General features: G+C 67.1%; 58 protein-coding genes, 1 tRNA gene and 1 other RNA gene (2 of these 60 running past the window's edge). 21 read left to right on the top strand and 39 right to left on the bottom strand.

Annotation, left to right across the window (positions count from 1 at the left end):
* Positions 1–506, bottom strand: the 5' portion of a protein-coding gene (locus ACIPV5_RS09835) for a CoA transferase subunit A (RefSeq protein WP_056279039.1). The gene continues 268 nt to the left of window position 1, outside the view; only the first 506 of its 774 coding nucleotides appear in the window; its start codon is at positions 504–506; the stop codon falls past the left edge of the window.
* A gap of 106 nt (positions 507–612) precedes the next feature.
* Between ACIPV5_RS09835 and ACIPV5_RS09830 the strand changes: the two genes are divergently transcribed.
* The 3 genes from ACIPV5_RS09830 to ACIPV5_RS09820 are packed head-to-tail and all read left to right on the top strand — an operon-like array spanning position 613 to position 3,098.
* The gene (locus ACIPV5_RS09830) at positions 613–1,398 is read left to right on the top strand and encodes an IclR family transcriptional regulator (protein WP_053095854.1); all 786 of its coding nucleotides are present in this window, start codon (positions 613–615) and stop codon (positions 1,396–1,398) included.
* Positions 1,399–1,437: 39 nt separating this feature from the next.
* Entirely contained in the window at positions 1,438–1,875 is a 438-nt protein-coding gene (locus tag ACIPV5_RS09825; RefSeq protein WP_056278629.1) for a MarR family winged helix-turn-helix transcriptional regulator, read from the top strand.
* Positions 1,872–3,098, top strand: a complete 1,227-nt coding sequence (locus ACIPV5_RS09820; protein WP_400340931.1) for an MFS transporter — start codon at positions 1,872–1,874, stop codon at positions 3,096–3,098. Before ACIPV5_RS09825 ends, ACIPV5_RS09820 begins: the two co-directional genes overlap by 4 nt.
* A gap of 99 nt (positions 3,099–3,197) precedes the next feature.
* On the opposite strand, the gene ACIPV5_RS09815 is transcribed toward ACIPV5_RS09820, so the two are convergent.
* Both ACIPV5_RS09815 and ACIPV5_RS09810 read right to left on the bottom strand, forming a co-directional pair.
* Positions 3,198–3,608 (bottom strand): protease inhibitor I42 family protein, encoded by a 411-nt coding sequence (locus tag ACIPV5_RS09815; RefSeq protein WP_400340930.1) that lies wholly within the window; start codon positions 3,606–3,608, stop codon positions 3,198–3,200.
* 110 nt (positions 3,609–3,718) lie between these two features.
* A tRNA-Lys gene (locus tag ACIPV5_RS09810) sits at positions 3,719–3,791 on the bottom strand.
* A gap of 145 nt (positions 3,792–3,936) precedes the next feature.
* Between ACIPV5_RS09810 and hisN the strand changes: the two genes are divergently transcribed.
* Both hisN and ACIPV5_RS09800 read left to right on the top strand, forming a co-directional pair.
* Entirely contained in the window at positions 3,937–4,734 is a 798-nt protein-coding gene (gene hisN, locus ACIPV5_RS09805; RefSeq protein WP_053095850.1) for a histidinol-phosphatase, read from the top strand.
* 21 nt (positions 4,735–4,755) lie between these two features.
* Positions 4,756–5,319, top strand: coding sequence for a hypothetical protein (locus tag ACIPV5_RS09800; RefSeq protein WP_056279038.1), 564 nt, complete (start codon positions 4,756–4,758; stop codon positions 5,317–5,319).
* 3 nt (positions 5,320–5,322) lie between these two features.
* Here the strand turns inward: ACIPV5_RS09800 and ACIPV5_RS09795 are convergent, their stop codons facing one another.
* Positions 5,323–5,637: a hypothetical protein gene (locus ACIPV5_RS09795; protein WP_285362958.1), complete on the bottom strand. Its 315-nt coding sequence runs from the start codon at positions 5,635–5,637 to the stop codon at positions 5,323–5,325.
* An 88-nt stretch (positions 5,638–5,725) separates the two neighbouring features.
* Here ACIPV5_RS09795 and ACIPV5_RS09790 point away from each other — a divergent pair, with 88 nt between their 5' ends.
* Both ACIPV5_RS09790 and ACIPV5_RS09785 read left to right on the top strand, forming a co-directional pair.
* The gene (locus tag ACIPV5_RS09790) at positions 5,726–6,580 is read left to right on the top strand and encodes a transposase (protein WP_400340929.1); all 855 of its coding nucleotides are present in this window, start codon (positions 5,726–5,728) and stop codon (positions 6,578–6,580) included.
* Positions 6,581–6,705: 125 nt separating this feature from the next.
* Positions 6,706–8,070, top strand: a complete 1,365-nt coding sequence (locus ACIPV5_RS09785) for an excalibur calcium-binding domain-containing protein (RefSeq protein WP_400340928.1) — start codon at positions 6,706–6,708, stop codon at positions 8,068–8,070.
* 103 nt (positions 8,071–8,173) lie between these two features.
* On the opposite strand, the gene ssrA is transcribed toward ACIPV5_RS09785, so the two are convergent.
* Positions 8,174–8,543: a transfer-messenger RNA gene (gene ssrA / locus ACIPV5_RS09780) on the bottom strand.
* A gap of 131 nt (positions 8,544–8,674) precedes the next feature.
* Here ssrA and ACIPV5_RS09775 point away from each other — a divergent pair.
* Positions 8,675–9,346, top strand: coding sequence for an SIMPL domain-containing protein (locus tag ACIPV5_RS09775; protein WP_320488077.1), 672 nt, complete (start codon positions 8,675–8,677; stop codon positions 9,344–9,346).
* A gap of 24 nt (positions 9,347–9,370) precedes the next feature.
* Here ACIPV5_RS09775 and hflX read toward each other — a convergent pair whose 3' ends face one another.
* Positions 9,371–10,705: a GTPase HflX gene (gene hflX, locus ACIPV5_RS09770; protein WP_372983662.1), complete on the bottom strand. Its 1,335-nt coding sequence runs from the start codon at positions 10,703–10,705 to the stop codon at positions 9,371–9,373.
* Between the two features lie 245 nt (positions 10,706–10,950).
* On the opposite strand from hflX, the gene ACIPV5_RS09765 reads away from it, so the two are divergent.
* Positions 10,951–11,592 carry a class I SAM-dependent methyltransferase gene (locus ACIPV5_RS09765; RefSeq protein WP_053095844.1) on the top strand — a complete coding sequence of 214 codons (642 nt, stop codon included), beginning with the start codon at positions 10,951–10,953 and terminating at the stop codon, positions 11,590–11,592.
* An 18-nt stretch (positions 11,593–11,610) separates the two neighbouring features.
* On the opposite strand, the gene ACIPV5_RS09760 is transcribed toward ACIPV5_RS09765, so the two are convergent.
* The 16 genes from ACIPV5_RS09760 to dapA form a co-directional block, all read right to left on the bottom strand.
* Complete coding sequence (locus ACIPV5_RS09760) at positions 11,611–12,261, bottom strand: HAD family phosphatase (protein WP_072591157.1); 651 nt, start codon at positions 12,259–12,261, stop codon at positions 11,611–11,613.
* Complete coding sequence (dapF, locus tag ACIPV5_RS09755) at positions 12,261–13,133, bottom strand: diaminopimelate epimerase (protein WP_053095842.1); 873 nt, start codon at positions 13,131–13,133, stop codon at positions 12,261–12,263. Before dapF ends, ACIPV5_RS09760 begins: the two co-directional genes overlap by 1 nt.
* 22 nt (positions 13,134–13,155) lie before the next feature.
* A complete protein-coding gene (locus ACIPV5_RS09750) occupies positions 13,156–13,632 on the bottom strand; it encodes a GNAT family acetyltransferase (protein WP_400340927.1) in 477 nt (158 codons plus the stop codon).
* Positions 13,625–14,152 (bottom strand): dihydrofolate reductase family protein, encoded by a 528-nt coding sequence (locus ACIPV5_RS09745; protein ID WP_400340926.1) that lies wholly within the window; start codon positions 14,150–14,152, stop codon positions 13,625–13,627. The genes ACIPV5_RS09750 and ACIPV5_RS09745 overlap by 8 nt, the downstream gene beginning before the upstream one ends.
* A 58-nt stretch (positions 14,153–14,210) precedes the next feature.
* A complete protein-coding gene (miaA, locus tag ACIPV5_RS09740; protein ID WP_400340925.1) occupies positions 14,211–15,149 on the bottom strand; it encodes a tRNA (adenosine(37)-N6)-dimethylallyltransferase MiaA in 939 nt (312 codons plus the stop codon).
* A 32-nt stretch (positions 15,150–15,181) separates the two neighbouring features.
* The gene (gene miaB / locus ACIPV5_RS09735; protein WP_400340924.1) at positions 15,182–16,729 is read right to left on the bottom strand and encodes a tRNA (N6-isopentenyl adenosine(37)-C2)-methylthiotransferase MiaB; all 1,548 of its coding nucleotides are present in this window, start codon (positions 16,727–16,729) and stop codon (positions 15,182–15,184) included.
* 81 nt (positions 16,730–16,810) lie between these two features.
* Positions 16,811–17,386, bottom strand: a complete 576-nt coding sequence (locus ACIPV5_RS09730; RefSeq protein ID WP_285362965.1) for a regulatory protein RecX — start codon at positions 17,384–17,386, stop codon at positions 16,811–16,813.
* 306 nt (positions 17,387–17,692) lie between these two features.
* The gene (gene recA, locus ACIPV5_RS09725; protein ID WP_053095836.1) at positions 17,693–18,736 is read right to left on the bottom strand and encodes a recombinase RecA; all 1,044 of its coding nucleotides are present in this window, start codon (positions 18,734–18,736) and stop codon (positions 17,693–17,695) included.
* Between the two features lie 285 nt (positions 18,737–19,021).
* A complete protein-coding gene (locus ACIPV5_RS09720) occupies positions 19,022–19,246 on the bottom strand; it encodes a DUF3046 domain-containing protein (protein WP_053095835.1) in 225 nt (74 codons plus the stop codon).
* Positions 19,247–19,269: 23 nt separating this feature from the next.
* On the bottom strand, positions 19,270–19,578 hold the full coding sequence (locus ACIPV5_RS09715; RefSeq protein WP_042541772.1) for a helix-turn-helix domain-containing protein: 309 nt from the start codon (positions 19,576–19,578) through the stop codon (positions 19,270–19,272).
* A gap of 141 nt (positions 19,579–19,719) precedes the next feature.
* A complete protein-coding gene (locus tag ACIPV5_RS09710) occupies positions 19,720–20,202 on the bottom strand; it encodes a CinA family protein (protein WP_400340923.1) in 483 nt (160 codons plus the stop codon).
* A complete protein-coding gene (pgsA, locus tag ACIPV5_RS09705; protein ID WP_053095833.1) occupies positions 20,199–20,774 on the bottom strand; it encodes a CDP-diacylglycerol--glycerol-3-phosphate 3-phosphatidyltransferase in 576 nt (191 codons plus the stop codon). The genes ACIPV5_RS09710 and pgsA overlap by 4 nt, the downstream gene beginning before the upstream one ends.
* On the bottom strand, positions 20,774–23,512 hold the full coding sequence (locus ACIPV5_RS09700; RefSeq protein WP_056278509.1) for a DNA translocase FtsK: 2,739 nt from the start codon (positions 23,510–23,512) through the stop codon (positions 20,774–20,776). The genes pgsA and ACIPV5_RS09700 overlap by 1 nt, the downstream gene beginning before the upstream one ends.
* Before the next feature lie 81 nt (positions 23,513–23,593).
* On the bottom strand, positions 23,594–24,088 hold the full coding sequence (locus ACIPV5_RS09695; RefSeq protein ID WP_056278507.1) for a GNAT family N-acetyltransferase: 495 nt from the start codon (positions 24,086–24,088) through the stop codon (positions 23,594–23,596).
* A 73-nt stretch (positions 24,089–24,161) separates the two neighbouring features.
* Positions 24,162–25,838, bottom strand: coding sequence for a ribonuclease J (locus ACIPV5_RS09690; RefSeq protein WP_400340922.1), 1,677 nt, complete (start codon positions 25,836–25,838; stop codon positions 24,162–24,164).
* Positions 25,839–25,906: 68 nt separating this feature from the next.
* Positions 25,907–26,884, bottom strand: coding sequence for a 4-hydroxy-tetrahydrodipicolinate synthase (gene dapA / locus ACIPV5_RS09685; protein WP_053095829.1), 978 nt, complete (start codon positions 26,882–26,884; stop codon positions 25,907–25,909).
* 112 nt (positions 26,885–26,996) lie between these two features.
* On the opposite strand from dapA, the gene ACIPV5_RS09680 reads away from it, so the two are divergent.
* Positions 26,997–27,536 carry an NUDIX hydrolase gene (locus ACIPV5_RS09680; RefSeq protein WP_072591150.1) on the top strand — a complete coding sequence of 180 codons (540 nt, stop codon included), beginning with the start codon at positions 26,997–26,999 and terminating at the stop codon, positions 27,534–27,536.
* A gap of 60 nt (positions 27,537–27,596) precedes the next feature.
* Here ACIPV5_RS09680 and ACIPV5_RS09675 read toward each other — a convergent pair whose 3' ends face one another.
* Genes ACIPV5_RS09675 through ACIPV5_RS09665 form a run of 3 tightly spaced genes read right to left on the bottom strand, consistent with a single transcriptional unit; the run spans position 27,597 to position 29,640 of the window.
* Complete coding sequence (locus tag ACIPV5_RS09675; protein ID WP_400340921.1) at positions 27,597–28,358, bottom strand: SDR family NAD(P)-dependent oxidoreductase; 762 nt, start codon at positions 28,356–28,358, stop codon at positions 27,597–27,599.
* The gene (locus ACIPV5_RS09670; protein ID WP_400340919.1) at positions 28,358–28,834 is read right to left on the bottom strand and encodes a dihydrofolate reductase; all 477 of its coding nucleotides are present in this window, start codon (positions 28,832–28,834) and stop codon (positions 28,358–28,360) included. The genes ACIPV5_RS09675 and ACIPV5_RS09670 overlap by 1 nt, the downstream gene beginning before the upstream one ends.
* Complete coding sequence (locus ACIPV5_RS09665; RefSeq protein WP_320488063.1) at positions 28,831–29,640, bottom strand: thymidylate synthase; 810 nt, start codon at positions 29,638–29,640, stop codon at positions 28,831–28,833. The genes ACIPV5_RS09670 and ACIPV5_RS09665 overlap by 4 nt, the downstream gene beginning before the upstream one ends.
* A gap of 96 nt (positions 29,641–29,736) precedes the next feature.
* Between ACIPV5_RS09665 and ACIPV5_RS09660 the strand changes: the two genes are divergently transcribed.
* The 3 genes from ACIPV5_RS09660 (at position 29,737) to ACIPV5_RS09650 (ending at position 31,244) form a co-directional block, all read left to right on the top strand.
* The gene (locus ACIPV5_RS09660; RefSeq protein ID WP_400340917.1) at positions 29,737–30,150 is read left to right on the top strand and encodes a thioredoxin family protein; all 414 of its coding nucleotides are present in this window, start codon (positions 29,737–29,739) and stop codon (positions 30,148–30,150) included.
* Between the two features lie 16 nt (positions 30,151–30,166).
* The gene (locus ACIPV5_RS09655; RefSeq protein WP_320488062.1) at positions 30,167–30,733 is read left to right on the top strand and encodes a DUF4395 domain-containing protein; all 567 of its coding nucleotides are present in this window, start codon (positions 30,167–30,169) and stop codon (positions 30,731–30,733) included.
* An 85-nt stretch (positions 30,734–30,818) separates the two neighbouring features.
* Positions 30,819–31,244, top strand: a complete 426-nt coding sequence (locus ACIPV5_RS09650) for an OsmC family peroxiredoxin (RefSeq protein WP_056278497.1) — start codon at positions 30,819–30,821, stop codon at positions 31,242–31,244.
* A 6-nt stretch (positions 31,245–31,250) separates the two neighbouring features.
* Here ACIPV5_RS09650 and ACIPV5_RS09645 read toward each other — a convergent pair whose 3' ends face one another.
* The 6 genes from ACIPV5_RS09645 to ACIPV5_RS09620 all read right to left on the bottom strand — a co-directional run bounded on the left by ACIPV5_RS09645 (position 31,251) and on the right by ACIPV5_RS09620 (position 38,918).
* Positions 31,251–31,685: a hypothetical protein gene (locus tag ACIPV5_RS09645; RefSeq protein WP_083569321.1), complete on the bottom strand. Its 435-nt coding sequence runs from the start codon at positions 31,683–31,685 to the stop codon at positions 31,251–31,253.
* Complete coding sequence (gene dapB, locus ACIPV5_RS09640; RefSeq protein ID WP_320488061.1) at positions 31,685–32,425, bottom strand: 4-hydroxy-tetrahydrodipicolinate reductase; 741 nt, start codon at positions 32,423–32,425, stop codon at positions 31,685–31,687. Before dapB ends, ACIPV5_RS09645 begins: the two co-directional genes overlap by 1 nt.
* A gap of 70 nt (positions 32,426–32,495) precedes the next feature.
* Entirely contained in the window at positions 32,496–33,098 is a 603-nt protein-coding gene (locus ACIPV5_RS09635; protein WP_400340914.1) for a histidine phosphatase family protein, read from the bottom strand.
* Between the two features lie 80 nt (positions 33,099–33,178).
* Positions 33,179–34,207 carry an aldo/keto reductase gene (locus tag ACIPV5_RS09630; RefSeq protein ID WP_053095818.1) on the bottom strand — a complete coding sequence of 343 codons (1,029 nt, stop codon included), beginning with the start codon at positions 34,205–34,207 and terminating at the stop codon, positions 33,179–33,181.
* A gap of 216 nt (positions 34,208–34,423) precedes the next feature.
* Positions 34,424–36,700, bottom strand: coding sequence for a polyribonucleotide nucleotidyltransferase (locus ACIPV5_RS09625; RefSeq protein WP_053095817.1), 2,277 nt, complete (start codon positions 36,698–36,700; stop codon positions 34,424–34,426).
* Positions 36,701–36,992: 292 nt separating this feature from the next.
* A complete protein-coding gene (locus tag ACIPV5_RS09620; protein WP_400340912.1) occupies positions 36,993–38,918 on the bottom strand; it encodes a GDSL-type esterase/lipase family protein in 1,926 nt (641 codons plus the stop codon).
* Between the two features lie 154 nt (positions 38,919–39,072).
* Between ACIPV5_RS09620 and ACIPV5_RS09615 the strand changes: the two genes are divergently transcribed.
* Both ACIPV5_RS09615 and ACIPV5_RS09610 read left to right on the top strand, forming a co-directional pair.
* The gene (locus tag ACIPV5_RS09615) at positions 39,073–39,645 is read left to right on the top strand and encodes a DedA family protein (RefSeq protein WP_400340910.1); all 573 of its coding nucleotides are present in this window, start codon (positions 39,073–39,075) and stop codon (positions 39,643–39,645) included.
* Positions 39,646–39,684: 39 nt separating this feature from the next.
* Positions 39,685–39,861, top strand: a complete 177-nt coding sequence (locus ACIPV5_RS09610) for a DUF5302 domain-containing protein (RefSeq protein WP_091232420.1) — start codon at positions 39,685–39,687, stop codon at positions 39,859–39,861.
* Between the two features lie 60 nt (positions 39,862–39,921).
* Here ACIPV5_RS09610 and ACIPV5_RS09605 read toward each other — a convergent pair whose 3' ends face one another.
* Positions 39,922–41,361: a cation:dicarboxylate symporter family transporter gene (locus tag ACIPV5_RS09605; protein ID WP_053099083.1), complete on the bottom strand. Its 1,440-nt coding sequence runs from the start codon at positions 41,359–41,361 to the stop codon at positions 39,922–39,924.
* Between the two features lie 161 nt (positions 41,362–41,522).
* Here ACIPV5_RS09605 and ACIPV5_RS09600 point away from each other — a divergent pair, with 161 nt between their 5' ends.
* Complete coding sequence (locus ACIPV5_RS09600) at positions 41,523–42,794, top strand: ATP-binding protein (RefSeq protein WP_400340907.1); 1,272 nt, start codon at positions 41,523–41,525, stop codon at positions 42,792–42,794.
* Positions 42,791–43,489 carry a response regulator gene (locus ACIPV5_RS09595; RefSeq protein ID WP_187249520.1) on the top strand — a complete coding sequence of 233 codons (699 nt, stop codon included), beginning with the start codon at positions 42,791–42,793 and terminating at the stop codon, positions 43,487–43,489. The genes ACIPV5_RS09600 and ACIPV5_RS09595 overlap by 4 nt, the downstream gene beginning before the upstream one ends.
* 83 nt (positions 43,490–43,572) lie before the next feature.
* Here ACIPV5_RS09595 and ACIPV5_RS09590 read toward each other — a convergent pair whose 3' ends face one another.
* From ACIPV5_RS09590 to ACIPV5_RS09580, 3 genes are all read right to left on the bottom strand, one after another.
* Complete coding sequence (locus ACIPV5_RS09590; protein ID WP_400340905.1) at positions 43,573–44,925, bottom strand: FAD-binding oxidoreductase; 1,353 nt, start codon at positions 44,923–44,925, stop codon at positions 43,573–43,575.
* 80 nt (positions 44,926–45,005) lie between these two features.
* On the bottom strand, positions 45,006–45,650 hold the full coding sequence (locus tag ACIPV5_RS09585; RefSeq protein ID WP_053095813.1) for an FMN reductase: 645 nt from the start codon (positions 45,648–45,650) through the stop codon (positions 45,006–45,008).
* A 1-nt stretch (position 45,651) separates the two neighbouring features.
* Complete coding sequence (locus tag ACIPV5_RS09580; RefSeq protein ID WP_056279032.1) at positions 45,652–46,875, bottom strand: LLM class flavin-dependent oxidoreductase; 1,224 nt, start codon at positions 46,873–46,875, stop codon at positions 45,652–45,654.
* A gap of 109 nt (positions 46,876–46,984) precedes the next feature.
* Here ACIPV5_RS09580 and ACIPV5_RS09575 point away from each other — a divergent pair, with 109 nt between their 5' ends.
* Positions 46,985–48,142, top strand: coding sequence for an acyltransferase family protein (locus ACIPV5_RS09575; RefSeq protein ID WP_072591142.1), 1,158 nt, complete (start codon positions 46,985–46,987; stop codon positions 48,140–48,142).
* Positions 48,139–49,002, top strand: a complete 864-nt coding sequence (locus ACIPV5_RS09570; protein WP_400340903.1) for a serine hydrolase domain-containing protein — start codon at positions 48,139–48,141, stop codon at positions 49,000–49,002. The genes ACIPV5_RS09575 and ACIPV5_RS09570 overlap by 4 nt, the downstream gene beginning before the upstream one ends.
* 13 nt (positions 49,003–49,015) lie before the next feature.
* Here ACIPV5_RS09570 and efeB read toward each other — a convergent pair whose 3' ends face one another.
* The 3 genes from efeB to efeU are packed head-to-tail and all read right to left on the bottom strand — an operon-like array spanning position 49,016 to position 52,531.
* Positions 49,016–50,329 (bottom strand): iron uptake transporter deferrochelatase/peroxidase subunit, encoded by a 1,314-nt coding sequence (efeB, locus tag ACIPV5_RS09565; RefSeq protein ID WP_400340901.1) that lies wholly within the window; start codon positions 50,327–50,329, stop codon positions 49,016–49,018.
* A gap of 22 nt (positions 50,330–50,351) precedes the next feature.
* Positions 50,352–51,584: an iron uptake system protein EfeO gene (gene efeO, locus ACIPV5_RS09560; RefSeq protein WP_056278482.1), complete on the bottom strand. Its 1,233-nt coding sequence runs from the start codon at positions 51,582–51,584 to the stop codon at positions 50,352–50,354.
* Positions 51,581–52,531 carry an iron uptake transporter permease EfeU gene (efeU, locus tag ACIPV5_RS09555; protein ID WP_082586570.1) on the bottom strand — a complete coding sequence of 317 codons (951 nt, stop codon included), beginning with the start codon at positions 52,529–52,531 and terminating at the stop codon, positions 51,581–51,583. The genes efeO and efeU overlap by 4 nt, the downstream gene beginning before the upstream one ends.
* Before the next feature lie 155 nt (positions 52,532–52,686).
* Between efeU and ACIPV5_RS09550 the strand changes: the two genes are divergently transcribed.
* Positions 52,687–53,691 (top strand): isopenicillin N synthase family dioxygenase, encoded by a 1,005-nt coding sequence (locus ACIPV5_RS09550; protein ID WP_400340900.1) that lies wholly within the window; start codon positions 52,687–52,689, stop codon positions 53,689–53,691.
* 110 nt (positions 53,692–53,801) lie between these two features.
* Here the strand turns inward: ACIPV5_RS09550 and rpsO are convergent, their stop codons facing one another.
* Positions 53,802–54,071 carry a 30S ribosomal protein S15 gene (gene rpsO, locus ACIPV5_RS09545; protein WP_017203073.1) on the bottom strand — a complete coding sequence of 90 codons (270 nt, stop codon included), beginning with the start codon at positions 54,069–54,071 and terminating at the stop codon, positions 53,802–53,804.
* 185 nt (positions 54,072–54,256) lie between these two features.
* Between rpsO and ACIPV5_RS09540 the strand changes: the two genes are divergently transcribed.
* Positions 54,257–54,742, top strand: partial view of an MFS transporter gene (locus tag ACIPV5_RS09540; RefSeq protein WP_400340898.1) — the start only. It continues 807 nt past the right edge of the window; the window shows 486 of its 1,293 coding nt (coding positions 1–486); its start codon is at positions 54,257–54,259; its stop codon lies beyond the right edge, outside the window.

The raw sequence follows: 54,742 nt of genomic DNA, 5'->3' as shown, positions 1-54,742 counted from the left end.
GCCTCTTCGAGCACATACTCACGCGGCCCTGCCGCGGTGTCGAAGGTACGAACATCCTTCGCCGGAGACGCCACCGCGATGCTGCCGTCGGGGTTGTAGCGTCGCGGGAGCCCACCCTCGGCGACCTGCGTGCCGACGCCGGTCTGGGTGAAGAATGCGGCAATCCCAGACCCTCCCGCCCTGAGCTTCTCGGCGAGGGTTCCCTGCGGTGTCAGCTCGAGCTCGAGTTCGCCGGAGAGGAACTGCCGTTCGAACTCCTTGTTCTCCCCGACGTAGGACGAGGTCATCTTGCGGATCCGGCGAGCGGCGAGCAGGATGCCGAGCCCCCAGTCGTCCACTCCGCAGTTATTGCTGACGATGCTGAGCCCGCTCGTGCCCCGGGCGAGCAGTGCGTCGATGAGCGCAGTCGGATTCCCGGAGAGCCCGAATCCTCCGACGGCGAGAGACGCACCGTCCTCGATGTCTGCGACCGCTTCTTCGGCGCTCGCCCACTGTTTGTCGATCACGCATGCTCCTTCGAATGACGCTCGTTCCTTCAGCATCCGCTCTCCGGCATCCTCGAGGGAAGAACACTCTTGCGATGTGGACACATCAACGAATAGCGTCCACATTATGGAACCCTCCGCCTCGATTCCCGGAACGCAGGCGATCGCGCGCGCCGCGAAGCTCTTGAGGCTCGTGACCTCCAGCGGCCACGACGGTGCGTCGCTCCAGGAGTTGTCCGCGTCCGCCGGGTTGTCCCGCTCGACCGCGCATCGCCTGCTCTCCGCACTTCGCGCCGAGGGTCTGGTCGACCGCGACGAGTCCTCCACTCGCTGGATGCCCGGGCCGGAGCTCTATCTCATGGGATCCGTCGCCGCAGCCCGTTACGACGTGACTGCCCTGGGGCGTGATATCGTCCGCTCGCTCGCGGTCAAGACCGAGGAGAGCGCCTTCCTCTCGGTGCGCCGTGCCGATGAGACGGTGTGCCTCGTCCGCGAGGAGGGCTCCTTCCCGATCCGGTCATTCGTGCTGAGCGAGGGCGTGCGGTTTCCGCTCGGCGTAGCAAGCGCCGGGCTCGCCATCCTGGCATTCCTCCCTGACCACGATGTGGACGCCTATCTGGAACGTCATCCGGAGCTCGAGGCCAACTGGGGCAGATCTCACGGCGCCGCACCTCTGCGAACACGGCTGGCCGAGACGAAGGAGAGAGGCTATGCGGTGAATCCGGGGCTGATCGTGGAGGGCAGCTGGGGTCTCGGCGCGGCGGTCTTCGATCGCTCGGGTCGACCGGAATGGGCCTTGAGCCTGACCGGCGTGGGATTCCGCTTCGGCCCTGATCGGATCGGCGAGCTGGGCAGGACGCTCCTCGCCCATGCGCACCAGCTCTCGGCTCGGATCGCGGGGGCTCGGCGCTGACCCGGACTTATACATACCAGTGGGTATATACTTTCTGGTATGAATCGTCAGGATGTCATCCCCTCGCTCGTGCTCTCCGGGTATGCGCTCGGCCGGATCGCCGCACAGGACGCCGGCAATGATGCGCCTGCCGCGCAGTGGCGGGTGCTGAGTCTGCTCGAGCAGTCCGGGCCCAAGCGGGTCGGAGAGCTCGCGGCAGCCGCACGCACGACCCAGCCCGGGATGACCCGGCTCATCGGGAATCTCGAGCGCGAGGGATTGGTCCTTCGCTCCCCCGTCGCCGAGGACTCTCGCGCGACAGCCGTCGCCATAACCGCGGCCGGGTCCCACGCGCTGCAGTCATGGCGCGAAGAGTTCCGTGACACGCTCGCCCCTCGCTTCGCCGACCTCGACGGCGACGAATGGAGCATCCTGACGCGCGCCGCCGAGATCCTCGCGGCGCACACCACCACCGACTCGACAGGAGCAGCAGCGTGAACACCCCCGCCACCTCAGTGTGGAAGCAACCAGCCCAGGTCTGGGCCGTCGCCTTCGCGTGCGTCGTCGCATTCATGGGCATCGGACTCGTGGATCCCATCCTCCCCGCGATCGCGGAATCCCTGCAGGCGACCCCGTTCGAGACGGAGCTCCTGTTCACGAGCTATCTCGCGGTCACCGGTCTCGCGATGCTCGTGACCAGCTGGATCTCGAGCCGCATCGGCGCCAAGAAGACGCTTCTGATCGGGCTGGCGCTCATCGTGGTGTTCGCCCTGCTCTGCGCGCTCAGCGGCAGCGTCGACGCGGTCATCGGCTTCCGCGCAGGATGGGGTCTGGGCAACGCGCTGTTCATCTCCACCGCTCTCGCGACGATCGTGGGCGCGGCATCGGGGGGCAGCTCAGCTGCGATCATCCTCTACGAGGCAGCCCTCGGGCTCGGTATCGCCATCGGCCCGCTTCTGGGCGGCCTGCTGGGTGAGCAGAGCTGGCGTGCACCGTTCTTCGGAGTGGTGGTGCTCATGGCGATCGCCTTCCTCGCCGTGCTCGTGCTTCTGCGCGGCCCCGAGGACAAGCGCGCGCCCATCCCGTTCTCGGCACCCTTCAGGGCCCTGGGTCGTCCTGCGCTCGCGATTCTCGCGATCGCGGCCTTCTTCTACAACATCGGCTTCTTCATCCTGCTCGCGTTCTCGCCGTTCCCTCTGGGCTTCGGGGCCATGGGGATCGGCTTCACGTTCTTCGGCTGGGGCCTCGCCCTCGCCATCACGAGCGTCTGGGTGGCTCCCCTGCTCATGCGCCGGATGTCCCGCACGAGCGTGATCCTCACCGTCCTGCCGCTTCTCGCCGTGGATCTGATCATCGCCGGCCTGCTGGTCGAATCCGCCACTGCGCTGGTCGTGTGCATCGTCATCGGCGGACTGCTGCTGGGTGTGATGAACACCGTGCTCACCGAAGCGGTGATGGAGGCGACGGACCTGCCCCGCTCGGTCGCATCGTCGGCGTACTCGTCGGTGAGATTCCTCGGCGGAGCCATCGCGCCGCCCCTCGCAGCGGCTCTCTGGCACGCGTTCAACGCGACGATCCCGTATCTGGTCGCCGCTCTCGCCGTGCTCATCGCAGCGGCGACGGTCTTCTGCGGCAGGAAGATCCTCGCGCACATCGACGACGAGCCCGACGACGCCGCGATCGAGGACGCGCAGGCCATCCTGCTCGGCGACGCCGGGTGACACGCCAGCCTGCTGCGTTCGATGCCGTGGGGCGATGAGCGAGCTCTCAGAGCGCAGCAGGCCCACCGGCGGCGCTGTCATCGCAGTCGCCTGATCGACCTACTTGACGGTGACCGTGATCTCCGCGGTCTTCTGGTCGTCGAGGTCCTCGGGAACGGCGCCGCGGAATCGGTACTCGAACTGGATCACGGTGGTTCCCTCACCCACGGGCGCGAAGCGGTAGGTGAGCGCGCTCGGCGCTCCGGTCTCACCCTCCTCGCCCAGGTACCGCGACCGCTCGTCGCCCGGTCCCAGAACCGCCGGATCGGGCTCCCGCGTCAGCACCCACTCCTCACCGACGGTGGGATTGATGTCACCGAAGTCGACCACGAGCGCCTCGTCGGGGGCCAGCGTCACCGAGGAGGCCGTATAGGCGATGCTCGTCTCGAGCCCAGCCGAGCATGCGGTGAGCGGAAGACTGCAGACGGCCACGATCGCACCGACTGCGAGTCTCTTCACCCGTGCGCGCATCGCCACCCCTTAGCGTTTGCATCAAACTAGCGCACGGAATGCGATGTCGGCGGCATCACCGCGACGCAGAAAAGCCCCGATGACTGGCGAGAGTCATCGAGGCTGATCCGTGCACCCCCTCGGACTTGAACCGAGAACCCACTGATTAAGAGTCAGTTGCTCTGCCGATTGAGCTAGAGGTGCGTGGCGCGGTATTCCCCGGCCGAGGAATTACATTACCAGCCGATCGCCGCGGTGCGAAATCGAGTCGGGTCCCACGTGTTCGCCGCGCGTGTCGCCCCGTGTCACGAGCCCTCGGGTCCCCGGGCGGGGCGGTTATCCTGGAGATGTGACCGCCTCCCCCCGCGTCGACGACTTCTCTCGCGACCTCGCACTCGCCCTTCGACTCGCCGACGCCGCAGATGCGCAGTCGCTCCCCCGGTTCGACAGCTCCGACCTGGAGATCTCGACCAAAGCGGACAATTCGCATGTCACCGATGCGGACCTCGCCACCGAACGGGCGATCCGCGCCATCCTGTCGATCGAACGGCCCGACGACGGCATCTTCGGCGAGGAGTTCGGCGCTGAGGGCAGCACCCATCGGCAGTGGATCATCGATCCCATCGACGGCACCGCGAACTTCCTCCGCGGAGTGCCGCTGTGGGGCACGATGATCGCCCTCGCGGTCGACGGCGTACCGCAGGTCGGAGTGGTCAGCATGCCCGCGATCGGACGCCGCTGGTGGGCGGCGTCAGGGTCAGGGGCATGGACGGCGACGGATGCCGAACCGCGCCGCGTCTCGGCATCCTCCGTGTCGTCTCTCGATGACGCGAGCGTGAGCTTCCAGAGCATCACCCAATGGGCTGAGTCCGGTCACCTCGACCAACTGCTGAAGCTGGCCGACCGGGTATGGCGCGACCGCGCCTACGGAGACATCTACGCCTACATGCTCCTGGCCGAGGGGCGGATCGACATGGTCGCGGAATTCGGCGTCAAGGAGTACGACGTCGCGGCCGCAGTCCCGATCGTGCGCGAGGCGGGCGGTCGGATGACCGGTTTCGACGGCGCAGAGACGATCTCCGACCTTTCGGCGCTGGCCACCAACGGCATCCTCCACGACGCGTTCCTCGCACTTCTGCACGACTGACCCCTGATGAAGGCACGCGCGATGAACCGCTTCACCTCCGCCGCACTCGGTGCGCTCCTGCTCACCGTCGCGCTCGTCTCCTGCGCAGCGACGCCCGAGGGAGCGCCGTCGCCCACTCCCGACTCGCCGAAGCCCTCCCCCACGGCGACTGCGGAGCCGGCAGCCACTCCCACACCCTCCGCGGCGGTGGAGCCAGCCTGCGACACGATCGTCTCGGCCGGAACCGTGCAGGCACTCACCGATCAGGGCTGGACCTTCGAGGAGAAGGAGTTCGTGGTGGGTGGCGTGACGCTCGCCGACGGGCTCCTCTGCTTCTGGGCCGACTACAGCGTCGCCTCAGATCACGGTCAGCTCTACGGGTGGTCGACGATCAGCGCTGAAGACGCCACTGCCGCACAGACCTCCCTCCTCGGAGAGGGCTGGACCCGCGAGGACGGCCCCGACGGCATCTACATCACCGAGAACCCGCAGTTCGCGATGGGCACCGACGAAGACGGCTACGGCATGACGTATCTGTTCGGCGACGGCTGGGTGAAGTTCGCGGACACGCGCCAGGGCCTCATCCTGATCGAGTGGGCCGGCTGACGCTCACTCGACCGGAGAATCGATCACCTCGTCGACGAGGAGGATGCCGCCTGTCGAGTTCACCGACTGCATCAGATCGTCGATCCACCGCGGGTTCAGCTGAGGCTGCTCCGGCTCGTCGAAGGTGAAGCGCAGCGGGATGGACGGATGGATCCAGATGGTGGATCGCCCGCCGGGCTCTCCCTCGGGATGACGCCATGACAGGGTGAAGCTCTCCTGACGGCGGAGCTTGGTCGCGATGACGATCTTCAGATGCGCGAGTGCTCGATCCTCGATGTGGATCGGAACGTCCGACGCGCCATAGAACAGCGTTGCCATGCGAACCAGAATACTGGCACAGGTGGCTCGGAACGCGCATCTGACGTGGCAGGGAGGAGCTCATCCTGCGCGGTGTATCGTCGCACGCATGGACTCCCCGCTCGCTGACATCGCAGTGGAGCTGTACACGGGGTCACCTGCAGAGTTCGTGAGCGCACGCAACGCGCGCGCCGCCGAGGCCGACGACGCGGGCCTCGCCGCGCAGATTCGCGATCTGAAGAAGCCGTCGGTCGCCGCCTGGGTGGTCAACGTCTTCGCACACGAGCGCGCCGCGCAACTCGGAGAAGCGCTTCAACTCGCCGAAGAGCTCCGCGAAGCTCAGGCGGACCTGGATGCTCGCGCGCTCGCGCAGCTCGGTCGCGACCGCCGCGCCCTCACGAGCCGACTCGCGGCAGATGCCGCCGCGCTCGCTGAAGCGCGCGGACAGCGCGTCACGGCTTCGACGAGAGAGGCGGTTCAGCAGACCATTAGCGCGGCCTTCTTCGATCCGACTGCGGCCGCCGCCGTCGCCTCGGCGAGGCTCGTGCGCGAGCTGGAACCGGCCGGCACGTTCGCCGACATCGCCGACACCCTCGTGGGTGGAGGCGCACCCGCACCACCCGCGATCTCGCCCACACCCGTCGACGAGGTGCGGTCACGCAGAGAGCGACGGGACGCGGAACGGGCCGTCAGAGAAGCCCAGAAGGCTCACGACACGGCGGCACGCGAAGCGGCGACGGCCGACCGAGCACTCCGCGATGCCGCGGTGAGGATCGAAGCCCTCGCACGCCGTGAGCGTGAACTCGAAGCTGACCTGGCGAAGGTCCGACATGAAGCGAAGCGCGCGCGAGAAGACGCCGAGGAGGCGGAGGCCGAACAGGAATCGCTCGCGCAGCGAGTGCGGGAGTCGGCAGAGCATCTCCGCACCGCAGAGGACGCTCTCGACCGGCTCACCACCGGCTGACCACCGACGCGGGAGGACGTGTCAGCGGACGCACGCGCCGTCGAACGACCTCGACAGCGTACCGGTATTCTGTGTGTATCCTGAGCGCGAGGCTCCACGGCGGAGCCGATTTCACAGGGAGTGGCATGCGCAATCGGTTCCTGGGTGCCATCCTCGTCGCGACCGCGGTCGTCGCAGGCTCGCTCACTCCGTCAGCGGCGGTGGCAGCGCCTCCGCCATCGACGGAAAGGGTACCCGTCGGCACGCTCCTCGATCAGCTGCGTGTCGAGGCTCCGTCCACCGTGAAGTACAACCGCGACCTCTTCTTCGAAGGCGCGGATCTCGACGGGGACGGATGCCGCACCCGTCCGGAGGTGCTGCTCGAGGAGTCCGACATTCCGACGACCGTCACCGGCGCGTGCACCGTCACTGGAGGTCAGTGGTTCTCCTACTACGACAACGTCACGCACATCGACCCCGCCGCGATCGAGATGGATCACCTTGTCGCGCTCAAGGAAGCGTGGGCGTCCGGCGCGTGGGCCTGGACCGACGCGCAACGACAGAGCTACTCCAACGACCTCGACGACCAGCGCACCCTGACCATGGTCACCGCCGCCGTGAATACCGCGAAGGCCGACAAGGATCCTGCATCCTGGTTGCCTCCATACCGGCCGATGCGGTGCAACTATGTGTCCGAGTGGGTCGCGGTGAAGTGGCGGTGGAACCTGTCCGTCGACCCCGTCGAGAAGAGCGCCATCCAGACGCTCCTCCGAGAATGCGGCCCCCAGTGGGACGCCTGGATGCCGGCGACGCCCGCCGTCGGACGGCCCTCCGCGCCGCCGATGCCAGACCCCGTCGGCGTATACCGGTTCTGGAGCCCCGTCTACCAGGGGCACTTCTTCACCACTGACCCGACGGAGCGCGATCAGATCATCGCCCGTTGGCCGAACGTCTGGACCTACGAGGGGCAGCGGTACACCGCGTTCACGACTCAGGTCGCCGGAACCATCCCGCTCTACAGGTTCTGGAGCAGCACGTACTCGGGGCATTTCTACACCGCAGACCCCACCGAGCGCGCGGCTGTCATCGCCAAGTGGCCGAACATCTGGAAAGACGAAGGGATCGCGTACTACGTCTACCCGGCCGACTCCACGCAGGCCGGCACCGTTCCCGTCGCGCGGTTCTGGTCGAACTCCGCGGCTCATCACTTCTACACCGCGGACGCGGCCGAACGAGATGCAGTCCTCGCCAAGTGGTGGCGGGTGTGGATCTACGAAGGCGACAACTTCCGAGTACCGTCCTCAGGCATCCCCGTCCCTCAGCCGCCTCAGCAACCTCAACCGCCTCAGCAACCGGGGAACCCCGGGGACACGCGGAATTGCACGGACTTCGCGAACTACGCTGCAGCGAAGGAATGGTTCGACCGGTTCTACCCCTACTACGGCGACGTCGCAAAGCTCGACTTCGACAACGACGGCATCCCCTGCGAGACCCTGCCTGGCGCGCCGTAGGCCGAGTCTGAGCCGCGTCGATTCCCGATCACGCACACAAAAGACCCGCCTCCCTTCGTGATTTTCACCAGGGAGGCGGGCCTTCTTGCTTGTGACAGCGACGTGGTGGAGCTGGGGGGAATCGAACCCCCGTCCAACGCTGAGTCTCCACGCCTTCTCCGGGCGCAGTCTGTGAAGACGTTCTGCTCGGCTCCGACCTTTGTCACAGACACCTAAGTCGACGAGCCCAGCCTGGGAAGAGTCCCACGTGACGTCCAGACGCCATCACGCAGCAAGATTCCTAAATGACGCCAGGATCCGTATCGGAATCGCATACGGCCTGACGGACTATCGGGCTCGCTTATGCAGCGAGGGCGAAGTCGTTGCGCTTGGTTTCGGCAACTATTTTTTTGCAGAGAGCGTTTACGAGATAACTCTGCATCCTCGGCCCGCTTCTCGTGGATTCACAGGCGCTGTCGAAACCGATCAGCCCCGTGGTCCTTCTCTCGAAGGAGCCGCTGTCACTCTGTGTACTTATCATCCCGGGAACCGGAGTCCCCGAGCCTCACAGACTACAACGTTCGCGAGGCCTTCGCCATTCCATGCCCTGGCGTAGAGTCACGACATGAGCGAAGTCACCGTCACCGTCCGCGGCGATCACGAGGCGCGAGTTGCGCCCGAGCGCGCCACCATCCACGTCAGTGTCCGCGCAGACGGCGCCGACCGCGCAGGAGTGGTCGATAGCGTGATGCATCTCACCGAGCCGGTGCGCGAGAGCATCACCGCGCGGCTGGACACGGGCATCGTCGTCGACTGGTCCAGCAAGCGGTTGTCCGTGCGCGCCGAGCGCCCGTGGAACTCGGAGGGCACGCAGCTCGCGCCCGTTCACTACGCCGGCGTGGATCTGACTGCGACGTTCGCCGAAGCCTCGGCGCTCTCGCTCTGGGTGTCCGAGGTCTCGGCATGGGACGGTGTCGAGGTCGGCTGGGTCGACTGGCACCTCACCGCCGAGACGAGGTCCCGGGTCGAACGGGAGGTCGCGGCGCAGGCCGTCGGAGCGGCCGTGACGCGCGCGCAGGCATACGCCACAGCGCTCGGACTCGGTTCTGTCGTTCCCGTCGAGATCGCCGATGTCGGGCTGATCGCCCCCGCACCCGTTCAGCCGCTCGCGGGCATGCCCAAGATGCGCGGGGCGATGATGCAGGAGTCCCAGGACGTGGGCGGGCCGTCAATGGACTACGAACCCGACGAGATCGTCATCTCCGCAACGGTCGAGGCGCGATTCGTCGCGCGCTGAACCGCGCCCCGCACCGCAAAGCGGTCAGGCGTCGATCGCGAACGGCGCCAGATCGGCGGCGAGTCGCTCCGATACACGCGCGTGCACGACTGTGCCCTGCTCGCTGTGGTCCACCGCCAGCAGCATCCCGGTCTCGTGGATCGCCGCGACCAGATCACCCCTGTCATAGGGAACGACCGCGTGCACCTCCACGGCCGGCTTCGGAAGCGCCTCTTCGATCGCCGCTCGAAGCTCTTCGATGCCCTCGCCCGACCGGGATGAGACGAAATGCGCCGTGGGCTCGAGGCCTCGCAGCACGAGACGCTCGTCGTCGTCGATCAGATCGGCCTTGTTGAACACCACGAGCTCGGGCATATCACGCACACCGACGTCGCCCATGACGTCCCGCACGGTCTGCAGTTGACCGGCGGGGTCGGGGTGAGATCCGTCAACGACGTGCAGCACGACGTCGGCGTCGCCGACCTCTTCCAACGTGGATCGGAAAGCCTCGACGAGCTGGTGCGGAAGGTTGCGGACGAAGCCGACGGTGTCCGTCAGCGTGTACACACGCCCGTCCGACGTCTCCGAGCGGCGGACCGTCGCATCCAGCGTCGCGAACAGTGCGTTCTCCACGAGCACCCCTGCGCTCGTGAGAGCGTTGAGGAGGCTCGACTTGCCGGCGTTGGTGTATCCGGCGATGGCCACGGAAGGAATCGTGTTGCGCTTGCGCTCGGCGCGCTTGGCCTCTCGCGCCGGGCCGAAGTCGCGGATCTGCCGGCGAAGGAGCGCCATCTTGGTGCGGATTCGGCGACGGTCGAGCTCGATCTTCGTCTCACCGGGGCCACGGGAGCCCATTCCGGCACCACCGGCACCGACCTGGCCACCCGCCTGACGGCTCATCGAGTCACCCCAGCCGCGCAGGCGCGGCAGGAGGTACTCGAGCTGCGCGAGTTCGACCTGGGCTTTGCCCTCACGGCTCTTGGCGTGCTGGCTGAAGATGTCGAGGATGACGGTGGTGCGGTCGATGACCTTGACCTTGACCACGTCCTCGAGAGCTCGTCGCTGGCTGGGGGCGAGTTCCGTGTCGGCGATCACGGTGTCCGCGCCCGTGGCCGCCACGATGTCCTTCAGCTCCTGCGCCTTGCCGCGCCCGATGTAGGTCGCGGCGTCCGGGTGCGGTCGCCTCTGCAGAACACCATCGAGGACGACGGCTCCTGCGGTCTCCGCGAGGGCTGCGAGTTCGCGGAGCGAGTTCTCCGCGTCTTCCTGAGCGCCCTGCGGATACACGCCGACCAGCACCACGTTCTCGAGCCGAAGCTGGCGGTACTCGACCTCCGTGACGTCTTCGAGTTCTGTGGAGAGACCGCCGACGCGCCGCAGCGCATGACGATCCTCGAGGTCCCACTGGTCGCCGTCCGAGAACGCGTGTGACGCGGTGGACTGGTCCTGCAGCGCCTGAGCGGCGCCGAAGACTCGTGCCTCCGTCCGCTTCTCCGCATTCGCGAGAACGCGATCGACTGCTTCGTCACCTGTGGAGTGTGTGCTGGTCTCCGTCATCCGTCCCTTATCTCTGGGTTTTGTTGCGAGCCTTAACCTTAGCCCGCGCTGTCCGCTACGCTCACGGTATGGGGTCCGACCATTACTTCACCGCGGCCCCGGCAAGCCCCGAGAACCTGCGATCGATCCGTGTGACGCTCGCAGGCCGAGAGCTGGACGTCACCACTGCTGGCGGCGTCTTCAGCCCGGATCGGCTGGATGCCGGTACTGCCGTCCTTCTCGCAAACACGCCTCCGGTTCCGCCGGGAGGCCATCTTCTCGACCTCGGAAGCGGGTGGGGACCGGTCACGCTGTCGATGGCATTGGCCGCGCCCCATGCGACCGTGTGGGCGGTCGATGTGAACGAGCGGGCTCTGGATCTCGTGCGTCGCAACGCCGCGGCTCATGGTCTCAAGAATGTCAACGCCTCACTGCCCGAGGATGTTCCCGCTGACGTGACTTTCCGCTCGATCCGCTCGAATCCTCCGATCCGCGTCGGCAAGAACGAGCTTCACGGCCTGCTCGAGAAGTGGATCCCCCGCCTCGACGAGCGCAGCGACGCGTGGCTCGTCGTGCAGCGCAACCTCGGCGCGGATTCGCTGCAACGGTGGATCGGCTCGACGTTCCATCCTGGTTTCAGCGTGCACCGCACCGCGACCTCCAAGGGCTATCGCATCCTCAAGGTACGCAAGCACGGCACTCCGCCCACCGAGCCGATCGCTCTCGTCTGACCTCTCGCCGCAGCGACATCAGCGACCGAGAAGGTCGGGAAGGTCGCGCATGTCGGCGAACACGACGGCTCCTTCCTGTTCGAGCCACTCGGCTGGGGTGAGCCCGCCGGCGTAGCCGTATACCCGCATCCCGGCGGCTCGAGCGGCGCGGACGCCGAACCGGCTGTCCTCGACCACCGCGCAGTGTTCGGGGTGCACCCCGAGCCGATCTGCGGCGTGCAGAAAGAGATCCGGGGCGGGCTTACCGACGACCACGTCATCCACGCTGAAGATCCTTCCCTCGAATCGCGGAAGGAGACCGGTCATCCCGAGCGTTCTCCGGATCTTCGCATGGGTACCGCTCGAAGCCACGCACGTGGCCGTCACGATCTCGTCGAGTGCGCGCTCGACGCCGTCCACCGCGATCAGCTCAGCGAAGGCAGCGACGTACCACGGCTGATAGGTCGCCTCCCAGTCATCGCGAAGCGGGCTCCCGAGGAACGACTCGATCTCCGAGCGGAAGTAGGCGGCAGAACGTCCGACGAACCGGTGCACGATCTCATCCGAGGACAGTTCCCACCCGAGATCGGCGAGTACCCGCCGGTCCACCTCGATCGAGAGCCGCTCGCTGTCGACGAGGACTCCGTCGCAGTCGAAGATGACCAGATCGATCGGACCGGTCGCGCCCATCAGATCAGGTCGACCTCGCCGCTGAACACGAGCTGCGCGGGGCCGGACAGCGCGACGTGCTCGCCGTCCTCCGCGGGGAACATGCGCACGCCGAGCGTGCCACCCGGCACCTCGACCCGCCAGTTGTCGGGCGCCTTCGCACCTGCCCAGTAGCGCACCGCCAGAGCTGTGGCCGCCACACCCGTGCCACAGCTGAGGGTCTCCCCCACACCGCGCTCGGAGACGCGCATCGAGACGTGCCCGATCCCGTCCCGCACAAGCGGCTCACCCGGGACGACGAACTCGACGTTCGCACCCGCGGGCGGGGTGGGTTCGAGCACCGGAGCACGGTGGAGTTCGAGTGAGGCGAGTTCCGCCTCGGATGCGAGGGCGACCACCACATGAGGATTCCCGACGTCGATGCCCAGCCCCGGGCGCGTGACGGGGAGCCCGTCCGCCGTGACAAGAGGGTCGTCGCCGGAGAGCTTCCACAGGCCGAGATCCACCTGATATCCCGTCTCACTGCGGGTCACGTCGCGCACGCCCGCTCGGGTTCCGATCGGGAGCGTCGAGCCGGGCTGGATCGTGGCGAGCCCGGAGCGCACGAGATAGTGCGCGAAGACGCGGATGCCGTTGCCGCACATCTCGGCGATCGATCCGTCGGCGTTGCGGTAGTCCATGAACCATTCAGCTGCCGGCTCCTCAGCGAGTGACGCCCGCCCGTCCACGATCGCTGCAGAGCGCACGACACGAAGGATGCCGTCGGCTCCGATGCCGCGGTGCCGGTCACAGAGCACTGCGACCTGTTCCGAGCTGAGTTCCAGTGAGCCGTCGGGGTCGGCGATGATCACGAAATCGTTGCCCGTACCGTGCCCTTTGGTGAATGCGACCATTCGTCCAGTCTAGAGATCTCGGCTAGGCGTCGACGATCAGGCGTCTGCCCGTGTTCGACACGGAGAATCGTTCGTAGCCCAGGTCGTCGTAGAAACCGAGGACGCCTTCGTTCCCCTCCCTGACCATGAGCTGCACCTTCGGGCAGCCCATGGCGACGAGAAGCCGTTCGGCCTCGCGCACGAGTGCTCTCGCGATCCCTCGTTGGCGGTGCGACTTGGCGGTCGCCAGGTAGTAGAGCCAGCCGCGGTGTCCGTCGTAGCCGGCCATGACCGTCCCGAGGATCGGTGCCGAGCTCGATTCGGGCTCGGTGCTCTCGACGACCAGAAACAGCTCCGGCTGCACCGTGAGCTTGCGCTCGATGTCGAGCCGCGGATCGTTCCACGGGCGCGTGAGCCCGACCTCGTCCCAGAGCGCGACAACCGCCTCGGTGTCCGCCCGATCGAACGCCCGGACCGGCCAGCTCTCGACTGCGCGCCGAGGAGCTGACGCCTCAGCCACGGCGCACGCGGTAACGCCCGCACATGAAGTTGCGGTTGCGAGCCACCTCGAGGAGCTCGAGGTCCAGCATCCGCGGCAACAGGGGCGCCCCGGATCCGAGAGTGACCGGCGCGTACTGCACCCACACCTCATCGAGAAGACCCGCATCCGCGAACTGCCCGGCCAGGTCTCCGCCGCCGACGACCCACAGGTCACTGCCGCCGGCGGCAGTGACCATCTCGGAGTGAACGGCGGTCACATCGCCCTGCGCCTTGCGGACGTCGGCGCCGACGGGAATCTCGAGCTCCCTGTGCGTGAACACCCAGGTCGGCTGCTCGTAGCCCCAGCGCCCTTCTTCGTGCTGCATGACCCAGTTGTAGGTCGATGCCCCCATGGCCAGCGCCCCGATCGTCTTCTCGAACGCCCCATAGGACATCGGTCCTTCGGCGTCGATGTCCTGCTTGAGGAGCCAATCGAGGGAGTGCTGGTCAGTCGCGATGAAACCGTCGAGGCTGCTCGCCGTGTAGAAGTGGGTGGCCATGCATCCACCTTCTCATCGGTCACCGACATCGCGCGATGGCGGTGACGGAGATGTCGACTCAGGACTCGACGAGTGCCGTCGCGTCGACCGGGGGTTCGTGCCAGGTGAGACCCGGATACCGCTTGAACCAGGACACCTGACGTCGGGCATACCGACGCGTGAGGGCCTGCGTCTCGGCGATCGCCTCGTCTTGACTGAGCCGCCCGTCGATCTGCCCCAGAGCCTGGGAGTAGCCGATGGCACGCTGCGCAGTGACGCCATCCTCGAGCCCTTGCCGCCGGAGCCCCGCCACCTCGTCGACGAGGCCTGCACGCCACATCTGTTCGACCCGTGCGTCGAGCCGTTCGACGAGGACGCTGCGCTCGACATGGAGACCGATCAGTCGGGTGTCCGCGTGCCAGAGCGACGGCTGTTCCGGCAGAGCGGCACCGTGCGTGGCGCTGCCCTGCTCGAGCACCTCGAGGGCGCGGATCACGCGTCTCCCGTTGTGCGGGTCGACGCGCGCCGCCGTGGCGGGGTCGAGCGCTCTCAGCCGGTCGAGCATCGCCCCCGCACCCTCGTCCTCGAGCTCGCGTTCGAGCCGAGCGCGGATGACCGGATCGCGCGGCGGGAAGGCGAAGTCGAAGACGACGCTGGAGACATAGAGTCCGGAGCCGCCGACGAGGATCGCGTCAGCACCACGGCGCTGGATATCGATGATCACGGAGCGCGCAAGAGGCTGATACCAGGCGACCGCCGCTTCCTCGTCGACCTCGCGCACGTCGAAGAGGTGGTGCGGAATGCCGCGTCGGTCTGCGGCGGCGAGCTTCGCCGTGCCGATGTCCATTCCGCGGTAGAGCTGCATCGCATCGGCGTTCACGATCTCGGCCGCGTTGCCCCGCCGGCGCAGCGCCGCGGCGAGATCGAGCGCGAGATCGCTCTTGCCCGTCCCGGTCGCGCCGACGACCGCCCAGAGCCGCGGCGCATCGTGCGTGCCGCCCGGCTCCGTACCCGTCATTCCTTGGATACCGGCTTCGTCGCGAGCAGCGGTCACCTGCCGACGCGCAGCGTCGGCAGGCCGAGAGACACCGCCCGCGTGCCGTCGGGCGCCGCAGGCGCCGGTACGGCGCACGATTCCGCCTGGGCGCGATCCCAGGCGTCCCCACCGCGCGTGCGACGGATCTTGAGCGGGGAGCCCGTCGGGTCATCGGCGAGCAGGTGGAACGGAGCCGCATGGGTGATGGTCACCGAGACGACGTCACCGGGCCGGGGAACAGCCGACCCCGGGGTCACCTCGAAGTGCACGAGGCGATTGTCTTCCCCCCGGCCGGTCAGCCTATGCGTCTCGGCGTCCTTCTTGCCCTCGCCCGTCGAGACGAGGACCTCGACCTCGCGGCCGATCTGCTTCTGGTTCTCTTCGAGCGAGATGCGCTCCTGCAGCGCGATGAGCCGGTTGTAGCGTTCCTGCACGACGGCCTTCGGAACCTGGTCTTCCATGGTCGCCGCCGGTGTGCCCTCGCGGATCGAGTACTGGAAGGTGAAGGCGCTCGAGAAGCGGGCCTGTTCGACCACCCGCATCGTGTCCTCGAAGTCCGCCTCGGTCTCACCGGGGAACCCGACGATGATGTCGGTGGTGATCGCGGCATGCGGAATGCGATCACGGACGCGGTCGAGGATTCCGAGGAACCCCTCACTGCGATAGGAACGACGCATGGACTTGAGGATGCGATCGCTGCCGGACTGCAGCGGCATGTGAAGCTGCGGCATCACAGTGGGAGTCTCAGCCATCGCGTCGATCACGTCGTCGGTGAACGCAGCCGGGTGAGGACTCGTGAAGCGAATGCGCTCGAGTCCTTCGATCTCGCCCGCCGCGCGCAGGAGCTTGCCGAATGCCTGGCGATCGCCGAACTCCACGCCGTAGGAGTTGACGTTCTGTCCGAGCAGGGTGACCTCGATGGCACCGTCCTCCACGAGGAGGCGGATCTCGTTCAGGATGTCACCCGGACGGCGGTCCTTCTCCTTGCCGCGAAGACTCGGAACGATGCAGAAGGTGCACGTGTTGTTGCATCCGACCGAGATGGACACCCACCCGCTGTGCGCAGAGTCACGCTTGGTCGGGAGCGTCGAGGGAAACACCTCGAGCGACTCGAGGATCTCCAGCTCGGCGTCACCGTTGTGTCGCGCTCTCTCGAGAAGGCCGGGAAGCGACCCCATGTTGTGCGTGCCGAAGACCACGTCGACCCATGGGGCCTTGTCGAGAACGGCTTGCTTGTCCATCTGGGCGAGACAGCCCCCGACGGCGATCTGCATGCCGTCCTTGCGGCGCTTCACCGAAGCGAGCTGACCGAGGGTCCCGTAGAGCTTGCCCGCGGCATTGTCGCGAACTGCGCACGTGTTGATGATCACGACATCGGCCTCGGCGCCGTCCGTGGCTCGGACGTATCCCGCACTTTCGAGCGAGCCCGAGAGACGTTCGGAATCGTGGACGTTCATCTGGCAGCCGAAGGTGCGGACCTCGTACGAACGCTGGCGCCCGTCACGGTCGATTGCGGCTGACGACGACGCGATGATCGTCGGTTCACTGCGCGGGATAGTCATGATCTCCCCATTGTACGAGCGGTTCCCCCTCGCTGCCGCTGACCGGGCCGGCTACCGGGCAGGTGCGCGCCCCCCGCCGCCTCAGTCCGAATCGACGAATCGGACCCGCGACGAGGAAGAGCCGGAAGAACCCTCGGCGAGGGCCGTCTTCGCAGCCGTCATCGCGATGGAACCGTTGTACCCGCGACGTGATAGCTGACCGACGAGGCGTCTCAGAGCAGTATCCGGGTCGAGGCGGGACATCGATCGTGCTTTCGAGCGAGCGTACTCGAGTGCACGCTCCGCGTCGTCGTCGGGAACGTCGCCCAATGCCGCGTCGATCACATCGCGGGGAATCCCCCGCTGCGAGAGCGCTCGCGACAGAGCGACCCGTCCCTGTCCTTTTCGCTCGATTCCCGACATCACGAGCTGATCGGCGAGAACCGCGTCATCGAGGTAGCCGCGGCGACAGAAGTCGTCGATCACGTCGTCGATCGATCCGGAGTCGAGCCGGACGCCGTTCTCTTCGTAGCCCTTGAGCACCATCCGCGCCTCGGACAAAGAGAGCGATCGAGCCCTCAGCTTGCGCACGAGAAGCTCCTCGGCGTCGACACGCAGCTTCGACGGATCGGCTCCGCTCTCATCTGCTGAGTCTTCGTGCGGCTGCAGAGCACGCAATCGGGGAGCAGACCGAGCCGCAGCGCCACGAGCTGGATGCCGTTCGCTGGGCCCACGAGAGTCGACGAGTGGAGCTGGAGCCGAGTCGCCGGTGGATGCGACTCCTGCCGCCGTCGATTCCTCGTGGCCTGCGTCTTCCGCAGCGCGAGGGGTGACTGCATCGGACCCGACAGAGCTTCGATCAACCGGTTTCATCCGCGCGGAATCACGGCCGAACAGAGGGATGATGGGGGCGAGCTCCTGAGGCTCGCCCCCGCCATCACTCATGGTTCGCTCCGGTTGCGCCACAACCGCGAACCATCACGATCATGCCGGGCGGCGCTCGGCGAGCTCGTCAGCAGGTGCCTCGGTGGCTCCTCCGATGCCGAGCTTCTGCTTGATCTGGGTCTCGATCGCCAGCGCGATGTCGGGGTTCTTGAGCAGGAACGTTCGCGCGTTCTCCTTGCCCTGTCCCAGCTGGTCACCGTCATAGGTGTACCAGGACCCGGACTTCTTGACGATGCCGTGCTCCACACCGAAGTCGATCAGGCTGCCCTCACGGGAGATGCCGACGCCGTAGAGGATGTCGAACTCAGCCTGCTTGAACGGCGGAGCCATCTTGTTCTTCACGACCTTGACCCTCGTACGGTTTCCGACTGCGTCGGTGCCGTCCTTCAGCGTCTCGATTCGGCGGATGTCCATTCGGACGGACGCGTAGAACTTCAGCGCCTTTCCACCCGCGGTGGTCTCCGGCGAGCCGAAGAAGACACCGATCTTCTCGCGCAGCTGGTTGATGAAGATCATCGTGGTGTTCGTCTGGTTGAGCCCACCGGTGAGCTTTCGCAGCGCCTGAGACATCAGACGAGCCTGCAGACCCACGTGGGAGTCACCCATCTCGCCCTCGATCTCGGCTCGAGGCACGAGCGCGGCCACGGAGTCGATGACGATCAGGTCGATGGCCCCGGAGCGGACGAGCATGTCCGCGATCTCGAGCGCCTGCTCACCCGTGTCGGGTTGCGAGACGAGAAGGGCGTCGATGTCGACACCGAGCTTCGCGGCGTAGTCAGGGTCGAGCGCGTGCTCGGCGTCGATGAAGGCAGCGATTCCGCCGGCGCGCTGAGCGTTGGCGATCGCGTGGAGGGTGAGCGTCGTCTTACCCGACGACTCAGGACCGTAGATCTCGACGATTCGCCCACGCGGCAGTCCTCCGACGCCGAGGGCGACATCGAGAGCGATGGAACCGGTCGGAATGACGGCGACAGGCGCACGCTCGTCGCTGCCCAGTCTCATGACCGAGCCCTTTCCGAACTGACGATCGATCTGGGCGAGGGCGGTCTCGAGGGACTTCTCGCGGTCAGCGGGTGATGGCATGCCGTGCTCCTTATGCTCGCGTGGTACCGCCTGTAGGCTGTCGCGGTCCTCCCGGCTGGGCGGAACTCTCCGACAAGGCGTATGGCTCTTCGGCTTGTTCTTCACCGTAGGAGGAGCCTCCGACATTGCGTCGTCAGCACCGCGAAACAGGGAGAGAAACGTCTCTGAACCACTTGTGCAGAAGACTACGCCCGTTTCGAACACATATTCGACGACACGCCGTCTCGGCGTGTCGCAAATCGAAACCGCCTCGAACGCGGCCCTCGCCGCGAACGCCTCAGAGGGTCATCGCTTGCGCGGCTCCAGACGACCTGCACCGTGTCGCCGCTCCAGGGGGACATCCGTCTCGGCGCACAGCGCCAGCCAGATCTCGCGCGGTGCGACGCCAGCGTCCAGCGCTTCGTCGGCAGTGCGCCCGGCGAGCTGAGTCAGAACGAGGTCGCTGATCAGAGATGACCCGCGACCGCCGAATTCCGCATCGACTGCGCGGAGGAACTCACTACGTCGCATCAGAGGCTATGAGAGTCCGACGTTCAGTGGAGCGACAGCTCGGGCTCGACAGAAGCCACGAGGTCGTCCGGAACGACATCAGGGAAGACCTGAATGCCTTCGAGGACCGAGATCCGGTCGCCGACCTCTCGCATGATGATCGAGATGGGAACATCCAGAGCGTCAGCCACCGAGGCGAGAATCTCACTCGATGCTTCCTTCTGGCCCCGCTCGACCTCGCTGAGATAGCCCAGCGCCACAGAAGCCTTGCTTGCAACCTGCCGGAGCGTCCGCCCCTTCTGCAGGCGGAAGTCCCTCAGCACATCGCCGATTTCCTGTCGTACAAGAATCATCGGAACCTCCTCCCAGATCGTCTTCTCGAGGTGTCCCTCGAAGAGACCGCCAGTCTAGTCCTACCGACCTTCACAAAATCTACCTTCGCACGCTGTGCTTTCGGTGTGAGCACATAGGACATAACGGAGCGCACCCATCCCCTATTCCCGCAGAACCCGAGCGAGCATATCGATCGCCGCGTCGACCGCCCGCGCCCGCACCTCGGCACGATCACCGGCGAATCGAAACAACTCGGTGACCGAGAAATCCGGCGTCACCACGGCCACATGCACCGTGCCGACCGGCTGACCGTCAGGTGAGTCCGGCCCCGCGATACCCGTGGTCGAGACACCGACGTCGGCAGGGGCCCCGTCGACGTTCAACGCACCGCGCACCCCCGCCGCCATCTGAAGAGCGACGTCGGGGTGCACGGGACCGTGCGCGTCGAGCAGCGCGTCGTCGACGCCCAGCAGCGTGTGCTTCACCGGAGTGGCGTACGCGACGATCGCTCCGCGGAGGGAGGCCGACGCCCCCGGCACGGAGACGAACTCGGCAGCGAGAGCACCGCCCGTCAACGACTCCGCGACACCGAGCGTCCAGCCACGCTCGACCAGCGCGGCGAGCACGGCCGACGCAGATGTCACGAGGGCTGCCGCGCGCCTCGTACCTGCGCGACGATGTAGTCGATTCCGCTCGCCACGGTGAGGATCAGCACGAGCACCATCAGGATCGCGGTCACGAGCAGCCACGGCTCCAGCCCGATCACGACGTGCAACGGAAGCAGCGCCCAGGACAAGGCCACCGCCTGCACGGCCGTCTTGATCTTGCCCATCCAGGCCGCAGCCACGACGTGCTCCTTCGCCACCATGAGACGGTGGATCGTGATGCCCCACTCCCGAATGAGGATGATGATCACCAGCCACCAGTTCAGCTCGCCGAGTATCGCGAGACCGATGAAACCGGCGCCGGTGAGCAGCTTGTCGGCGATCGGGTCCCAGAGCTTTCCGAAGTCGCTGACGATCTCGTAGCGGCGGGCCAGATAGCCATCGACCCAATCGGTTGAGATCGCGACGATGAAGAGAACGGCGGCGATCCAGCGGACAGCGATGTCGTCGAGTCCGAACGTGCCACCGATCAGCAGGAGGACGAAGAAGATCACCGCGAGCGGTATGCGCGCGACCGTGATCGCGTTGGGAAGCTGCCGTGGAATGGCCATCAGTCGCGTCCCGTCAGTCCCCAGGCGTCTTCGTCGCCATCGTCTTCAGCCTCGACCACAGGAAGTCCCTGGAACTGCGCCTCGACCGGGTCGTGCGGCGTCCCGGCAGCAGTCGCGGCCGAGGAGGGGGCAGGCGGCTTCGGCGGAGTGTCGTCGCCTCGCAGCTTCGCCATGACCTGGGGCAGCTGTTCGGCCGTCGCCAGCACATCGCGCGCCTTGGATCCTTCTGACGGGCCGACGATCTCCCGCGACTCGAGGAGGTCCATCAGGCGACCGGCCTTCGCGAATCCGACGCGGAGCTTGCGCTGCAGCATCGACGTGGACCCGAACTGCGACGACACGATGAGTTCGGCAGCGGCGAGAAGAAGCTCGAGATCGTCGCCGATGTCCTCGTCGACCTCCTTCTTCTTCGTGGGCTCCAGCGCTTCCTGGACGTCGGCGCGGTAGTCCGGACGGGCCTGACGCGTCACGTGCTTGACGACAGCGTCGATCTCCTTCTCATCGACCCACGCACCCTGCAGTCGGAACGGCTTGGACGACCCCATGGGCGAGAACAGCGCATCGCCCTGTCCGATCAGCTTGTCGGCGCCGGGGCTGTCGAGGATCACGCGGCTGTCTGTGACGCTCGTGACGGCGAACGCGAGGCGTGAGGGGACATTCGCCTTGATCAGACCGGTCACGACATCGACGCTGGGTCGCTGCGTCGCGAGCACGAGGTGGATACCGGACGCGCGTGCGAGCTGGGTGATGCGGACGATCGAGTCCTCGACGTCGCGCGGGGCGACCATCATCAGGTCCGCCAGCTCGTCGACGACGACGAGGAGGTACGGGTAGGGCTTGAGCACGCGTTCGCTTCCCACAGGAAGCTCCACCTCGCCGGCGCGGACGGCACGGTTGAAGTCGTCGATGTGACGGAACCCGAACGACGCGAGGTCGTCGTACCGCATGTCCATCTCCTTCACGACCCACTGCAGCGCTTCCGCCGCCTTCTTGGGGTTCGTGATGATGGGTGTGATCAGGTGCGGCACCCCGGCGTAGCTCGTCAGCTCCACGCGCTTGGGGTCGATCAGGACCATCCGCACATCCGTGGGTCGGGCGCGCATGAGCAGACTCGTGATCATCGAGTTGACGAAGCTCGACTTTCCGGAGCCGGTGGAACCGGCGACAAGCAGGTGAGGCATCTTCGCGAGGTTGGCGATGACGATGTTCCCACCGACGTCCTTTCCGACGCCGATCGTCATCGGGTGGGTGCTCTTGTGCGCTGCCGGAGACCTGAGCACATCGCCGAGCGCGACCATCTCCTTGTCGGCGTTCGGGATCTCGATTCCGATCGCGCTCTTTCCGGGTATCGGCGACAGGATCCGCACATCGTTCGATGCGACCGCATAGGCGAAGTTGTTGCTCAGCTGGAGGATCTTCTCGACCTTGACGCCGTGCCCCACCTCGACCTCGTACTGGGTGACCGTGGGGCCACGCGAGAAACCAGTGACCTTCGCGTCGACCTTGAACTGTGTCAGCACGCTCGTGATCTGCTCGATCACCTTGTCGGTCGCCTCGGAGCGCGCGACCGGTGGAGGCCCTTCGACCAGAAGACCTGGCGACGGCAGCACGTACGGGGCGACGGGGGCCTGGGGGCCTCGCTCCCCCGGCCCTGCCGTGCCGAAGCCGTCGAGACCCGGAAGCTCCGGCATCTCTCCGGTGTCGGACTCGTCGTCGAGCAATGCGGTGGTCTGCTGCCCTGCCAGGGATTCCGTCACCGACCGCACGTCCGTCAGCACCTCCGTCGCCGCGTCGTACGGATCTTCCACGACGACGGCCTGATCGTAAGCCGGAGTCGGCTCGGAGGTCGTCAGCAGCGCGGTGATGTCGTCGGAGCCCAGGGTCCCCTCGTCGGGGTCTTCCTCACGGCCGGTCTTGTTCCGCCGCCACCAGGGAAGGACGTCGGGGTCGTCGACCTTGTCGGACTCGTCGATCGCCGCGGCTTCCTTCGCAGGCTTCTCGGTGCGCTCAGCGTCGAACATCCACGCGTAGAGGTCGCCCAGGCGCTGCCCGATACGGTTCGGCGGAGTCTTGGTCAGGATCAGGATGCTGAGTCCCGCCAGCAGGGCCAGGACGATATAGGCACCCACCGGAGTGAGATACGAGAGCGGCTCACCGATCATCCAGCCGAAGAGACCGCCCGCTTCGCTGAGCGCAGGCATGCCGTCCCGGGGCTGCGCACGAACGAGCAGTCCGGCGGAGTCGACTCGACCCGCTGCGATGTGGCAGAAGCCTGCCAGGGTGAGCACGAAGAGTCCGAAGCCGATGCCGATGCGCCCGTTGTCGTGGACGGACGAGGGATGGCGGAACAGCCACCCTGCCAGCAGCAGCAGCAGCACGGGCATGACGAAAGCCACGCGCCCGACCAGAAGCCCCACCGAGTAGGCGCTGATGTTCGACGCGACCTCGTTGCCGATGAAGAACCATTCGTTGACCGCTCCGGCGATCGCCAGAAGCACCAGCAGGAAGGGGAATCCGTCGCGCCGGTCATCCTTTTCGAGCGTCTCCGGGCCGAATGCCCGGAACAGGCCACCGACGCCGTGGGCGAGCCCGTTCCACGCTCGTACCGCCACCGGAGGCTTGTCGATCTCGTCGATGTACTTCTTCGGCGCAGCCTGGGCCTTCGGCGCAGCCTGCCGCTTCGGGCGAGGCGTGGCGCTCTCGGACGCGCGCGCGGACTTCGTGGTACTCCTGGCCATGCTCTCACGTTACGGCCAGAGGCCGACATTCACCCGTAATGACGCGGCATTCCGGCCGGTTCCCGGGCCCGCGAAGGGAGATCAGGACGTGCGATGCACCATCGTGTCACGGAGATCCCCCGCGTCGGTGACCACGAAACCCTCCGACCTATACAGGGCGTGCGCGAAGTTGTCCCGTTCGACGCTGAGGCTGATCCGAGGGTGCCCCTGCTCGCGCGCGTGGGTCACGAGGCGTCGAAGCAGGGTCCGTCCGACTCCGTGCGCCCGCCAGATCGGCTGCACTCCGATGATGAGCTCGGGCACCGCGGTTCCGACGAAACCGAAGCCTGCGTCGTCCGGTGCGAGCATCCGATACCACGCCGCACCGATGGGTCGCAGATCGGAGTCGAGCGCGATGAAACCGGCATCCGCCGGCCGCATCCACCCCGCGATGTAGCGCCGGTGCTCGACGGCGCTGAGAATCTCATGCCGAGCGCGTGCCCCGCCCGAGCGCCAGTTCGCCGCCTCGACGACCATGTCGCCGAGGAAGCTCCCGTCCGCCTGGTCGGCGGGTCGAATCGAGAAGACGTCCGGCATGGAGTGAGCCTAGGCCGTTCGCGTTACAGCCGAGTGTCGGTCGACTGGGAACCCGCGAACCACCGGGCTCCGATCACGCTTCGATGACCAGCGGGACGATCATCGGACGACGACGGAGCTTCTGGTTGACCCAGCGCCCGATGGTCCGACGGATGACCTGCGAGAGCGCATGCGTGTCGCGCACGCCGTTGCCGGAGGCCTCCTTGAGGGCGGCGATGATCTTCGGGGTGACGTCATCGAAGACGGAATCGTCTTCGGCGATGCCGCGCGCGTGGATTTCCGGACCGGAGATGATGCGACCGGTGGCGGCATCGACCACGACGATCACGGAGACGAAGCCCTCTTCAGCCAGGATCCGACGATCCTTGAGGTCTGCGTCCGTGATCGCGCCGACGGTCGAGCCGTCGACGTACACGAAACCGAGATCGAGCTGGCCGACCACTCGGGCGTCGCCGCCCTTCAGGTCGATGACCGTGCCGTTCGAGGCGATGATCGTGCGCTCGGCCTCGATGCCCGTGTCCTGCGCCAGCTTGGCGTTGGCGATCAGATGGCGGTACTCGCCGTGCACGGGCAGCACGTTCTTGGGTCGCAGGATGTTGTAGCAGTAGATGAGCTCACCCGCTGCAGCATGGCCCGAGACGTGCACCTTGGCGTTCGCCTTGTGCACCACGTTCGCGCCGAGCTTGGTCAGACCGTCGATCACGCGGTACACGGCATTCTCGTTGCCGGGGATGAGGCTCGAGGCCAGGATGACGGTGTCACCCGGTCCGGGCTCGATCGCGTGGTCGAGGTTGGCCATGCGACTCAGAACGGCCATGGGCTCGCCCTGCGAGCCGGTCGACATGTAGACGATCTTGTCGTCCGGAAGGTCGCGGGCCTTCTTGTAGTCGATGAGAAGACCGCTCGGCACCTTCAGGTATCCGAGGTCCTCGGCGATCGTCATGTTGCGCAGCATGCTGCGTCCGAGCAGCGCGACCCGTCGGCCGTGCGCATGCGCGGCGTCGAGAACCTGCTGCACGCGGTGCACGTGACTCGAGAAGCTCGCGACGATGACCCGGCGAGGCGCCTTGCCGATGACCTGATCGAGCACGGGGCCGATCGAGCGCTCCGTGGGAGTGAACCCGGGCACGTCGGCGTTCGTCGAGTCGACGAGGAACAGGTCGACCCCTTCCTCGCCGAGGCGGGCGAACGCGCGGAGGTCGGTGATGCGTCCGTCGAGCGGAAGCTGGTCCATCTTGAAGTCGCCGGTCGCCAGCACGAGGCCCGCGGGAGTGCGGATCGCCACGGCGAGTGCGTCCGGGATCGAGTGGTTGACCGCGATGAACTCGAGGTCGAACGGTCCGACCTGCTCCCGCTGGCCCTCCTTCACCGTGAGGGTGTAGGCCTTGATGCGGTGCTCCTTGAGCTTCGCCTCGACCAGCGCGAGCGTGAGGCCCGATCCGATCACGGGGATGTCGCTCTTCAGGCGCAGCAGGTAGGGAACGGCACCGATGTGGTCCTCGTGGCCGTGGGTGAGGACGACTCCGACGATGTCGTCGAGGCGGCTCTTGATCGGCTCGAAGTCCGGCAGGATCAGGTCGACTCCGGGCTGGTGCTCCTCCGGGAAGAGCACTCCGCAGTCGACGATCAGGATCTTGCCGTCGAACTCGAAGATGGTCATGTTGCGACCGATCTCACCGAGTCCGCCGAGCGGAGTGACCCGCAGCGTCCCCTCGTCGAGAGCTGCGGGTTCTGCGAGCGGGATGGACATGCTGTCTCCTCAGTCGGACACTCCACGCGTCCGTTCGTTCATGGTGACGCGCCTCGGCGCGTGCGTTCTCAGCGGGTCGTGCCGTGCACCTTCGGCAGGGCGCCGCCCGCGGCCGCGTTGCGGTCGGGGCGGAAGTTGGAGAAGTCTGCTCCCGGAACGTCCCTCACGAGATCGAGCTCGTCCTCGATGAGCGCGGCCTCCCACTCTTCGGGACCCACCAGGGGCAGACGCACGCGGGGGCTGGAGATCCGGCCCAGGCCGTGCAGGATGTACTTCGCGGCGACGGTTCCCGGGACATGCGTCATGACCGCGCGCACGAGCGGCTCGAGCCTCTTGTGCTCTGCCGTGGCCGTCGTCAGATCGCCTCGGTTGACGGCGTCGATGATGGTGCGGTACGGAGCCGCCGCGACGTTGGCGGTCACGCCGATCAGGCCGGTCGCGCCGATGGCGAGATGCGGCAGAACATTCGCGTCGTCTCCCGAGAAGTACATGAGGTCGGTCTGGTTCAGGACGCGGCTCACCTCGGAGAAGTCGCCCTTGGCGTCCTTCACTGCGAGGATGTTCGGGTGCTTGGCGAGGCGCAGGATGGTCTCGTACTTGATCGGCACGCCGGTGCGACCGGGGATGTCGTAGAGGATCACCGGCAGGTCGGTGGCGTCGGCCACCAGGCGGAAATGCGTGAGGATCCCGGCCTGGGTCGGCTTGTTGTAGTACGGCGTGACGATCATGATGGCGTCTGCGCCGGCCTTCTCGCTCGCCTTGTAGAGCTCGATCGCGTGCGCGGTCTCGTTGGATCCACCGCCGGTGATGATCTTGGCGCGTCCGGCCGAGACCGACTTTCCGACCTCGACGAGCTTGAGCTTCTCAGGGTCCGTCAGGGTCGAGGTCTCGCCGGTCGTTCCCGTCACGACGATTCCGTCAGCACCGGCGGTGATGACGTCATCGATGTGCTTCTCGACGGCGGGCCAATCGACTTCGCCGTCGGCCGTCATCGGAGTGACGAGCGCGACGAGAACCTGTCCGAAGGGGTTGCCCGAGTGCGTCATGCCCCCAGCGTATCGGTTCGAATGCCGCTCACCCAGACGAGGGACGGCGGATGACATCTCCCCGGACGATCGCGACCATCATCTTGATTGGGATCCACATAGGCTCGACTCCATGGCATGGGTCACACGCGAATCGTCGACGGTGTACGAGAACCGGTGGATCGAGGTTCGGGAGGACCAGGTCACGGGGCCCGGGGGCGATGGCATCTACGGCGTGGTGACCATGCGGCATCCGGCAGTCTTCGTCGTCGCACTCGATGACGAGGACCGCGTCTGCCTCATCACTCTCGAGCGCTACACGACCGGAGTGTCGATCGAGATTCCTGCCGGAGGAAGCGACGGCGAAGAACCGCTCGCGGCAGCGCAGCGCGAGCTGCTCGAGGAGACGGGCTTCGTCGCCGAGGACTGGACGGAACTCGGAACGATGAACGCCCTGAACGGGATCGCCCACGCCCCCGAGCACGTGTTCCTCGCTCGGGGTCTGACTCCGTCCGACGACTCCACTCGCACGCAGGCGGAGGAGGGCATCGACGCCGTCACCTGGGTACCGTTCTCCGACGTCCTCGGCATGATCTCCGATGGCCGCATCACCGATGGAGAGACCGTGGCGGCGATCGGATACGCCGGTATCCGTCTGGGCAGATTCCGCTGATCTCCTAGCGCCCTCATTCGCGCACGGCGCGCCCGCAGCGGGACGCGGTCGACGTTCAGATCAGACGCGGCCGCGACGTGCGACGCCGGAGGTCAGCGCGCTCGGAAGCAGGGACGCGACAGCGACGATCGCCTTGTAACGCAGCGAGGGGATCGAGACGGCCTTTCCGCGCGCCGCGTCACGGAGCGCCTCGCGGACCACACTCCGCGCGTCGAGCCACATGAAGCCGGGAACGCCCTCGTGCCCCGGTTCGAGTCCCATCCGCTCGTGGAAGGTCGTGTGCGTGAAACCCGGGCAGACGGCGGTGACCGTCACTCCGTCGCGTGCGTACTCGACATTCGCCCAGCGGCTGAATCCGATCAACCAGCTCTTGCACGCGGAATACGTGGAGCGCGAGATGAACCCTGCGACGGACGCGACGTTGATGATCCGGCCCCCGCGGCCGCGCATCGTCTGAAGCGCCGCGTGCATGAGCCGCATCGACGCCTCGACGTGAACGCGCAGATGGCGCACCTCGTCGTCGATGTCGTTGTCGGCGAACTGCAGCGGGAGGCCGAAGCCTGCGTTGTTGATGAGAAGGTCGACCGGATCGGAGGCATCACGGAGACGGTCGGCGACGCGCTCGACATCCTCATCGATCGACAGGTCGGCGGGAAGCACCTCGACCGCGACACCGTGCTCGCTGCGCAACTCGGCCGCCACGACCTCGAGATCGCCGGCGGAACGTGCGACGAGGATCAGATCGGCTCGGCGCCGGGCCAACTGGCGCGCGAACTCTGCGCCGAGGCCGGCGCTCGCTCCGGTGATCAGTGCGGTGGGCATCAGCGCTCGTATCCCAGGAAGCGGAACCGGATGCCGGAGCGCGACGTCTGCCACTCCCCCTCGTTCACGAGCCGCCACCCGGCTTTGGACGGCGCATACGCGTCGCCGGAGACCTCGATGTCGAGCTCGGTGACTTCGAGGCGGTCGGCGTCGGCGATCACCAGGCGGAAGATCTCGGCGCCGCCGATGATCCATACCTTCTCGTGGCCCCGCACCGCGTCCGTGACGGTCGCGGCACGTCGGGCGCCGTCCGCGGACCAGTCCTGCTGGCGGGTGATGACGATGTTCTCTCGCCCTCGAAGCGGGCGGAAGCGCTCAGGGAGCGAGTCCCACGTCTTGCGACCCATGATCACGGGAGCGCCGAGGGTGACTTCCTTGAAGTGAGCGAGATCCTCGGGGACGTTCCAGGGCATGCCGCCCTCTGCTCCGATGACGCCGCCGTGCGCCTCGGCCCAGATCAGCCCGACCCAGGTCATACCGCGACCGCCGCCCTGATCGGAGCGTGGTGCTGGTAATCCTCGACGACGAAGTCCTCGTAGTCGTAGTCGAGGATCGACTCGGGCTTCCGGGCGAACCTCAGCGTCGGGTATGGATACGGTTCGCGCGTGAGCTGTTCATTCACCTGGTCGAGGTGATTGTCGTAGATGTGGCAGTCACCCCCGGTCCAGACGAAGTCGCCCGGCTCGAGTCCCACCTGCTGGGCGACCATCAGCGTCAGCAAGGCGTAGGACGCGATGTTGAACGGGACGCCGAGGAACAGGTCGGCGCTGCGCTGATAGAGCTGGCAGGAGAGCTTGCCGTCCGCCACGTAGAACTGGAACAGGGCGTGACAGGGAGCAAGCGCCATGTCGGGAATGTCCGCCGGGTTCCAGGCAGACACGATGAGTCGCCGGGAGTCGGGCGTCTGCCGGATCTGCTCGATCACCTGAGCGAGCTGATCGATGCTCTCACCCTCCGGCGTCGGCCAGCTGCGCCACTGCACTCCGTAGACCGGACCCAGATCGCCGTCGGCATCCGCCCATTCGTCCCAGATGGTGACACCATGCTCCTGCAGCCACTTCACATTCGAGTCGCCCCTGAGGAACCAGAGGAGCTCATAGGCGATCGACTTGAAGTGCACCCGCTTCGTGGTGATGAGCGGGAAGCCCTCGGAGAGATCGAAGCGGATCTGCCGCCCGAAGACGCTGGTGGTGCCGGTTCCTGTTCGATCGGACTTGTGAGTGCCGGACTCCAGCACGTCTCGGAGAAGGTCTTCGTACGGCGTCGGGACGGCTGCGCTCATGTGTGCCAGACTACCCGCCCTGGGAGCTGTCGAGTCGGATCGTCACGATGCGACATATCGGCCCGGGCGGTGCCGGATCGCCCGTATTCTCGACGCATGTCACCCGCCGTCGCCCTTCTCGTCGCCGCAGCGCTGCTCGTGCTCGCCGGCACGATCGGTGTCGTGCTGAGACTTCTCGACGGACGGCGTCGCGGAGGCGGCCATCTGCGCTTCGATCCGAACGACGCGGGCGTGTCGCGCCTGGGCGCGAGAGCGACAGTCGTGCAGTTCAGCACCGAGATGTGCACCCGCTGCCCCCAGGTACGACGCATGCTCAGCAGCTACGTCGCAGAATCGGAGGGCCTGGACCACGTGGAGGTCGACCTGACGCATCGACCGGATCTGTCGGCTCGATACAAGGTCATGCAGACACCGACGACCTTCATCGTCGACGGATCAGGAGCCGTCCGCGCACGCTTCCATGGCGTGCCCCATCGACACGCGCTGAACGACGCGCTGGCAACCGTATGACGAGGACGGAAAGCACATGACGACACCGGCCGGCATCGATCCCCGCGGCCCGCGATTCGCAGCGACGATCACGACAGTGCTGCTGCTCGTCGCGACATATCTGGCGCTGGTCGGCATCTCGACCGCACGGACCTTCGGCTGGTTCGCCTATCAGCCGCTCGACTCGGCCGACATCGGCTCGGCCACGTGGGCCGTGACGTCGGCGACCCTTGCACAGCGCGCGCTGGACCCGGGGTTCCTCCTCACGATCGTGATCGCCCTGCTGTTCCTGTGGGGCGTCCTGTCACCCGCGACTGCACCATGGGGCGTCGTGTTCCGCAGGGTCATCCGTCCGAGACTGGCCGCTCCGACCGAGCTCGAGGATCCGCGTCCACCGCGGTTCGCCCAGGGTGTCGGTCTCGTCGTCGTCACGATCGGTCTCGTGCTGCACCTCGCCGGGGTCCCGTGGGCGCTGCCCATCGCGACCGCCGCCGCTTTCATCGCCGCCTTCCTCAATGCGGCGTTCTCCTTCTGCCTCGGATGCCAGATCTATCTGCTGCTGCAGCGAGCAGGCATCCTCGGTCGCGCGGCGTCGACCGCCTGAGCGCTGTTCCGCCGCACGCCCACGCTCGATAGGCTGGCCGCACACGCGACCCGCATCGAGCAGCGCGCGATACAACGGAGGAATCATGCCCGTCACCAGCGAAGCCACCACCACCTGGACCGGATCCCTCACCGAGGGCTCGGGCACAGTGGCGTTCTCCTCATCGAAGCTCGGGACCTTCCCGATCAACTGGAAGGCCCGCAGCGAGGGCAGCGACACCACCACCACGCCTGAAGAGCTGATCGCCGCAGCCCACGCGTCGTGTTTCAGCATGGCGCTGTCTCACGCGCTGTCCGAGAACGGCACTCCGCCGGAGCGCGTCAACACGAGCGCGTCCGTCACCTTCAAGCCCGGTGTCGGAATCAGCGGAAGCCACCTCAACGTGAACGCGGTCGTCCCCGGGCTCAGCCCTGAGGAGTTCCAGTCGATCGCTGCCGAGGCGAAGGTCGGCTGCCCCGTATCGCAGGCGCTCGCCGGCATCGAGATCACGCTCGAGGCCACGCTCGCCTGACGTCGGTCATCCGCGAGCGATGCGAATCGCCTCGCGGATGCTGGCGCGAGCGTCCTTGCGGCGGCCAGCGGCATCCTGGACGACGCCGAGTCGGTAGCGCGCGCGCCAGTCCGTCGGCTCCGCATCCGCCTCCCCCGCGTATCTCGCGATGAGCGGGTCAGCGTCGGCACGAGCGATCCGGCCACTCGGCGTCAGCTCGGACTCCGCCGCGGGCATACCGCCCTCGGCATCGAGCTCACGCCCGAGCCGGTCGGCAGCGAACCCGAACTGCATCTCTCGGACGAGCGCCCATGCCCCGATCGGGGCGAGAACGATCAGCGCGATGCCCATGCCGATGGACACCGGTGTGCCGACAGCGAAGAACATCACCGCCAACCAGATGGCGACGGCGAGGTAGACCAGCAGTGCGGCGGCCATCAGGCCGACGCCGATCCGCGACATCACGAGCGGATGCCGATGTCGATCATGCTCTCGAGCCCGACGAAGACGCCGATCGCCTGGGCCGCGAACGGCACCGCGAGACGGATGCCCGGGGCGTAGGCGAGTGCGGGGTCGACCGTGTCATGCGTGAACGTGAGGGACTCACCGGGGCCGGACAGGACGACCTCCTGTTTGGCGATGACGCCGGGACGCCGGAGCGAGTGGATCGGCACGCTGCCGACCTGCTGTCCGCGCGCTCGCTGGTCGGCGTGCGGTGCGCTGACGGGACCCTGTTCGGCGCGTGCGGCGGCGATGAGCTCGGCCGTGCGCACCGCAGTGCCGCTCGGCGAATCCACCTTCGCCTCATGGTGTGCCTCGACGATCTCCGCCGATCCGAAGAACGGCGCGGCTGCTGCGGCCAGAGCCGAACCGAGCACCGATCCCAGCGAGAAGTTCGGGATGAAGACAGCCCCGGTTCCGGCGTTCTCCACCAGAGGACGCACGAGTGCGATCCGCTCGGTGGACCATCCTGACGTGGCGACGAGAATGTTGATCTCACGCTCGACCGCAGCGCGCACGACGTCGACACTGACCTGAGGCGTGGTCGCGTCGATCACCAGGTCCGCACCGTCGAGCTCGGCGAGGTCGCTACGAGACGTCAGCACGCGCGTCACCTCGAAGCCCTCGAGCTCGTCGATCACCGAACCGATGATCGATCCGAGCTTCCCGGTTCCGCCGACGAGTGCTACCTGGGTGGTCATGCGTTCAGTCTATTTCGCGACGTCGATCCGCCCGGCGCGGCGGGCCGGAACTCAGGGAATCAACGGGGAATCAGACGGGCATCGAATCGGGGATGCCGGTGCGCAGCTCGACCGGGAGATGCCCGGTGTCGTTGTGAGTGAGGAGCGTCCAGGGCCGGCCCTGTTTCTGGGCGATCACCGTGAGGCCGCAGTGCGCCTGGTTCAAGGTCATCCATCGCCACTCGGGGGCACCGAGGACCTCACGCACGAACCACGAGATCACGAAGTTGTGGGTGATGAGCACCTCGTGCACGTCACCCGGTTTGCGCACCAGGAACTCGTTGACCGCGTCGAACATCTGAGCACGCCCGGCATCGAGCTCCGCCTCCGTCACCGAGCCGAAGAACGGTTCGTAGGCGGCCGGGGTCTCGTCGGTCATCCCCGTGGGCACGCAGTCGAATAGCAGTGCGGTCGGCTCTGGATCGACCGACGGGAGTCGCTCGGCGATCGCACGGGCCGTCTCGTTGGCGCGCAGGAGCGGAGAGTGCCAGACGGCGTCGAGCGGGAGTCCCGAGAGCCGATCTGCGATGAGTTCGGCCTGACGCTGGCCACGCGGCGACAGGGGCCCGTCGGCGAGACCGTGCTCGGCGTCCTGATGTTCACCATGTCTGACCAGATATATGTAATGCGTCACAAACTCGCTCGCTTCATCGACAGCGTCCGCCGGGATTCACTCCACCCTATGCCAGGTCTGTGACAGAGGCGTTACGACGCTCAGTTGCCGGCGCGAGTGAGCTCGGTGACCTGTGCGCGCGACAGCGTGACGCCGGCGCCCTGCATCAGCTCGTCGACGTGCTCGGTCGCGAAGGTGTTGACGATGGGCGCCGCGATGGTCCGCTGCGCGAGCAGCCACGCGATGGACACGGCGGCCACGGGAACCTCGAGTTCGGTCGCGACCTGGTCGAGAGCCCGCAGGATCTTCGTGCCACGCCTGTTGAGATGCCCCCGCAGCTGCTCCCCGCGTACGCCCCGCGAGGTCAGCGCCTTGCTGCGGTGGCGACCGGAGAGGAAACCGTGCTCGAGAGCGTGCGACGGCGTGACCGCGAGGCTCTGCGCACCCGCCACCAGACGCAGGTCCCCTTCGAACGGCTGACGGCGCACGAGGTTGTACGGCGAATCGATGACCTCGATGCGTGGGTACCCGGCCGAGGCGAGGATGCGCGCCTCCACGAGCCGCTCGGGTGCGAAGCCGAATGCGCCGAGTGCGCCGATCTTGCCCGCGTCGACCATCCACTCGACCGTCGCGAGGGTGTCCTCGAGATTCGTCGTGCGGTCGAGCGTCGCGTCGAGGTACAGCACGTCGATGCGCTCGACGCCGAGCCGCGTGAGCGACCCCTCGACAGCGCGGACGAGGTTCACCGAACCGAGACCCGGATTGTCTGCGTGAGCACCGATCCGCACACTCAGCAGGGCGCGGTCGCGTCGCCCTCTGGACTGCAGCCATTGGCCGATGATGTGCTCGCTGCGACCGCCGGAGAATCCGTCGGCGGTGTGGATGGCGTTGCCACCGAATTCGACGTAGCGGTCGAGGATCCCATGGCTCGTCTCGAGATCGACGTTCCAGCCGAACTCCGCCGCACCGAGCATGAGCGGAAAGGTCTCGAGCCCGGTCTCGCCGAGAGGGACGCGGATGGTCTCCCCTATTCCGGGTCCGACGATCGGGATGGGTGCGGACGGGTGCTCTGCGGCGCCCTGCTGCGCGCGATCGGCCGGCGCTCCTGCGCCTACACTGAACAACCGCATATCCTCACCCCCGCGTCAATCGGTGCGTACCGACCTGCGTCACTGCCTGAAATGCACCCCCCGGTGCGTACTTCGAGAGTAGGCGAGATCTGCGAACTCCCCGACCAATACGGGGAACGGCGCAAGAACTTCCCATAACGGTTTGATCACATCGGATACGACGAAGCCCGGACCGTCCGTGTGGACAGCCCGGGCCTCGTGTCGAAGCGCTGGCGATTACTCGGCAGCGGCCTCGTCAGCAGGAGCTGCGTCCGCTGCGGGGGCGTCGTCGAGCACGGGCTCGAGCGACAGCTTGCCGCGGTCGTCGATCTTCGTGATCTTCACGAGGATCTTCTGGCCGACGGACAGGACGTCATCGACGTTCTCGACGCGCTTGCCACCGGCGAGCTTGCGCACCTCGGTGACGTGCAGCAGGCCGTCCTTGCCGGGCAGCAGCGAGACGAACGCACCGAACGTCGCGATCTTCACCACGGTTCCGAGGAACTGCTCTCCCACCTCCGGGTTGGTCGGGTTCGCGATCGCGTTGACCTGGGCACGGGCAGCCTCGGCCGAGGGGCCGTCGGTCGCGCCGATGTAGACGGTGCCGTCCTCCTCGATGGAGATCTGCGCGCCGGTCTCGTCCTGGATCGCGTTGATCGTCTTGCCCTTCGGGCCGATCAGCTCACCGATCTTGTCGACCGGGATCTGCACGCTGATGACGCGCGGCGCGGTCGGTGCCATCTCGTCGGGAGCGTCGATCGCGGCGTTCAGCACGTTGAGGATGGTCAGACGGGCGTCGCGAGCCTGGGTCAGCGCGCCGGCGAGCACCGACGACGGGATGCCGTCGAGCTTCGTGTCGAGCTGGATGGCCGTGACGAACTCGCTGGTACCGGCGACCTTGAAGTCCATGTCGCCCAGCGCGTCCTCTGCGCCGAGGATGTCGGTGAGGGCTGCGTAGCGCGTCTCTCCGTCGACCTCATCGGAGACGAGTCCCATCGCGATGCCGGCGACGGCTGCGCGCAGAGGCACACCCGCGTTCAGCAGCGACAGGGTCGACGCGCAGACGGAACCCATCGACGTCGAGCCGTTGGAGCTCAGCGCCTCGGAGACCTGACGGATCGCGTAGGGGAACTCCTCGCGGCTGGGCAGCACCGGCACGAGCGCGCGCTCGGCGAGGAAGCCGTGCCCGATCTCGCGACGCTTCGGCGAACCGACCCGGCCGGTCTCACCGGTCGAGTAGGGCGGGAAGTTGTAGTGGTGCATGTAGCGCTTGCTCGTGGTCGGCGACAGCGAGTCGATCTGCTGCTCCATCTTGAGCATGTTCAGCGTGGTGATTCCCATGATCTGGGTCTCGCCGCGCTGGAAGATCGCGGAGCCGTGAACGCGCGGGATGACCTGGACCTCGGCGTCGAGCGGACGGATGTCGGCCAGGCCGCGGCCGTCCATGCGCACGCTCTCGGTGAGGATGCGGCCGCGGACGATCTTCTTCGTGACGGACTTGTACGCTGCGGAGAACTCGATCGGGGCTCCAGCGGGCAGGTTGCCTGCTTCGACCGCTTCGATGAGCTGCGCCCTGACGCGGTCCTTGACCTCGTCGTCCTTGCCCTGACGCTCCTGCTTGTCGGCGATCTGGTAGACGTTCACCAGGTCGTCGTAGGAGCGCTCGGCCACGAAGTCGTAGACCTCGCTGGAGTACGGCGGGAAGACCGGGTACACACCCGGCTCCTTCGACGCGCTGGCGGCGAGCTCGGCCTGAGCCTTGACGAGCTGAGCGATGAAGGGCTTCGATGCCTCGAGGCCCTGCGCGACGACAGCCTCGTCGGGCTTGGTGGCGCCGGCCTTGATGAGGTTCCAGCTGCCCTCGGTGGCCTCAGCCTCGACCATCATGATCGCGACATCTTCGGTGCCGTCGGACTTGGTGACGACGCGACCGGCGACGATCAGGTCGAACACGGCCTCGCTGACCTGCTCAGCCGTCGGGAACGCGACCCACTGGTCCGCGTGCTCGCCGTGGCCGGGGATGAACGCGAGGCGCACACCGGCGACGGGACCCGAGAACGGGAGACCCGAGATCTGCGTCGACGCGGAAGCCGCGTTGATCGCGAGGGCGTCGTAGAACTCGCCCGGGGCGATCGACAGGACGGTGATGACAATCTGGACCTCGTTGCGCAGGCCGTCGACGAACGACGGACGCAGCGGACGGTCGATCAGACGGCAGACGAGGATCGCCTCGGTCGAGGGACGTCCCTCACGACGGAAGAACGAGCCGGGGATCTTGCCTGCTGCGTACGAACGCTCTTCGACGTCGACCGTCAGCGGGAAGAAGTCGAAGCCCTCGCGCGGGTGCTTGCCTGCGCTGGTGGCCGAGAGGAGCATGGTCTCGCCGTCGAGGTACGCGGCGACTGCGCCCTGAGCCTGCTGCGCGAGGCGGCCGGTCTCGAAGCGGATGGTGCGGGTGCCGAAGCGGCCGTTGTCGAGAACGGCCTCGGTGGCGGTGATTTCAGGACCTTCCAAGAGGTCTCTCCTTCTTTGTTTAGACTCGCGAGTCCGTGTGACGCGCGAGCGCATTCATGAAGGAGCGGATTCAGCCGGATACGGGCGCGCGGGCATCCCCGCGAATCTCACCTGCGCTGGCCACCAGTAGAAAGCCACCCGACGTCGCGCCGAGGAACCCACCACAGGGGACCAGCTCTCCGCCGATCGCTCCATGAGTCGATATGAAGTTGTGCGGTCGACACACGTCGACCTCCTCCAGCCTATCAGCGCGCCCTTGAATGTCCTCCGTTTCCGTCCGCGGCGGGTTCGTTCAGTGGACCTTGACGTCCTGCGGAGCGCTCGATCGTCCGAGATAGACGTAGTCGTCGTGCTTCGCGACCCGGCCATCGCCGGCCGCCCGACCGTGCAGTCGTCGCCACACCCAGGGCAGCGCATGGCGGCGCCACCACAGTCCCGCGCCGATCTGCTCGTTCTCATGCAGCGCGGCATCGAGCGCCCCCAGCGCGTCGGCGTGCGGCACCGAGAGGACCTCGCCCGCGCGATACGCGAGGAATCTGTGACCACGACTGCTGAGGTGGACGAGGTCCTCCCCCCAGTTCGGGCGATCCGGAAGCGACGGGTACAGGTCGGTGTCGATCAGGATCGCGCCCGTCCGCGCGGCGATGCCGGACAGTGCCGTGGCGAATGCCGCGAACCTCCTGGTGTAGATCCCGGCCGCTCTCCGACGGGGCAGGAACGGAGTGACGAGCAGCACGTCGGCCCCGATGTCGCGGAGCCGGGTGACCGCGCCCTCGAGCTCCGCGGCGAGCGCGGGCACGTCGACCGTCGACTTAACCAGATCGTTGGCGCCGATCAGGATGGACACGAGGTCCGGCTGCAGTTCGAGCGCTCGATCGAGCTGGGTGCCGCACACATCACGCACACGCTTCGACCGGACGGCGAGGTTCGCATACCGGAGACCTCCGCGTGCGGCGAGCAGCAGGGCGAGCCGGTCGGCCCATCCACGGAGCGCACCATCTGGTGCCGGATCGCACAGGCCTTCCGTGAGCGAGTCCCCCAGCGCCACGTAACGCCGCCAGGTGCGCGCTTGCACCGGGGCGATGGGCTCCGGCCGCGTCAGGCGGCGAGCGCGCGCTCCCTCATCGATCATCCTGAGCTCTCGGGCCTCCTCGTAATGCCCCATCAGCTGAGAACAGACGTTCGCCCAGCTGCGACCCTGCACGGCCTCGCGTCCTGCTGCGCCGAACGCCCGGCGTTTGCGGCCGTCGCCGGTGAGGTCGACCACGCGCATCCGCAGGTCGCCGAGATCGCCGGGACGGTAGAGCCATCCGTCGATTCCCATCCGGACGAGGCCGAGGGGGCCGCCGCGACCGGTGGCGACGACGGGCACCCCGCTGGCGTGGGCCTCCTGTAGGGTCTGTCCGAAGGTCTCGCTCTCTCCCGGGTGCACGAACACGTCGAAGGATGCCATGGCTGCTGCGAGCGCGTCGCCTTCGAGGTGCCCGAGGAAGCACGCACCGGGCATCAGGGACTCGAGTCGAGGCCTGCTCGGTCCGTCCCCCACGATCACGAGTCGCGCACCGGGGATCGTCTGCAGCACTGTCAGGTCTTCCACCTGCTTCTCGGGTGCGAGCCTGCCCACGTAGCCGATCACGACCTCGCTCGCCCACTCCGCGCGCAGTGTCGCGCTCCGGCGGGCCGGCTGGAACCGCTCGGCATCCACGCCTCTCCCCCACAGACGGATGCGATCCACACCGAGCTGCGCGAGCTGCTGCGCCGAGTCGGGCGACGGCGCGAGCGTGATGGTCGCGCGCCGATGGAGCCGCGCGATGTGCGATTCGGCGACACCGGTCGCCACAGGGATGCGATACCTCTGCGTGTATGCCGCGACATCGGTCTGGTACGCGGCGACGGCGGCGACGCCGATGTGCTCTGCGGCGAGCGCGCCTCGCCATCCGAGGGCGAAGGGCGAAGCCAGGTGGATGACATCGGGGCGGAAGCGTCGCAGCGATGCCGCGACCTGACGTGCAGGCGGGGTTCCCACGCGCACACTGCGGTACCCCGGCAGCGCGAGGCTGGGGACCGCTTCCACAGCGGCTCCGTGCACCTCCCCGGGGATGCCGGTCCCATCGGGCGCGATCACATGCGCATCATGGCCAGCACGTTCGAGGTGACTGAGGATCTGCAGGACGGATCCGGTGACACCGTTCATGTGCGGAAGGAAGGACTCTGTCACGATCGCGACTCTCACGTCCTCAGGATGCAGCCCTCGACTCCCACCCGAGGCGCGAATCGGGTCGGAGCACCAGAAGTTCACCGGATGCTGGACGGCTCTTCACCGGCTATCCCGGCGTTGGTTCCCGTTCACCTCCGACGACCACGGTGGGAACGTGTCCACTGAACTGCTCGACGGCCCCTGGGCTCTGGTGGTCATGAGCCTGCTCGTGCTGGGCGACTCGTTCTTCGTGGTGGTTCCGGGAGAGATCGCGGTGACCGCGCTCGGCGCCGTCGCATCGACGACCGGCGATCCTCCCCTGTGGTGTGTGATCCTGTGGGCGGGCATCGCCGCGGTCGCCGGAGACGTCACCTGCTATCTCGTGGGTCGCAGCGTGGGCGTCGACAGGTGGCGCTGGATGCGCACGCCCCGAGTGCGCCGAGCGCTCACCTGGGCGCGGCTGCGTCTGGACGGCGGGACCGCCACCGTGCTCTTCACCGCGCGCTTCGTCCCTTTCGCTCGACTGGCGATCAACCTCATGGCAGGGGCCTCGCGGATCCCGCCGGCTCGGTATCTGCCGCTCGTGACGATCGCGGCGTTCGGGTGGTCCGCCTACCAGGCATCCGTGGGCGCCATCGTCGCCGTGCTGCTTCCGGGAGGCCCTCTGGTCGCCGTCCTCGTGTCCGTCGTCGTCGCCGTCGGGCTCGGCGCCGCGATCGATGTCGTGTCGCGCCGAGCACGGAACTGATCCACCCATGCCTCAGATGCGTGCCCTAGGCTGGCGAGCATGAGCACCGAAGAAGGCGCCTCCTCCAGCGAGGAGATGAAGCGCAAGTTCAAGGAAGCGCTCGAGAAGAAGAACGCGCACCACCGGCAGGGCGAGGCCCACCTGGATGGCGACTCCGCCGTCCATGGCGCGCCCGCCCCGCAGACGCGGCGCGAGTTCCGACGCAAGAGCGGTTGACCACACGGATGCGGGAGCCGACTGCCGTCGACTCCCGCATCCCTCTTCTCAGCAGGCAGCTCAGCTTCGCGCCGCGCGCGCCCGTGCCCGCTCCTCCTTCGCCGCCATCTCGTCGAGCGCGGATTCCTTGAGGCCCTGGATGTCCACGGCCGTGCTCTCGTCCGCCATGCCGTGGTCATCCACGCCGTCGAGCGAGGACTCCTCGAACGGCAGCGCGCCGCTCAGCACCTGCTGCACGCGTTCGCGATCGATCTGGCGCGTCCAGGTGCCGATGAGCAGCGTCGCCACCGCGTTGCCGGTGAAGTTCGTCAGGGCCCGTCCCTCCGACATGAACCGGTCGATGCCCACGATCACGCCGACGCCGTCGACCAGGTCGGGACGGTAAGCCTGCAGCCCGCCGGCGAGGGTGGCGAGTCCGGCTCCGGTGACACCGGCGGCACCCTTGCTGGCGATGATCATGAAGACGAGCAAGCCGATTTGCTCACCGATCGTCATCGGCTGCCCCATGCCGGTCGCGATGAAGAGCGACGCCATCGTGAGGTAGATCGCCGTGCCGTCGAGGTTGAACGAGTACCCGGTGGGGACCGTGATGCCGACGACGGGCTTGGATACCCCGATGTGCTCCATCTTCGCGATCAGACGCGGAAGGGCGGACTCAGATGACGAGGTGCCGACGATCAGCAGGTACTCGCGGGCGAGGTACTTCACCAGGCTGAAGATGTTGACCCGGGTGACGGCGAAGAGCAGGGTTCCGAGCACGACCACGATGAACAGGATGCAGGTGATGTAGAACGCGACCATCAGCACGCCGAGGCTCCAGATCGCGGCGATGCCCGTCTTGCCGACGACCGCGGCGATGGCTCCGAACGCGCCAAGCGGTGCAAGCCACAAGATCATGCCCAGGATGCGGAAGACCAGCTTCTGGAGGTTCTTGACCGCATCCATGATCGGGGCGCCCTTTTCGCCGAGTCCCTGGAGTGCGAAGCCGACGAGCAGCGCGATGAACAGAACCTGCAGCACGCTCTCGCCCGTGAAGGCGGAGAAGAACGTCGTCGGGATGATGCCCAGGATGAACTCCGTGGTGGTCTTCGCCTCGGTCGCTGTCGCGTCATAGCTGGAGTTCGCCATATCGAGGCCCGCACCGGGGTGGATGATGTTGCCGACCACCAGGCCGATCGCCAGCGCGAACGTCGACATGACCATGAAGTAGAGCAGCGCGAGTCCGCCGATCTTGCCGACGGTCGCTGCCTTGGCGATCGAGCCGACGCCCACCACGATCGTGCAGAAGATGATCGGCGCGATCATCATCTTGATGAGAGAGACGAAGCCCTTGCCGATCGGTTCGAGGCTCTGTCCGACCTCGGGCCAGATGAGGCCGACCGCGGCTCCGAGCACGACGGCGATGATGACCGACACGTACAGCCACGTATGCCTGTCCCATGCCTGCTTGCCGCGCCGCCAATGGAATCCGGGAAGCGAGAACCCTGTCGTGATGGCCATGTTTTCCTCCTTGATCATGAACGTCTTCGTCTCATGCCCTCGGGCGCCCTCGCCTTCGGTAAGCTCACGGTCGCGGACATCACTCGGCAAAGCCATTTGTGGTCGTATTGGTCATTACCGATATGCCGGACTCCGCGATCACCGTCGATCGGAAGGACGCGATGAGACCTGCCCGCAGCATCGCTTCACGGGTGTTCGCCGTGCTCCTCGTCGCCGCGCTCGTCGTGGGAGCTCTGGTCGCCGTCTTCCTCGTGATCGATGCGCAACGCGCCACGCATGCCGAGGCCGAGCGCGTCACGGCGGCGACAGCAGTGACTCTCGCCGTGTCACCGCTCGTGATCGACACCCTCGAGGTCGGCGATGCCGCAACGGCCACGCAGACCCTCGAGCCCTATGCGCTCGATGTGATCTCGGACGCGGATCTCGACTTCGTGACGATCATGACGCCTGACGGCACCCGCGTGACCCACCCTGACATCGAGCAGATCGGGGCGAGATACCTCGGCACCATCCCCGACACGCCTCGAACCTTCACCGAGGTGTTCACCGGCACTCTCGGGCCCTCGGTGCGAACCATCGTTCCGGTACTCGCCTCCGATGGCGAACCGGTGGGCTGGGTCTCGGCCGGCGTGACGACCGAGACCATCTCCGACACCCTGATCCGTCGTCTCCCCCTGTCACTCGGCATCACCGTCGGCCTCATCGCTCTCGGTGCGCTCGGCGCGTGGATCGCTCGCCGGTTCACGCGCGGTATCGCAGGAGACCTGCCGCCGGGTCAGGTGAGGGACGCCGTGTCGTCATACGAATCCCTGCGCACTCTGGGCGACGCGCTGCGCGCTCAGACGCACGAGCACGGCAATCGCATGCACACGGCGGTCGCGCTTCTCGAGCTCGGCCGTAGCGAGGAGGCGATCGACATCCTGACCGAGACCTCGCGCCAGAGTCAGTCGCTCGTCGATCAGGTCACCGCACGACAGGCCGGCGATCCCGCCGTCGGTGCCCTGCTTCTCGGCAAGGCGTCGCAGGCCAGGGAGCGCGGGATCGACTGGCGGGTGAGCATCGACCCGGACACTCCCGCCTCCCCCCTCTCCCCCGTCGACAGCGTCGCCGTGCTCGGCAACCTGATCGACAACGCCATGGATGCCGCCGCCACCGGTGCTGAGCGCTGGGTGGGGGTCTCGCTGCGCCCCTCGAAGAACGGCGGAATCGTCCTCGAGGTCTCCGACGGCGGGGACGGCATACCCTCCGACCTGCGCGAGCGCGTCTTCACCCAGGGCTTCTCGACCAAGCCTGCAAGCAACCACGGGCGCGGAGTCGGGCTCGCTCTCGTCCGCGCGGTGGTGGCCGGGGTGGGCGGCACTGTGGAGCTCTCCGCTCATCCGACCACGTTCACCGTCACCCTCCCGCCGGCGAGAGGACGCAGGAGCCCATGATCCGCACGCTGATCGTCGATGACGACGCTCTGACACTCGAGCTCCACCGCTCGTACCTCGAGAGGATCGACGGCTTCATCGTGGGCGGCGAGTGCACCGGCGCCAGGGCCGCATTGACCGCCGTGCTCGATCAGCCGCACGACGAGCCGTTCGACCTGGTCCTTCTCGACATCACGATGCCCGACGGCTCCGGCATCGATGTGCTCCGAGGGCTGCGTGCCCGACACGCTGCCGTCGATGTGATCGCGATCACCGGCGTGCGCGATGCGGACACCGTCCGACAGATGGCAGCTCTCGGCGTCTACCAGTACCTCGTCAAGCCGTTCCCCTTCGCGGTGTTCCACGAGCGTCTCACCGCGTATCGCATCCATCGGGAGCAGGCACGGTCGACGGCCGGAGAGGCGACCCAGGCGGAGATCGATGCGCTTCTCGGGCGCACGACGGGGACGATCCCGATTCCCAAAGGGCTGTCGACCGCGACGCTGCAGAAGGTGACGACAGAGCTGCGCTCCTCCAGCGCCGCGGTCTCGGCGAGCGAGGCCGCCGCGCGACTCGGGATGTCTCGCGTGTCCGTACGGAGGTACCTGGAGCATCTCACCGATTCGGGCATCATCACACGCAGCGCTCGCTACGGCGCACGTGGACGCCCGGAGACGGAGTACCGCTGGACGAGACGCGTCGACGGAGACGAATGATGCCGGCGCGGCACCCCCGCCCGTCCCATCGTTCGGACGACGCGGATCCTGTCCGCTGGATGCGGCCCGGTGTCAGCCCGGTGTCAGCGCGGGAGCCGCCCCTCGTGGATGAGCGAGTCGGGGTCGGCGGCGGCCCTGATGGCGCGAAGGCGATCGATCGCCGTCGGGTCACCGCAGCGCTCGAGGGTCTCACCCGGACCCAGGAACGTCGGGACCGTGCACGGGGCGATCGCGTGCGCCAGCACCTCACGGAAGCCCGCCATGCTCGCCTCCCCCGGTTCGCTCGGCACCCCGGGGAAGACGGGCACCAGGGCGTGGAGCAGCCAGCCGACGCCCTGAAGTGTCGCAAATCCGGCGCGTCGAGGATCGTTCAGCGCGCCACCGAGCATCCGGATGTCGATGCCCATGATCGGCCACTGATCCGGCAGCTCGCGGAACCGCAAGAGATCGTCGATCGTCGCGTCGTCGAGCGACGAGAGCGCAGCAGACACGCCTTTGCCCGGCGTCGGTTCGGTGGGTTCGCCGCTCGACGCCGCGACGGTCTTCGGCGATGTGGCCCCCGACATCTCACGACGAACCGTGCCTGCTCGCCGCACCCGCTCGAACAGCTCATCGGCGGATCCGACCGTGGACAGCGCCCGCACGCTGAGGAAGCTGCGTCCGCGGATCTCCTCGGGAAGCTGCGGAGCGTCGGGCATACGCATCGAATTCACGAACACGTTGAGCGATGCCGGGGCCTCTGCGGACAGATCGCGGACGGCCCGCAGCACCGACCCGGCGTCTGCGGCGTCGAAAGTGAGTTCGGTTCCCCACAGCGACGGCGCGGGAACCAGGTCGATCTCGAGGGCCGTCACGATTCCGACGACGCCGCCCGCTCCGCGAAGCGCCCACATCATCTCCGGGTCGCTCTCGTCGTCGACCCGATCATGGGTCCCGTCGCTCCGCAGCACCCACGCGGCCCTGAGGTTGTCCGACCCGAGTCCTGCTGTGCGACTGAACCAGGAATGGCCGCCGCCCAGGGTGTACCCCGCGACGGCGACGACCGGGCTCGTGCCGGCAGGAGCCACCCAGCCCGTTCCTTCGAGCGCCTCGACGACGGCGCCCCAGCGGACTCCGCTGCCGATGCGGACCACCCCCGAACCGAGGTCGATCGACAGCTCGTCGAAGGCCGCCATTCGGACGATGACGGCGTCGGCCAGGTCTCCGCCGGCGCCGTGCCCGGTGGGCTGGACCGCGAGCGTCACGCCCGCGTCGCCCGCGGCGTCGAGAAGAGCGCGCAGATCGCGCAGATCGGCCGGTGCGGCCACGCCCGCCGGATGCTGTTCGATCGCCAGGTTCCACGGACGACGCGCCGCGTCGAAGGATTCGTCGCCGGGGAGGACGAGAGCGCCGCGCAGGGCATGCCGCGCGGATTCGAGGACAGAGCGAAGGGCCATGAGGTCACCGTACGACTCCCTTCGGACATCGTCTACGGCCTCATGGCCCTGCGCTCATTCCCGGTCGTGCCGGGGATCGATCACTCGCCGGCGAGACCGCCGAGCATGTGGCCGAACGAACGGCCCTCTCCGAGATACGTCGCCGGGTCGTACGGGTCGGCGGCCGCAGCCACCTCGCGCTTCGCGATCGCCTCAGCCAGCTCGCGAGCGCCCTTCTCGACGCGCTTGGCCAGAGGCGCGACGTCGTCGCCGCCCCCGCCCCAGTCGCTCGACGCCGCGAACACACCGGTCGAGACGGCGTCGGCATGCAGGTAGGCGAAGAGCGGACGGATGGCGTAGTCGATGGCGAGCGAGTGCCGAGCCGTGCCGGCGTTCGCTCCGATCAGCACCGGCTTGCCCGTGAGCGCGTCGGGATCGAGCACGTCGATGAACGACTTGAAGAGCCCGTTGTAGCTCGTCGAGAAGATCGGCGTGACGGCGATGAGCGCGTCCGCCGACACCACTGTGTTGATCGCGGTCTCGAGCGCGGGCGGTGCGAATCCGGTGAGCAGGTTGTTCGTGATGTCGTGGGCGTAGTCGCGCAGCTCGATCACGTCGACGCTCGCCTCGATGTCGTGCCCCGCGAGGGCCTTCACGGTCTCGGCCGCGAGGCGATCCGCGAGCATGCGCGTGGACGACGGGTTCGAGAGCCCGGCAGACACGACGGCGATACGACGAGTGGTCATCTCAGGCCCCCTTCCGGCTGAGTCCGAACGCGGCTCCCGCCGGAGCGGGAGAGTCCTGATAGGGCGAATCCCCCGTCAGGTTGTCACCGCGGTTCGCACCCGGACGAGCCTGACGCGTCGGTCCGTCGCCGAACTCGGCCCTCACCCGTGCGGCATGGGTCGGAGCATCCGGCACGCCGGCCGGACGATCCTTCGCCAGCTCCTTGCGCAGCACGGGCACGACCTCGGAACCGAGGATGTCCAGCTGCTCGAGGACGGTCTTCAGCGGAAGGCCCGCGTGGTCGATCAGGAACAGCTGACGCTGGTAGTCGCCGTAGTGCTCGCGCATGGCGGCATAGCGGTCGATGACCTGCTGAGGCGAGCCCACCGTCAGCGGGGTCATCTCGGTGAAGTCCTCCATGCTCGGTCCGTGACCGTACACAGGGGCATTGTCGAAGTAGGGGCGGAACTGATTCACGGCATCCTGCGACTTCGCCGCCATGAACACCTGGCCACCGAGGCCGACGATCGCCTGTTCGGGTGTGCCGTGTCCGTAGTGCGCGTAGCGCTGGCGGTACAGCTCGATCAGGCGCTGGTAGTGCTCCTTGGGCCAGAAGATGTTGTTCGCGAAGAAGCCGTCGCCGTAGTACGCGGCCTGCTCGGCGATCTCCGGGGTGCGGATCGATCCGTGCCACACGAACGGCGCGACTCCGTCGAGGGGACGAGGCGTCGAGGTGAAGCCCTGCAGCGGGGTGCGGAACTTGCCCTCCCAGTTCACGACGTCCTCACGCCACAGCTTGTGCAGCAGGGCGTAGTTCTCGATCGCCAGCGGGAGCCCCTGACGGATGTCCTGACCGAACCAGGGGTACACCGGACCCGTGTTGCCGCGGCCGAGCATGAGGTCCATGCGCCCGTCCGAGACGTGCTGCAGCATCGCGTATTCCTCGGCGATGCGCACCGGGTCGTTGGTCGTGATCAGGGTGGTCGACGTCGAGACGATCAGACGCTCGGTCTGCGCCGCGAGGGCGGCGAGGAACGTCGTGGGGCTCGAGGACCAGAACGGAGGGTTGTGGTGCTCGCCGATCGCGAAGACGTCGAGGCCGACCTCCTCGCTGTGCTTGGCGATCGCGAGGGTCGCCTTGATCCGCTCCTGCTCACTCGGCGTCTCGCCGGTGGTCGGGTCGCGGGTGATGTCGCTGACCGACATGATGCCGAACTGCACCGGGACGCCTGCCTGCTCACTCATGATTGCTCCGTCTTCTCCGAATCGGGTGCCCTGCATCCGGTTCTATTCATTTGAATGTATCTGAGTCAACGCGATGCGAGCAACTTTATTCCCCGAGTAGCCTCAGAGCATGCACAGCGACGGATCCGCCCTGACGAACCCCGCCACCGGATCCGTCCAGAAGCCCCGCAAGCGCGTGCCGTTCTGGGACAACGCGCGATATGCGTGCATCGTCCTCGTGGTGCTCGGCCACGCGATCCAGCGCCTCACCTACGACTCCGACATCGCGCTCGCGGCCTATCTCGCCCTCTACGCCTTCCACATGCCGGCGTTCGCGATCATCTCGGGCTACTTCTCGAAGTCCGGTTCCCCGACGCGTGTGCAGATGGCCAGGGTGATCACCGACATCCTGCTGCCCTACGTGATCTTCGAGTTCCTGTGGACCCTCACGAAATGGCTGGTCGAAGGTCAGGCCGACCCGAACTTCACCAAACCGTCCTGGACCCTCTGGTTCCTCCTGGCGCTCGGCATCTTCCGCCTCGTCCTCCCCTACCTCGCGCTGCTGCGGTGGCCGCTGCTGTGGACCGTCATCATCTCGATCGGCGTGGGCTATCTGCCCAACGTCGACAGCACGTTCTCGCTCTCGCGGACCCTGGGCCTTCTGCCCTTCTTCGCACTCGGCTGGTGGCTGCGCGAACGCGACGTCGTCACTCGCTTCCGCCTCCTCGAGATCCGCCCGTGGTGGATCCGCGTCGTCAGCGTCGTACTCCTCGCCGCGGCAGGGTTCTCGGCCTGGCGGTGGATCGATGTCTGGAAGGAGCTCGATCTGCGCCACTGGTTGTTCTACGAGGACGCGTACGCGGACCTCGGCGGAGAGCAGTGGTGGGCCGGCGGTGTGCGCGTCGCACTCATGCTGATGGCAGTGATCCTGAGCGCCGCCTTCTTCGCTCTGATCCCCCGCGGAACCTACTGGTGGACGAAGTTCGGCCAGTACACCATGTACGTGTTCCTGCTCCACTCGTTCGTGCTGTACCCCTTCCGCGAGACCGGGGTGCTGCGCGACCTCGACCCGACGTGGCTGTGGCTGCCGCTCGTGACGCTGCTGTCGGTGGTGCTGGCTCTCGCGCTCGCCACCAAGCCCGTGCGCTGGCTCTTCCGCCCGCTGGTGGAGCCCCGCCCGTCCTGGCTCTTCCGAGACCCCGAGCTGGCTCGACGCGAGGGCCACCGCAGCGACCCGACCGGCTCTCGTCGGCCCCGTCAGGGCGCAGCGGCTAGCCTGAAGGAGTGACGAGAGCCGAGATGATCCGCGACCGCCTCGTGGACCATGCGGACGCGTCGGGGTTCGGGGCTCACGGGCTCCACGTGCTCGTGGGCGACGACGTCGCCGAGCACCGGTGGACTGCCGACGTCCGCGAGGAGATCCACTCGGTTGCGAAGGGCGTGTCCGTCCTCGCGGCCGGAATCGCTGCCGCCGACGGTCTCATCTCGCTCGATGCCCCGATCGCAGAGTACGTGCCGGACCTCACCTTCGGAGACGGCGTCGAGCACCTCACGCTGCGACGACTGCTCTCGATGTCGAGCGGAGTCGATCTCGCCTGGTCGGAGACCATGATGACGGACTGGCCCGATCTCGCACGAGAGTTCCTCTCGCGCCCGTCTCGCGGTCACGTCTTCCAGTACTCCAACGCCAGCACGTACGCGGCGATGATGATCCTGGCCACGCGGACCGGTGACGTCGTCGAGTATCTGCGCCCCCGGCTGCTCGCGCCTCTGGGCTTCGACGACCTCGAGTGGGAGCGGTGCCCGCAGGGACGCATCGTCGCGGGAGGCGGCATCGCACTGCGCACGGAGGAGATGGCGCGCCTCGGTCGGCTGATCCGCGACCGTGGCGAATGGCAGGGCCGACGACTCGTGCCGACCGAGATCATCGACGCGATGCACTCCGACTGGGTGGTCGCCGGTGAGAATGCCGGTTACGAGCGCTATGCGCTCGCGGGGTGGGACGGCCCGGGCCAGGTGTGGCGCCTGCACGGGGCGTACGGACAGCTGCTGATATTCGGTGAGGATGCCGTCGTCACGATCACAGCCGACGACCATTTCGGCGCGGATGCCTACGCGACGTTCGTCGCGGAGACGCTGTGCTCCTGACCCTCGACCGGCATCAGGCGAAGAGGTCGGCGCCGACGAACGAGCCCGGCTTCGAGCCTCCGGGGACCGCCCAGATCCCTGACCCGACATGCGTGACGTACTCGTTCATCCGATCCGTCGACAGCCGGCGCTGCAGCGAGACGAACTGAGCGGGATCCCGCTGGTACGACAGGAAGAAGAGCCCCGCGTCCAGCCGTCCGAGATCGTTGTTGCCGTTGACATAGTTGAATCCTCGCCGCAGGATCCGGATGCCGTCGTTCTGGTCCGGATGCGCGAGACGGACGTGCGCGTTCTGATCGATGGCCGACGTACCGAAATCCGGCGCCGCGAACTCGTCGCCGCCGGAGAGCGGAGCGCCCTCGCCCTTGTCGCGCCCGATGATGGTGTTCTGCTCGGAGAGCCGCACGCGGTCCCAGGTCTCGATCCGCATCGCGATCTTGCGCGCCACGAGGTACGACCCGCCGACCATCCACTCGGGCCTGTCATCGGGGCCGAGCCACACGTTCTCGTCGAGGGCGACGGAGTCATCGGCGAGGATGTTCGCGGTCCCGTCCTTGAAGCCGAACAGGTTGCGGGGCGTCGCCTGCGCCGACGTCGTGCGGGACGTCTTGCCGAACCCGAGCTGGGACCAGCGCAGCTTGGCACGACCGAAGGCGATGCGGCTCAGGTTGCGGATCGCGTGCACGGCGACCTGGGGGTCGTCGGCGCACGCCTGGATGCAGAGATCGCCGTGCGAGGTCTGCGGGTCGAGATCGTCGCCGAGGAAGGCGGGAAGCCTCTCGAGCCGCTCGGGACGCAGGGAGGCGATGCCGTACCGGTCGCCCTCGTCGCTCTCGAACAGGGTCGGGCCGAAGCCGAACGTGATCGTGAGGCCGGCTGCCGTCAGCCCGAGAGCCTCGCCCGTGTCATCCGGCGGCACCTCCGCATCGCCCCCGACAGCGCCGGTGGCACTCACCTCGAGCCCCTGCGTCATCCGCGAGGCGGCATAAGTCCAATCCTGCAGCAGCGAGACCAGGTCTTCGCGGTCGGTGCGAGGCATCATGTCGAAGGAGGCGAAATGCAGATGCTCCTGCACGGGCGTCGTGATTCCCGCCTGATGGGCGCCGAAGAAGTCGTACGCACGCTGGGCGTCCGCTTCTGCTCTCGCGCGTCCGAGCGCGACTCCCCCCGACAGTCCGGCGCCGACTCCGACGGCGAGGGACGCGACGCCGCCGCCGAGTGCCAGTCCGAGGAGTCCGCGCCGGCTGAGACCCGTGGCCGAGGATGCCGCGGCCGCCGACTCCGGGAGGGAGTCGGCAGCTGCAGCGTCCTTCGCGCTGTCGTTCATGTGCGAGACCGCGTCCGTCGGATCAGTCGAGGACGGTGCCGGTGAGCTGCGAGAGCGGCTCTGCGAGGGCGTTGATGAGATCGGTGAACTCGCGCTTGTCCGCATCGGTGAGCTCGGCGTAGCCGACGAAGCCGTCGGAGAGCGAGCCGTGCGCCGCGAGGGATTCCTCGAGAGCGGAGTATCCGCCTTCGATCTCGGTCACGAGATCCGCGCCTTCATCCCCCTGCGCCGTGGCGAAATCCTGAACCAGCGAGAACGCCATCTTCGACCCCTCGACGTTCGCGGCGAAGTCGTACAGGTCGGTGCCGGACCACCAGTCCTCCTCGCCGGAGATCTTGCCCGTCGCCACTTCGTCGAGCAGCGCGATCGCGCCGTTCGAGATGCCGCCGATCCCCTGGTCGTCGAGAGCCGCGGTGAAGTCGTCCGAGTGCACGTAGTCGTAGAGCTCCTGCACGTCGGCGATCAGCTGGTCGCCGTACTCGGCGCGCTCCTCCGTCGTCGACGGTGCCCAGTCCTGCCATGCGGGCGTCTCGCCGTCGGCGTTGAGGGCGTCCTGCGCCGGCACCCAGAGGTCCTTCTCGATGCGGTGGAAGCCCGTCCAGTCGAGGCCCTCCGCCACAGCGTCGACCTCGCGGTAGTCGATGCGGGGGTCGAGCGTCCCGAGCGCTTCGGCGACGGGCTCGATGCGCTCGTAGAACGCGCGCGTCTGGGGGAACAGAGCTCGCGCGGCCTCATCATCGCCGGACTCATAGGCGGTGACGAACTCGTCGACCGACGGAACCAGCTGACCGACCTGGTCCTTGACGAAGGCGGCGTAGAGGTCGACGGCCTGCTGCTTCTGATCGGCATCCTCGCCGTCGACAGCGACCCGGTCGCCGGTCACGGTGAACGCGGACTTGCCGACCCCCTCGCCGATCATGCCCGGCTTGCACAGCGTGAAGTACTCCCCCGGCTGAGCCACCACCGTGAGGGTCCGCGACGCTGAGGGCGCGATGTTCTCGACCTCGCCGACGATGCGGAGGCCGTCTTCTGCGAGCAGATAGAACTCCGAGGTCTGCGCGCTGTCGTTCTTCACATCGAACGTGAGTGTGCCGCTCTTGGCGGTCGCAGCCGAGACGGCGCACGCCGAGTCGGTCGACGAGACGTCGAAGGATGCACCCGCGGCGACATCGCTCTTGGCGACGCACCCGCTGAGGACGAGTGCTGCCGCGCCTGCTGCGGCGACGGCACCGAGGATTCGGCGAGAGGTGGTCATGCTGCTCCTTGCTGGGTGAGAGTGGATGCCGACGTGTCGCGGCCAGGGGACGTCTGCACATGTGGGGAGGCGGACCGGCGTGACCGGAGCCCCCGGATGAACAAGAGCCCGACGACGACGATGTAAACGGTCCAAGCCGTGACCTGGAGCCACGTCATCCGTGGCATGAAGCCGACGGTCGCCTGCAGGATGGTCGCCCAGGCACTGTCGGGCGCGATCACGTTCGTGACATCGAAGGCCCAGCCGAAGGGGAATGCCACCCAGCCGAGAGCGACCGCCCCGGTGGCCGCGTCGATCGGTGCCGCCGCGGTGAACGGTCCCGGCAACGCGCCGGCCTCCTGGAGGTCCATGATCGCGTAGGCGAGCACCCCGGCTGCGACGATGACGAGGAACCCACTGGTCCAGGTGAAGAACCGGCGAAGGTCGAGCCGGACGGCGCCGCGGGCGAGCGCCCAGCCGATCACCACGGCGGCGAGAAGCCCGAGCACCGCGCCGAGCAGCGCCGACGGAGCATCGCCGAAGGACTGCACCATCGACCACAGCAGAAGAGTCGTCTCGATCCCCTCGCGTGCCACCGAAACGAAGCCGATCGCGATCAGCGCCCAGACGCCGCCCTGTGTGAGCGCGCGGTCGAGTCCGCCCTCGAGGGTCGCCTTCATCGTGCGCCCGGCCTTCTGCATCCAGAAGATCATCCAGGTCACCATGCCCACCGCGAGCAGCGACAGCAGTCCGCCGATCAGCTCCTGAGCCTCGAAGGTCAGCGAGTACGCACCGAAGGTCAGGACGGCCCCGATGCCGAGTGCGAGGGCGATTGCCAGGCCGACCCCCGCCCAGAGCCTGGGCAACGCGTCACCGCGACCGAGCCTGCGCAGGTAGGCGACGAGGATGCCGACGACGATCGCGGCTTCGAGGCCTTCACGAAGACCGATGAGAAAAGTGGCGAGCACGGAGGGAACTCTCTGGGAAAGACTGAGGTAAGGCATCCCTTACTTCAGAGACATTAGCACCCCTTCCGCTCGGGCCTCGCACACACGCGATCGCCTCTCGGTAATTCGGCGCAACACTGAACCGCACTCGCCCAGACCCGATCTACGCTCGGTGAATGGCTGATCTCTCGCTTCCCATCCTCGACCTGTCCCAGCTCGATGCCGGTCCCGAAGCCGCTGCTCGGTTCCGCGACGACCTTCGCGCGGCCACGCACGACGTGGGCTTCTTCTATCTCACCGGCACAGGCATCTCCCCCGAGCTGGAGGCGAGGTTGCACCGCGCGGCGCTCGATTTCTTCGCGCTGCCCGACGACGAGAAGCTCGCGATCGAGAACGTCAAGAGTCCTCATTTCCGCGGGTACACGCGGGTCGGCGGCGAGCGGACGCAGGGCAAGGTCGACTGGCGCGAGCAGATCGACATCGGCCCCGAGCGCGAGCCTGTCGAGGGCGGTCCGGCCTTCAATCGACTCGTCGGCCCGAACCTGTGGCCCGCCGCACAGCCCGAGCTCAAAGCGGTGATCACCGAGTGGCACGACACGCTGACCGAGGTCGCCCGCAAGCTCCTGCGCGCCTGGGCCGTCACGCTCGGGGCGGACGAGTCGTACTTCGACGAGCCCTTCCGTGATCCGTCGACGCTGATCAAGATCGTCCGCTACCCCGGCACCCACGAACCCGAGCCGCAGCAGGGCGTCGGAGCGCACAAGGACTCCGGAGTGCTGACCCTGCTCTGGGTCGAGCCCGGCAAGGGCGGCCTGCAGGTCGAACGAGACGGCGAGTGGGTGTCAGCCCCGTCCATCCCGGGCGCGTTCGTCGTCAACATCGGCGAGCTGCTGGAGTACGCGACCGGCGGCTACCTCAAGGCGACCAACCACCGCGTCATCTCCCCTCGGGCACCCGAAGAGCGCATCTCGATCCCGTTCTTCTTCAACCCCGCGCTCGATCAGCAGCTGCCGCTTCTCGAGCTTCCCGCAGATCTCGCCGCGGCGGCGACCGGCATCACCGAGGACCCGAGCAACCCCATCCATGCCACCTATGGCGAGAACGCCATGAAGTCGCGACTGCGTGCGCACCCCGACGTGGCTGCGATCCACCACCCCGACCTGGTCGGCACGAACGCCTGAGACGGGGAGGCGCTGCACGCCTCCCCCCCCGAACATGACGAAGGCCGCCCCACACCTGGGGCGGCCTTCTCAAGAATGTTCTGCGCGATTGTACGCTGGCTCGCTCCGCGTTATCGGCGGAGACCCAGGCGTGCGATCAGCGAGCGGTAACGCTCGATGTCGACGCTCTGGAGGTAGCCGAGCAGACGACGGCGCTGACCCACGAGCAGGAACAGGCCACGACGCGAGTGGTGGTCGTGCTTGTGCTCCTTCAGGTGCTCCGTGAGGTCCTTGATGCGCTGCGTCAGCATCGCGGCCTGCACCTCGGGGGATCCGGTGTCACCGGGGTGCGTCGCGTACTCTTCGATGATCGCCTTCTTGACGTCTGCTTCCAGTGCCATAGATTCGATCCCCTCTCTGCTTGTTGCGCGGTGCCCGACGCCTGATGCGTGAGCTCTCTTTATCCGCGGCCGATCAAACGGCAACCTGAAGAGTCTACCAGGACTCGATGCCGCTGGGTGACCGTGCCCACGCCCGCCCGACGGCACCTCGGATACTCTCGAATCATGCATGACGGATATGCGGCGTGAGCGCTGCACGCAGCCATCTGATCGATCTCAGCCCCCTGCGGGCCAGCCCTGCGTTCGCACGCATGTGGATCGGCTCGCTGCTCGCGGGGATCGGCGGGCAGCTGACGATCGTCACGGTGATGCTGCACGTGTTCGCGCTCACCGGAAGCACCTTCGCGGTATCGATGATCGCGGTCGCCGGACTCGTCCCCATGATCCTCGCCGGCCTCTACGGCGGGATGCTCGCGGACGCGTTCGACCGCCGCCGCGTGGCGTTGGTCGCGGCCACGGTCACCTTCGCCTCGACCGCGCTGCTCGCCGCGCTCACCTGGACCGGTGCGGAGACGATCTGGTGGCTCTATGTGCTGAGCATCGTCAACTCCGCCGCGAACTCGGTCGGCATGGCCACCCGGACCGCGATCGTGCCACGGCTCATCCCCCGCGACAAGCTGGCCGCCGCGTCCGCGCTCAACGGAGTGGCGTTCGGCCTCACCGTGATGGCC

The organism is Microbacterium sp. NPDC090014, from assembly GCF_044748285.1.
Lineage (GTDB): Bacteria > Actinomycetota > Actinomycetes > Actinomycetales > Microbacteriaceae > Microbacterium.
This window is presented reverse-complemented; position numbering and strand designations above follow the sequence as displayed.

Excerpts from the sequence above, each read along its gene's own strand:
- ACIPV5_RS09830 (WP_053095854.1), top strand. The coding sequence starts at position 613 with ATGGAACCCTCCGCCTCGATTCCCGGAACGCAGGCGATCGCGCGCGCC.
- ACIPV5_RS09825 (WP_056278629.1), top strand. The coding sequence starts at position 1,438 with ATGAATCGTCAGGATGTCATCCCCTCGCTCGTGCTCTCCGGGTATGCG.
- ACIPV5_RS09815 (WP_400340930.1), bottom strand. The coding sequence starts at position 3,608 with ATGCGCGCACGGGTGAAGAGACTCGCAGTCGGTGCGATCGTGGCCGTC.
- ACIPV5_RS09800 (WP_056279038.1), top strand. The coding sequence starts at position 4,756 with ATGAACCGCTTCACCTCCGCCGCACTCGGTGCGCTCCTGCTCACCGTC.
- ACIPV5_RS09795 (WP_285362958.1), bottom strand. The coding sequence starts at position 5,637 with ATGGCAACGCTGTTCTATGGCGCGTCGGACGTTCCGATCCACATCGAG.
- ACIPV5_RS09790 (WP_400340929.1), top strand. The coding sequence starts at position 5,726 with ATGGACTCCCCGCTCGCTGACATCGCAGTGGAGCTGTACACGGGGTCA.
- ACIPV5_RS09785 (WP_400340928.1), top strand. The coding sequence starts at position 6,706 with ATGCGCAATCGGTTCCTGGGTGCCATCCTCGTCGCGACCGCGGTCGTC.
- ACIPV5_RS09775 (WP_320488077.1), top strand. The coding sequence starts at position 8,675 with ATGAGCGAAGTCACCGTCACCGTCCGCGGCGATCACGAGGCGCGAGTT.
- ACIPV5_RS09765 (WP_053095844.1), top strand. The coding sequence starts at position 10,951 with ATGGGGTCCGACCATTACTTCACCGCGGCCCCGGCAAGCCCCGAGAAC.
- ACIPV5_RS09760 (WP_072591157.1), bottom strand. The coding sequence starts at position 12,261 with ATGGGCGCGACCGGTCCGATCGATCTGGTCATCTTCGACTGCGACGGA.
- dapF (WP_053095842.1), bottom strand. The coding sequence starts at position 13,133 with ATGGTCGCATTCACCAAAGGGCACGGTACGGGCAACGATTTCGTGATC.
- ACIPV5_RS09745 (WP_400340926.1), bottom strand. The coding sequence starts at position 14,152 with ATGGCCACCCACTTCTACACGGCGAGCAGCCTCGACGGTTTCATCGCG.
- miaA (WP_400340925.1), bottom strand. The coding sequence starts at position 15,149 with ATGACGGGTACGGAGCCGGGCGGCACGCACGATGCGCCGCGGCTCTGG.
- miaB (WP_400340924.1), bottom strand. The coding sequence starts at position 16,729 with ATGACTATCCCGCGCAGTGAACCGACGATCATCGCGTCGTCGTCAGCC.
- recA (WP_053095836.1), bottom strand. The coding sequence starts at position 18,736 with ATGCCATCACCCGCTGACCGCGAGAAGTCCCTCGAGACCGCCCTCGCC.
- ACIPV5_RS09720 (WP_053095835.1), bottom strand. The coding sequence starts at position 19,246 with ATGCGACGTAGTGAGTTCCTCCGCGCAGTCGATGCGGAATTCGGCGGT.
- ACIPV5_RS09715 (WP_042541772.1), bottom strand. The coding sequence starts at position 19,578 with ATGATTCTTGTACGACAGGAAATCGGCGATGTGCTGAGGGACTTCCGC.
- pgsA (WP_053095833.1), bottom strand. The coding sequence starts at position 20,774 with ATGGCCATTCCACGGCAGCTTCCCAACGCGATCACGGTCGCGCGCATA.
- ACIPV5_RS09700 (WP_056278509.1), bottom strand. The coding sequence starts at position 23,512 with ATGGCCAGGAGTACCACGAAGTCCGCGCGCGCGTCCGAGAGCGCCACG.
- ACIPV5_RS09695 (WP_056278507.1), bottom strand. The coding sequence starts at position 24,088 with ATGCCGGACGTCTTCTCGATTCGACCCGCCGACCAGGCGGACGGGAGC.
- ACIPV5_RS09690 (WP_400340922.1), bottom strand. The coding sequence starts at position 25,838 with ATGTCCATCCCGCTCGCAGAACCCGCAGCTCTCGACGAGGGGACGCTG.
- dapA (WP_053095829.1), bottom strand. The coding sequence starts at position 26,884 with ATGACGCACTCGGGCAACCCCTTCGGACAGGTTCTCGTCGCGCTCGTC.
- ACIPV5_RS09680 (WP_072591150.1), top strand. The coding sequence starts at position 26,997 with ATGGCATGGGTCACACGCGAATCGTCGACGGTGTACGAGAACCGGTGG.
- ACIPV5_RS09675 (WP_400340921.1), bottom strand. The coding sequence starts at position 28,358 with ATGCCCACCGCACTGATCACCGGAGCGAGCGCCGGCCTCGGCGCAGAG.
- ACIPV5_RS09670 (WP_400340919.1), bottom strand. The coding sequence starts at position 28,834 with ATGACCTGGGTCGGGCTGATCTGGGCCGAGGCGCACGGCGGCGTCATC.
- ACIPV5_RS09665 (WP_320488063.1), bottom strand. The coding sequence starts at position 29,640 with ATGAGCGCAGCCGTCCCGACGCCGTACGAAGACCTTCTCCGAGACGTG.
- ACIPV5_RS09660 (WP_400340917.1), top strand. The coding sequence starts at position 29,737 with ATGTCACCCGCCGTCGCCCTTCTCGTCGCCGCAGCGCTGCTCGTGCTC.
- ACIPV5_RS09655 (WP_320488062.1), top strand. The coding sequence starts at position 30,167 with ATGACGACACCGGCCGGCATCGATCCCCGCGGCCCGCGATTCGCAGCG.
- ACIPV5_RS09650 (WP_056278497.1), top strand. The coding sequence starts at position 30,819 with ATGCCCGTCACCAGCGAAGCCACCACCACCTGGACCGGATCCCTCACC.
- ACIPV5_RS09645 (WP_083569321.1), bottom strand. The coding sequence starts at position 31,685 with ATGTCGCGGATCGGCGTCGGCCTGATGGCCGCCGCACTGCTGGTCTAC.
- dapB (WP_320488061.1), bottom strand. The coding sequence starts at position 32,425 with ATGACCACCCAGGTAGCACTCGTCGGCGGAACCGGGAAGCTCGGATCG.
- ACIPV5_RS09630 (WP_053095818.1), bottom strand. The coding sequence starts at position 34,207 with ATGCGGTTGTTCAGTGTAGGCGCAGGAGCGCCGGCCGATCGCGCGCAG.
- ACIPV5_RS09610 (WP_091232420.1), top strand. The coding sequence starts at position 39,685 with ATGAGCACCGAAGAAGGCGCCTCCTCCAGCGAGGAGATGAAGCGCAAG.
- ACIPV5_RS09605 (WP_053099083.1), bottom strand. The coding sequence starts at position 41,361 with ATGGCCATCACGACAGGGTTCTCGCTTCCCGGATTCCATTGGCGGCGC.
- ACIPV5_RS09600 (WP_400340907.1), top strand. The coding sequence starts at position 41,523 with ATGAGACCTGCCCGCAGCATCGCTTCACGGGTGTTCGCCGTGCTCCTC.
- ACIPV5_RS09595 (WP_187249520.1), top strand. The coding sequence starts at position 42,791 with ATGATCCGCACGCTGATCGTCGATGACGACGCTCTGACACTCGAGCTC.
- ACIPV5_RS09590 (WP_400340905.1), bottom strand. The coding sequence starts at position 44,925 with ATGGCCCTTCGCTCTGTCCTCGAATCCGCGCGGCATGCCCTGCGCGGC.
- ACIPV5_RS09585 (WP_053095813.1), bottom strand. The coding sequence starts at position 45,650 with ATGACCACTCGTCGTATCGCCGTCGTGTCTGCCGGGCTCTCGAACCCG.
- ACIPV5_RS09580 (WP_056279032.1), bottom strand. The coding sequence starts at position 46,875 with ATGAGTGAGCAGGCAGGCGTCCCGGTGCAGTTCGGCATCATGTCGGTC.
- ACIPV5_RS09575 (WP_072591142.1), top strand. The coding sequence starts at position 46,985 with ATGCACAGCGACGGATCCGCCCTGACGAACCCCGCCACCGGATCCGTC.
- efeB (WP_400340901.1), bottom strand. The coding sequence starts at position 50,329 with ATGAACGACAGCGCGAAGGACGCTGCAGCTGCCGACTCCCTCCCGGAG.
- efeO (WP_056278482.1), bottom strand. The coding sequence starts at position 51,584 with ATGACCACCTCTCGCCGAATCCTCGGTGCCGTCGCCGCAGCAGGCGCG.
- ACIPV5_RS09550 (WP_400340900.1), top strand. The coding sequence starts at position 52,687 with ATGGCTGATCTCTCGCTTCCCATCCTCGACCTGTCCCAGCTCGATGCC.
- rpsO (WP_017203073.1), bottom strand. The coding sequence starts at position 54,071 with ATGGCACTGGAAGCAGACGTCAAGAAGGCGATCATCGAAGAGTACGCG.